The sequence below is a fragment of the Micromonospora sp. SYSU B005 genome (assembly GCF_055362685.1).
In genome coordinates, this window is sequence record NZ_JAXCFU010000003.1 from 283457 (window position 1) to 341127 (window position 57671).

48 protein-coding genes, 2 pseudogenes and 1 riboswitch (2 of these 51 running past the window's edge) are annotated in these 57671 nt (G+C 73.6%); of the genes and pseudogenes, 26 read left to right on the top strand and 24 right to left on the bottom strand.

Translation table 11 applies throughout. The features are described 5' to 3' along the window. A protein-coding gene (locus SM452_RS10515) for a glycosyltransferase family 4 protein (protein WP_262012410.1) crosses the window boundary here: on the bottom strand, positions 1–1421 show its 5' portion. It extends 148 nt beyond the left edge of the window; only the first 1421 of its 1569 coding nucleotides appear in the window; the start codon lies at positions 1419–1421; its stop codon lies beyond the left edge, outside the window. A 280-nt stretch (positions 1422–1701) separates the two neighbouring features. Here SM452_RS10515 and SM452_RS10520 point away from each other — a divergent pair, with 280 nt between their 5' ends. Further along, entirely contained in the window at positions 1702–2892 is a 1191-nt protein-coding gene (locus tag SM452_RS10520; protein ID WP_463839805.1) for a hypothetical protein, read from the top strand. A 3-nt stretch (positions 2893–2895) separates the two neighbouring features. On the opposite strand, the gene SM452_RS10525 is transcribed toward SM452_RS10520, so the two are convergent. Next, positions 2896–4809 carry a glycosyltransferase family protein gene (locus tag SM452_RS10525; protein WP_262012210.1) on the bottom strand — a complete coding sequence of 638 codons (1914 nt, stop codon included), beginning with the start codon at positions 4807–4809 and terminating at the stop codon, positions 2896–2898. 439 nt (positions 4810–5248) lie between these two features. Here SM452_RS10525 and wecB point away from each other — a divergent pair, with 439 nt between their 5' ends. Genes wecB through SM452_RS10540 form a run of 3 tightly spaced genes read left to right on the top strand, consistent with a single transcriptional unit; the run spans position 5249 to position 9901 of the window. Continuing rightward, the gene (gene wecB, locus SM452_RS10530; protein WP_262012209.1) at positions 5249–6334 is read left to right on the top strand and encodes a non-hydrolyzing UDP-N-acetylglucosamine 2-epimerase; all 1086 of its coding nucleotides are present in this window, start codon (positions 5249–5251) and stop codon (positions 6332–6334) included. 34 nt (positions 6335–6368) lie between these two features. Further along, a complete protein-coding gene (locus SM452_RS10535; RefSeq protein ID WP_463839806.1) occupies positions 6369–7781 on the top strand; it encodes a glycosyltransferase family protein in 1413 nt (470 codons plus the stop codon). After that, on the top strand, positions 7778–9901 hold the full coding sequence (locus SM452_RS10540) for a glycosyltransferase family protein (protein ID WP_262012207.1): 2124 nt from the start codon (positions 7778–7780) through the stop codon (positions 9899–9901). The genes SM452_RS10535 and SM452_RS10540 overlap by 4 nt, the downstream gene beginning before the upstream one ends. A gap of 61 nt (positions 9902–9962) precedes the next feature. On the opposite strand, the gene SM452_RS10545 is transcribed toward SM452_RS10540, so the two are convergent. From SM452_RS10545 to SM452_RS10565, 5 genes are all read right to left on the bottom strand, one after another. Next, positions 9963–11552 carry a glycosyltransferase gene (locus tag SM452_RS10545; RefSeq protein WP_355507558.1) on the bottom strand — a complete coding sequence of 530 codons (1590 nt, stop codon included), beginning with the start codon at positions 11550–11552 and terminating at the stop codon, positions 9963–9965. A gap of 98 nt (positions 11553–11650) precedes the next feature. Continuing rightward, positions 11651–13333 carry a glycosyl transferase family 1 gene (locus SM452_RS10550; RefSeq protein WP_355507556.1) on the bottom strand — a complete coding sequence of 561 codons (1683 nt, stop codon included), beginning with the start codon at positions 13331–13333 and terminating at the stop codon, positions 11651–11653. Further along, entirely contained in the window at positions 13330–14361 is a 1032-nt protein-coding gene (locus tag SM452_RS10555) for a Gfo/Idh/MocA family protein (protein WP_262012204.1), read from the bottom strand. Before SM452_RS10555 ends, SM452_RS10550 begins: the two co-directional genes overlap by 4 nt. Continuing rightward, positions 14358–15464: a DegT/DnrJ/EryC1/StrS family aminotransferase gene (locus SM452_RS10560; protein WP_355507554.1), complete on the bottom strand. Its 1107-nt coding sequence runs from the start codon at positions 15462–15464 to the stop codon at positions 14358–14360. The genes SM452_RS10555 and SM452_RS10560 overlap by 4 nt, the downstream gene beginning before the upstream one ends. 151 nt (positions 15465–15615) lie before the next feature. Further along, a complete protein-coding gene (locus SM452_RS10565) occupies positions 15616–16248 on the bottom strand; it encodes a TetR/AcrR family transcriptional regulator (protein ID WP_135239215.1) in 633 nt (210 codons plus the stop codon). 155 nt (positions 16249–16403) lie between these two features. Between SM452_RS10565 and SM452_RS10570 the strand changes: the two genes are divergently transcribed. From SM452_RS10570 to SM452_RS10585, 4 genes are all read left to right on the top strand, one after another. After that, on the top strand, positions 16404–17306 hold the full coding sequence (locus tag SM452_RS10570) for an ABC transporter permease (RefSeq protein WP_262012202.1): 903 nt from the start codon (positions 16404–16406) through the stop codon (positions 17304–17306). Then, positions 17299–18099 carry an ABC transporter ATP-binding protein gene (locus tag SM452_RS10575; protein ID WP_135239213.1) on the top strand — a complete coding sequence of 267 codons (801 nt, stop codon included), beginning with the start codon at positions 17299–17301 and terminating at the stop codon, positions 18097–18099. The genes SM452_RS10570 and SM452_RS10575 overlap by 8 nt, the downstream gene beginning before the upstream one ends. A 104-nt stretch (positions 18100–18203) precedes the next feature. Further along, entirely contained in the window at positions 18204–19706 is a 1503-nt protein-coding gene (locus SM452_RS10580; protein WP_262012201.1) for a bifunctional cytidylyltransferase/SDR family oxidoreductase, read from the top strand. Positions 19707–19725: 19 nt separating this feature from the next. Further along, the gene (locus SM452_RS10585; protein WP_463839807.1) at positions 19726–21402 is read left to right on the top strand and encodes a CDP-glycerol glycerophosphotransferase family protein; all 1677 of its coding nucleotides are present in this window, start codon (positions 19726–19728) and stop codon (positions 21400–21402) included. Positions 21403–21439: 37 nt separating this feature from the next. Here SM452_RS10585 and SM452_RS10590 read toward each other — a convergent pair whose 3' ends face one another. From SM452_RS10590 to SM452_RS10610, 5 genes are all read right to left on the bottom strand, one after another. Further along, on the bottom strand, positions 21440–22186 hold the full coding sequence (locus SM452_RS10590) for an alpha/beta fold hydrolase (protein WP_262012199.1): 747 nt from the start codon (positions 22184–22186) through the stop codon (positions 21440–21442). A gap of 252 nt (positions 22187–22438) precedes the next feature. Then, complete coding sequence (locus SM452_RS10595) at positions 22439–23293, bottom strand: C39 family peptidase (RefSeq protein ID WP_355513374.1); 855 nt, start codon at positions 23291–23293, stop codon at positions 22439–22441. Between the two features lie 193 nt (positions 23294–23486). Continuing rightward, positions 23487–23629: riboswitch (cyclic di-AMP (ydaO/yuaA leader) on the bottom strand. Between the two features lie 307 nt (positions 23630–23936). Next, a complete protein-coding gene (locus SM452_RS10600; RefSeq protein ID WP_463839808.1) occupies positions 23937–24701 on the bottom strand; it encodes a hypothetical protein in 765 nt (254 codons plus the stop codon). 135 nt (positions 24702–24836) lie between these two features. Further along, positions 24837–25181: a hypothetical protein gene (locus tag SM452_RS10605; protein WP_463839809.1), complete on the bottom strand. Its 345-nt coding sequence runs from the start codon at positions 25179–25181 to the stop codon at positions 24837–24839. An 80-nt stretch (positions 25182–25261) separates the two neighbouring features. Further along, complete coding sequence (locus SM452_RS10610) at positions 25262–26479, bottom strand: acyltransferase family protein (protein WP_355513366.1); 1218 nt, start codon at positions 26477–26479, stop codon at positions 25262–25264. Between the two features lie 156 nt (positions 26480–26635). On the opposite strand from SM452_RS10610, the gene SM452_RS10615 reads away from it, so the two are divergent. The 3 genes from SM452_RS10615 (at position 26636) to SM452_RS10625 (ending at position 30069) form a co-directional block, all read left to right on the top strand. Next, complete coding sequence (locus SM452_RS10615; protein ID WP_463839810.1) at positions 26636–27961, top strand: polysaccharide pyruvyl transferase family protein; 1326 nt, start codon at positions 26636–26638, stop codon at positions 27959–27961. Positions 27962–28001: 40 nt separating this feature from the next. Next, the gene (locus SM452_RS10620; RefSeq protein ID WP_355513360.1) at positions 28002–28637 is read left to right on the top strand and encodes an alpha-ketoglutarate-dependent dioxygenase AlkB; all 636 of its coding nucleotides are present in this window, start codon (positions 28002–28004) and stop codon (positions 28635–28637) included. Between the two features lie 94 nt (positions 28638–28731). Then, the gene (locus SM452_RS10625; RefSeq protein WP_262012192.1) at positions 28732–30069 is read left to right on the top strand and encodes a uracil-xanthine permease family protein; all 1338 of its coding nucleotides are present in this window, start codon (positions 28732–28734) and stop codon (positions 30067–30069) included. A gap of 327 nt (positions 30070–30396) precedes the next feature. On the opposite strand, the gene SM452_RS10630 is transcribed toward SM452_RS10625, so the two are convergent. The 4 genes and pseudogenes from SM452_RS10630 to SM452_RS10645 all read right to left on the bottom strand — a co-directional run bounded on the left by SM452_RS10630 (position 30397) and on the right by SM452_RS10645 (position 36275). Beyond that, positions 30397–33093: a DNA topoisomerase (ATP-hydrolyzing) gene (locus tag SM452_RS10630; protein ID WP_463839896.1), complete on the bottom strand. Its 2697-nt coding sequence runs from the start codon at positions 33091–33093 to the stop codon at positions 30397–30399. Positions 33094–33153: 60 nt separating this feature from the next. After that, positions 33154–33936 (bottom strand): annotated as a pseudogene (locus SM452_RS10635) (LAGLIDADG family homing endonuclease); the annotation flags it as partial. Continuing rightward, positions 33925–34185: pseudogene (locus SM452_RS10640) on the bottom strand (DNA gyrase subunit A); the annotation flags it as partial. The pseudogenes SM452_RS10640 and SM452_RS10635, both read right to left, overlap by 12 nt. 32 nt (positions 34186–34217) lie before the next feature. Next, complete coding sequence (locus SM452_RS10645; RefSeq protein WP_463839811.1) at positions 34218–36275, bottom strand: DNA gyrase/topoisomerase IV subunit B; 2058 nt, start codon at positions 36273–36275, stop codon at positions 34218–34220. Between the two features lie 348 nt (positions 36276–36623). Here SM452_RS10645 and SM452_RS10650 point away from each other — a divergent pair, with 348 nt between their 5' ends. Further along, positions 36624–37880 carry an SGNH/GDSL hydrolase family protein gene (locus SM452_RS10650; RefSeq protein WP_262012189.1) on the top strand — a complete coding sequence of 419 codons (1257 nt, stop codon included), beginning with the start codon at positions 36624–36626 and terminating at the stop codon, positions 37878–37880. A gap of 78 nt (positions 37881–37958) precedes the next feature. Here the strand turns inward: SM452_RS10650 and SM452_RS10655 are convergent, their stop codons facing one another. Next, positions 37959–38591: a class I SAM-dependent methyltransferase gene (locus SM452_RS10655; protein WP_355513354.1), complete on the bottom strand. Its 633-nt coding sequence runs from the start codon at positions 38589–38591 to the stop codon at positions 37959–37961. After that, entirely contained in the window at positions 38591–39028 is a 438-nt protein-coding gene (locus SM452_RS10660; protein WP_262012187.1) for an RrF2 family transcriptional regulator, read from the bottom strand. Before SM452_RS10660 ends, SM452_RS10655 begins: the two co-directional genes overlap by 1 nt. 155 nt (positions 39029–39183) lie before the next feature. Here SM452_RS10660 and SM452_RS10665 point away from each other — a divergent pair, with 155 nt between their 5' ends. The 5 genes from SM452_RS10665 (at position 39184) to SM452_RS10685 (ending at position 44010) form a co-directional block, all read left to right on the top strand. After that, positions 39184–40395, top strand: a complete 1212-nt coding sequence (locus SM452_RS10665; protein ID WP_463839812.1) for a globin domain-containing protein — start codon at positions 39184–39186, stop codon at positions 40393–40395. Between the two features lie 300 nt (positions 40396–40695). Then, positions 40696–41913, top strand: coding sequence for a glycosyltransferase (locus SM452_RS10670; protein WP_463839897.1), 1218 nt, complete (start codon positions 40696–40698; stop codon positions 41911–41913). 50 nt (positions 41914–41963) lie between these two features. Further along, a complete protein-coding gene (locus tag SM452_RS10675) occupies positions 41964–42821 on the top strand; it encodes an alpha/beta hydrolase family protein (protein WP_463839813.1) in 858 nt (285 codons plus the stop codon). Positions 42822–42891: 70 nt separating this feature from the next. Next, positions 42892–43521 (top strand): hypothetical protein, encoded by a 630-nt coding sequence (locus tag SM452_RS10680; protein ID WP_194800869.1) that lies wholly within the window; start codon positions 42892–42894, stop codon positions 43519–43521. A 111-nt stretch (positions 43522–43632) separates the two neighbouring features. Next, the gene (locus tag SM452_RS10685; protein WP_463839814.1) at positions 43633–44010 is read left to right on the top strand and encodes a hypothetical protein; all 378 of its coding nucleotides are present in this window, start codon (positions 43633–43635) and stop codon (positions 44008–44010) included. A 4-nt stretch (positions 44011–44014) separates the two neighbouring features. Here SM452_RS10685 and SM452_RS10690 read toward each other — a convergent pair whose 3' ends face one another. Next, positions 44015–44224, bottom strand: a complete 210-nt coding sequence (locus SM452_RS10690; RefSeq protein ID WP_262012183.1) for a GTPase activator — start codon at positions 44222–44224, stop codon at positions 44015–44017. A gap of 36 nt (positions 44225–44260) precedes the next feature. After that, positions 44261–45151 carry a DUF72 domain-containing protein gene (locus SM452_RS10695; protein WP_262012182.1) on the bottom strand — a complete coding sequence of 297 codons (891 nt, stop codon included), beginning with the start codon at positions 45149–45151 and terminating at the stop codon, positions 44261–44263. Between the two features lie 146 nt (positions 45152–45297). Between SM452_RS10695 and SM452_RS10700 the strand changes: the two genes are divergently transcribed. After that, positions 45298–45990, top strand: a complete 693-nt coding sequence (locus SM452_RS10700; protein WP_355513346.1) for a hypothetical protein — start codon at positions 45298–45300, stop codon at positions 45988–45990. A gap of 23 nt (positions 45991–46013) precedes the next feature. After that, entirely contained in the window at positions 46014–46751 is a 738-nt protein-coding gene (locus SM452_RS10705; protein ID WP_262012180.1) for a Pr6Pr family membrane protein, read from the top strand. A 13-nt stretch (positions 46752–46764) separates the two neighbouring features. Here the strand turns inward: SM452_RS10705 and SM452_RS10710 are convergent, their stop codons facing one another. From SM452_RS10710 to SM452_RS10720, 3 genes are all read right to left on the bottom strand, one after another. Beyond that, positions 46765–48843 carry an amylo-alpha-1,6-glucosidase gene (locus tag SM452_RS10710; RefSeq protein WP_355513343.1) on the bottom strand — a complete coding sequence of 693 codons (2079 nt, stop codon included), beginning with the start codon at positions 48841–48843 and terminating at the stop codon, positions 46765–46767. Beyond that, complete coding sequence (locus tag SM452_RS10715) at positions 48840–49217, bottom strand: SCP2 sterol-binding domain-containing protein (RefSeq protein ID WP_262012178.1); 378 nt, start codon at positions 49215–49217, stop codon at positions 48840–48842. The genes SM452_RS10710 and SM452_RS10715 overlap by 4 nt, the downstream gene beginning before the upstream one ends. A gap of 190 nt (positions 49218–49407) precedes the next feature. After that, positions 49408–49914: a mycothiol transferase gene (locus SM452_RS10720; RefSeq protein WP_355513340.1), complete on the bottom strand. Its 507-nt coding sequence runs from the start codon at positions 49912–49914 to the stop codon at positions 49408–49410. Between the two features lie 100 nt (positions 49915–50014). Between SM452_RS10720 and SM452_RS10725 the strand changes: the two genes are divergently transcribed. Next, complete coding sequence (locus tag SM452_RS10725; RefSeq protein WP_145752617.1) at positions 50015–50530, top strand: 2'-5' RNA ligase family protein; 516 nt, start codon at positions 50015–50017, stop codon at positions 50528–50530. Positions 50531–51047: 517 nt separating this feature from the next. Here the strand turns inward: SM452_RS10725 and SM452_RS10730 are convergent. Beyond that, on the bottom strand, positions 51048–51527 hold the full coding sequence (locus SM452_RS10730) for a GNAT family N-acetyltransferase (protein ID WP_262012176.1): 480 nt from the start codon (positions 51525–51527) through the stop codon (positions 51048–51050). A 175-nt stretch (positions 51528–51702) separates the two neighbouring features. On the opposite strand from SM452_RS10730, the gene SM452_RS10735 reads away from it, so the two are divergent. From SM452_RS10735 to pip, 6 genes are all read left to right on the top strand, one after another. Continuing rightward, a complete protein-coding gene (locus SM452_RS10735) occupies positions 51703–52812 on the top strand; it encodes a hypothetical protein (RefSeq protein WP_355513336.1) in 1110 nt (369 codons plus the stop codon). Between the two features lie 23 nt (positions 52813–52835). Next, entirely contained in the window at positions 52836–53663 is an 828-nt protein-coding gene (locus SM452_RS10740) for an MEDS domain-containing protein (RefSeq protein ID WP_262012173.1), read from the top strand. Beyond that, positions 53660–54622, top strand: coding sequence for an anti-sigma factor RsbA family regulatory protein (locus SM452_RS10745; protein ID WP_262012172.1), 963 nt, complete (start codon positions 53660–53662; stop codon positions 54620–54622). Before SM452_RS10740 ends, SM452_RS10745 begins: the two co-directional genes overlap by 4 nt. Positions 54623–54758: 136 nt before the next feature. Further along, a complete protein-coding gene (locus tag SM452_RS10750) occupies positions 54759–56228 on the top strand; it encodes a hypothetical protein (RefSeq protein ID WP_355513330.1) in 1470 nt (489 codons plus the stop codon). Positions 56229–56342: 114 nt separating this feature from the next. Further along, entirely contained in the window at positions 56343–56717 is a 375-nt protein-coding gene (locus tag SM452_RS10755; RefSeq protein WP_135239181.1) for a hypothetical protein, read from the top strand. A 42-nt stretch (positions 56718–56759) separates the two neighbouring features. Beyond that, positions 56760–57671 carry the 5' portion of a prolyl aminopeptidase gene (gene pip / locus SM452_RS10760; RefSeq protein WP_355513327.1) on the top strand. It continues 39 nt past the right edge of the window, so only the first 912 of its 951 coding nucleotides appear in the window; the start codon lies at positions 56760–56762; its stop codon lies off the right edge, out of view.

A 57671-nucleotide genomic window follows, 5' to 3' on the forward strand; every position in this document is an offset into this window, starting at 1 on the left:
CGGTCGTACGCGGCGCGGTACCGCTGCGGGTCGGCGAGCACCGCGGTGACCGCGCGCACGAAGTCGGCCACGTCCTCGGCGCGGAACACCTCGCCCTGACCGGTCTCCCGGACAGTCTCGGCCATGGTGCGCACGTCGGACACGACCAGCGGCAGACCGGCGTGTGAATACTCGAAGAACTTGGTGATCAGCGCGATCTCGTGGTTCGGCCAGTGCTGGATCGGGATGACGCCGACCTGCGCGCCGCTGAGGAACCGGACGACCTGGTGGTGCGGCACGTACGGCAGCACGTGCACCCGGTCCGCCACGCCCAGCTCGCCGGCCCGGGTGACCAGGCCCCTGACGTACGCCGAGTCGGGCTTGTTCACCACGAACGCGACGTGCGCGCCGGGCAGCCTCGGCAGCGCCTCGACCATCACGCCGAGGCCGCGCTTGGCGGCGGCCACCCCGCTGTAGACCAGCAGCGGCTCGTCCGGCCCGAGCCCGCAGCGGGCACGGATGTCCGGCACCGGCTCGGCCGGGTCGGCCGGCAGCTCGTCCACCGCCGGTGCGTTCAGCACGACCGCCGGCCGTTCGGCCAGCCCGTGCTCGGTGCGAAGCAGGTCGGCCAGGCCACCGGAGACGGTCATGGTGGCGTCGGCGTACGGCACGTACTCCCGCTCGTGCGCCACGTTGCCGGGCAGCCAGCGGGCGTTGTCGCGCCACGGCTGCACGCCGGGGAGGTATTCGTGGGCGTCCCAGAGCAGGGCGATCCGGCGGCCCTTCGCGGCGGCCCGGACCTTCGCGCGGGCGCCGACGCCGAGCATCCGGAAGTCGTTGGCGTGGATCAGGTCCGGCGCCAGCTCGTCGACCACCGGGCCGTAGGCCAGCTCGTAGTCCCACAGGCCCGGCTCCAGGCGCCGCCACGCGCCGTCGCCGCGCAGCCCGCGCCAGAACATCGTGTACGCGCGGTCCCAGGGGCCGTCCAGCTTGCGGCCCTTGCGGGCCCGGGTGAGCTGACGGTTGCGGAAGCCGACCCACTTGCGGGTCAGGCCGGACAGCTTCTCCTCGGCGCGCAGCGCGGCCCAGGGCAGCCCGCCCGGCCGGCCCGCGCCGGACTCGCGGGCCGCGACGGTGAGCGCCGCCCGGCGTACCGCCAGGTCCGCGCGCCAGGCCTTGACCGCCTGGGTACGGTGCGCCGCGATGCCGCTGGGCGGATAGGCGAGCGGGTGCCGCAGCCAGGCCCGGCGGAACTCGTGCCGACGGCGGGCCAGCGGCTCGGGCATCGGCACGAGGCGTACCTCGGCGGCGCCGAGGCGCCAGCTCTGCGGGCTGCCGACCGGCGCCCGGCCGAGCAGCACGACGTCCCAGCCGGCGTCGGCGGCGGACCGGGCCGCCTTCTGCACCCGGGAGTCACCGATGACCCCGTTGTCCACCAGCATCACAACCCGTCCCCGGGTGCCCGCCGCTGCGGTCGTGCCGTCAGATCCCATTCCTGCCCGTTTCGTCGTCGCCAGCACCGCGCCCGCGGACCCGAGCGAGTCTACGACAGCGGATCGGGCCCGGACGCCCGCCGCCGCCGGTGCCCCCCGACCTGCTGTGACTGTTGCTACCCTCCACCCTGTCCAACGACCGGCGCCCGCTCCGGGTCGTTCGCCGGGTCGCCGGCCGCGCCACGCGGGCCCTCGGCCAACCGCAGCTCAGCGCGAACGGGACCGCACAATGGACGTGGTGACCACCGAGGAACCCAGCCGGCCCGCACCAGCCCCGGCGACCGAGCCGGCCACAGCCGATCGCACCCGGCCCGGCCCCGTCCGGCGGCTGCGCGACGCCGCCCGCGACGCGGCGCCCGCGCTGGCGGCCTACGCGGTGATCCGGCTGATCGGCGTGCTGGCCGTGTACGTCTGGGCGCGCTCGCTGAACCTCTCCCCGGTACGCGAGCTGACCCTGTCCGACGCGACGTACTACCTCGCCATCGCCCAGCGGGGCTACGACGGGTACGAACGGGTGCAGAGCGACATGGCGTTCTTCCCGCTCTACCCGGCCCTGATCGGGGTGGTGGAACGGGTCACCCCACTCGGCCCGCGTACCGCCGGGCTGGCAGTGGCCGCGCTGGCCGGCCTGGCGGCGGCCTGGGCGCTGTACGCGATCGGCTCGTACCTGCACGACCGGCGCACCGGCGTGGTGCTCGCCGCGCTCTGGGCCGCGCTGCCGCACGCCGTCGTGCAGTCGATGGCCTACAGCGAGACGCTGTTCACCGCGCTGGCCGCGTGGACGCTGTACGCGCTGCTGCGCCGGCACTGGCTGACCGCGGGCGTGCTCTGCCTGTTCGCCGGCCTGACCCGCCCCACCGCCTCGTCGCTGATCCCGGTGGTCGGCCTGGCCGCGCTGCTGGCCGTGGTCCGGCGCCGGGACGGCTGGCGGCCGTGGGTGGCGATGCTGCTCGCCCCGGCCGGCTGGCTCGCCTACCTGGCCTGGGTGGGCGTCCAGACCGGGCGGCCGGACGGCTGGTTCCACATCCAGTCCGCCGGCTGGCGCAGCCACTTCGACTTCGGCGTGGACACGTTACGGCGGGGACGCGAGGTGCTGGCGGTGTCCGCGACGCCGCAGATGCTCGTGGTGAGCCTGGTGCTCCTGCTGGCGCTGACGTTCTTCGTGCTCAGCGTGATCGACCGCCAGCCCTGGGAACTGCTGCTGTTCAGCGGGCTGATGCTGGTCACCACGCTCGGCGCGGCGGGCTACTACCACTCCAAGGCTCGGTTCCTGGTGCCGGCGTTCGCGCTGCTGCTGCCGGCCGCCGTCGGCCTGGCCCGGGCCGGGCGGGCCCGGGCCGTCACGGTGCTGGTCGCGCTCACCGCGTTCTCGACCTACTTCGGCGGCTACCTGCTGCTCATCTGGACCAGGTCGCCGTGACGCTCACCGGGTGAGCGGGCGGACGTCCCACAACCAGACGTCCGCCACCCGCTGCCCCGGCCCGTAGAGCGCGTCGAGCACCACCTTGAGGTCGTCGTGGCGGCGGGCCCGGTCCGGCAGCGCCACCGCGTCGGCCTTCCAGTGCCGCACGTCGGCGCGGGCCTGCTCGACGTCGGCCGGGCCGACAGCGGTGTCCCGCTGGCCCCGCGACACGGCGGTGAGCAGCTTCGCGGTCGGCTGCGGCTCGACGCCCCACCGGCCGGTGTTGTCGGTCTTCGAGACCGGCCCGAGGAAGTACCCCTCCGGTACGGCGAAGCCGGCCAGTGCGGCGGAACTCCAGTACAGCGACGTCATGCCGTCGACCGGGACCGGCACCAGGGTGCGGCCGGGGGCGACGTGCTCCTTCCAGACGCCGGCGGTGACGAAGTCCGGCACCGGGTTGCGCCCGCGCGCCTCCAGCGGGGTGGGCAGGATCGGCAGCAGCGCGGCGAACAGCGCGACAGCGGCCAGGCGGGGCACCAGCCGGGACTGGCCGGGCTCGTCCGCCCGTACCCGGGCCACCCGGTCCCCGGCCACCGCGAACAGCACGCCGAGCGCCACCGTGGTGATCAGCGCGAACCGGGACACCACCACCGAGTCGAACACCGGCAGCTCGGACACCAGCGCGAACGGCGCCGGCACGTCGGTGCGGCGGGTGCCCACGGTCCAGGTGGTGCCGATCGAGAAGACCGCCGAGATCAGCGCGACCACGGCGAGCACCCGGACCACGATCTCGCGGCGCAGCCACAGGGCGGCGCCGATCGCGAGGATCACCACCGACCAGCCGTAGAAGCTGGCCTGCTCGGTGGTGTTCGGGCCCCAGCGCAGGGCGCTGGTGGGGCTGCCGGCCACGGACTCGGTGGCGTACCGCACGAACGAACCGAGGGTCAGCGCGTAGACGTCCGGGTCGCCCGGGTGACCGACCCGGTGCTGCGGGCCGGCGAACTGCATCCACAGCGGGTACGCGGAGGCCGCACCGACGAGCACGCCGGTGATGGCGAGCCCGCCGAGCATCGGCCCGGCCCGGCGCAGCGCCTCGCGCGGCCGGAAGATCACGTAGCCGACGACCATCATCAGGCAGCCGAGCGCGGTCAGGAACAGGATCTCCAGGCTCACGAAGAACTGCGCCACCACGAGCGCGCCCAGCACCAGGCCGTTGCGCACCGGGCGGCCGTCCCGGGCCAGCCGGATCACCTGCCAGAGGATGAACGGCACCAGCCACTGGGCGGTGATGTGCGGGTGGCCGTTGCTGTGCGACACCAGCGCCGGCGCGAACGCGCAGAACAGGCCGCCGGCGAAGGCCGCCGCCCGGGACGAGACCAGGTTGCGCGACAGCACGTGGTACCAGGCGTACGCGGTGCCGGCCAGGTTGAGCGTGATGAACAGCAGGTACGCGAACGGCGCGCCGAACAGCAGGGTGACCGGGGACAACACCAGCCCTGGTAGCTGCATACCGACGTTCGTCATCAGGTTCACGCCGTCCGGGGCGTTCTGCAACGAGGTGAAGAACGGGTTCTCCAGGTTGCTGACCGCGTGCGCGGCGTACGCCAGCATCCACTCGTTGAAGCCCTGGTCGTTCGGGCGGCTGCCGAGCAGCCGTCCGTCGGGGTTCACCCAGCCCCGCGCGGTCACCCAGAACGCGCCGGCCAGGTAGATCGCCGCGACCAGCAGATCCGGCCGCATCCGGTGCCACCGCCCGGGGCGGCCGGCACTCTCCGCCGCGGCGGTCTCCGGCTGCGCCTGCTGCTGCGGCGCGGCGTCGGCGGGCCGGTCCGCGCCGTCGGCGGTCGGCGGCTTCGCGGTCTCGTCGGTGGCGTCGGCCACCGATCCACCGGCGTCTGCGGTGCGGGTACGGGTCTCGGGCCCGGGGGCGGTCATGGCGCCGTAGTGTACGCAAGCCGGGCTGCGGTGCCGGGCCAGGCTCGCCCGGCCCGGTGAAGACTCGGCGACGATCCCCCGGCGGCGGGACGTACCGGCGGTGACCGGGCCGTGCCGCGGCGGCCGCGAGCAGCCGGGCGGGCGCCCGCCGGACCGGGGTGATCCGGCCGGTTCGGTTAGGCTGGTCCCTCGTGTCCCGTTCCACGCCACCGGTCACCGTGCTCCCCGTCGGGGCGGCGGCGTCCGGTGACGGCGGGTGGCCCGGCCCACCATCGCGTACCGGCCGCGTCCGCGTACGTCGTCCGGCGGCGGGTGGGGCACTACTATTCCTAGGGCCTGCGGGCACCGGCCCGGCCACCCGGCCGGGGTCCACGGCCTCCCGACTCGGGCGGCGGCCGGTCCGCACCGAGAATCCGTCGCAGATCACGAGGAGTCACGTGTGAAGGTCGTCAGCATCGTCGGCGCCCGACCGCAGTTGGTGAAGCTGGCGCCCATCGCGGCGGCGTTCGCCGAGGACGGGTGCGAGCACGTGATCGTGCACACCGGCCAGCACTACGACGCCGACCTGTCCGACGTCTTCTTCTCCGGCCTCGGCATCCCCGACCCGGACGTGCACCTGGGGATCGGCTCCGGCAGCCACGGCGTGCAGACCGGCAACACCCTGGCCGCCCTGGACCCGGTGCTCGCCGCCGAGGCGCCGGACTGGGTGCTGGTGTACGGCGACACCAACTCGACGCTGGCCGGCACGCTGTCGGCGGTGAAGCAGCACCTGCGGGTGGCGCACCTGGAGGCCGGGCTGCGGTCGTTCAACCGGCGGATGCCGGAGGAGCACAACCGGGTGCTCACCGACCACGCCGCCGATCTGCTGCTCGCCCCCACCGAGGAGGCCGTCCGGCACCTGGCCACGGAGGGCCTGGCCGCCCGTACCGAACTGGTCGGTGACGTGATGGTGGACGTCTGCCTGCGGGTCCGCGACGACGTGGCCCGGGGCGGGCAGCCCCGCCCGGCGCTGCCCGACGGCATCGACCCGGACGCGCCGTACCTGCTCGCCACGCTGCACCGCGCGGAGAACACCGACGACCCGAAGCGGCTCGCCGCGCTGCTCGACGCGCTCGCCGACCTGCCCGTGCCGGTCGCGCTGCTGGCCCACCCGCGGCTGGTCGCCCGCGCCGACGAGCACGGGCTGAAGCTGACCCGGGGCGCGCTGCACGCCGGCCGGCCGCTGCCGTACGCCGCGATGGTGGCCGCCGTGGTCGGCTCCGCCGGCGTGGTCACCGACTCGGGCGGCCTCCAGAAGGAGGCGTACCTGCTGGACCGGCCGTGTACCACGCTGCGCACCGAGACGGAGTGGGTCGAGACGCTCGCCGACGGCTGGAACGTGCTCGTGCCGGATCCGCGCGAGCTGGGCGCCGACTGGGCGGCCACCGCGACGCGTCCCGCCCCGGAGGCGCCGCGCGGCACCCCGTACGGTGACGGCCGGGCGGCCCGGCGGGTCGCCGAGACGCTGCGACGGCACCTGGCATGACGACGCGCTCCCTCCTCACGATCGGTTATCAGCGATGACCAACCACACCGTCCCGCTCCCCCGCTCGCGCAGCGGGAAGCGGCCGCACGCCATCTACCTCGCGATCGGCTTCCCGCCCGCGGCGAAGAGCAGCGCGTACCGGCTGCGCGAGACGGCGAACCAGTTCGTCGCCCAGGGCTGGGACATCACCGTCATCACGATCTGCCAGCAGGCGTGGGAGCGGGAGTACGGCCTGGACCACACGCTGTCGGAGAAGGTCGACCCGCGGGTGCGGGTGGTCGAGCTGCCGCTGATCCGGGAGGACCTGGAGACCGACATCAGGGCGTTCTCCGAGGAGCGGTCGCTGGACCCGGCGGGCTGGATCAAGCGGCTGCGCAAGCGCGAGCAGCAGGCGTTCCCGGAGCCGGTGTTCGGCGGCTGGCGGTACGAGCTGGAGAAGGCGGTGCTGCGGCTGCACCGCGAGCACCCGGCCGACCTGCTGCTCGCCTCCTGCGCCCCGTACGTGAACCTGGCGGCCACCCGGAAGCTGTGGGAGGAGCACAAGGTCCCGTACGCGGTGGACTTCCGCGACGGCTGGTCGCTCGACGTGATCGGCGGCGGCGAGGCGTTCACCCGCGACTCGGTCTCCGGCCGGTGGGAGTCCACGCTGCTGGAGAACGCGCTCGCGGTGTGGTGCGTCAACGACCCGATCGCCGGCTTCTACCGGGAGCGGTACCCGCACCTGGCCGACCGGGTGCACGTGGTGCGCAACGGCTACGACGAGGACAGCCTGCCGGACATCTCCGGCCGCTCGCCGGACCCGGCGGCCGGGCTGACCTTCGGCTACCTGGGCTCGGTCAACTTCAGCCCGGCGTTCCTGGAGTCGGTGCTGGACGCCTGGCGCATCGCCCGGCGCGACGACCCGCTGCTGGCCCGCTCCCGGTTCGAGGTGCGCGGGCACATCGGCGCGGGCGCGTCGCGTGAGGCCAACCGGCACATGGACCTGCTCAAGGAGGCCGCCGCTGACGGGGTCAGCTTCGGCGGCCCGGTGCCGAAGGCGGAGCTGGCGGCCACGTACGGCTCCTGGGACGCGCTGGTGCTGATGCTCGTCGGTGGACGGTTCGTCACCTCCGGCAAGGTGTACGAGTTCATGGCCAGCGGCCTGCCCGTGCTCTCCGCCCACGACGTCGACCACGACGCCAGCAACGTGCTCGCCGGCCATCCGCTGTGGACCGGGGCGGTCGGGCTCGACCCGCACCGCCTCGCCGGCTCCTTCGTGGAGGCCGGCCGGCTCGCCCTGAAGGCGACCGACGCGGACCGGGCCGCCGCCCGGGACCTGGCCCGCCGTTTCGCCCGGCCCGCTGTGCTCGCCCCGGCGGTCCGCCGCCTCACCGAACTCGTCCGGCCCACCGGCGCCGGCGCGGCCACCCCGGCCACGACCTCCTCGACGGGAGATGCCCGACAGTGACCACAGTGCTCATCGTGGCCGCCGCCGCACCGAAGCAGCCGGCCGTGCTGATCGAGGCGCTGGAACGTTTCCGCAGCCGCGGCGCCCGCGTCACGGTGGCGTGCTTCTTCGACAGCGAGGAACTCCCCGTCGACCCGGCGCTGGCCGAGGTGCGGTCGTTCGTCGTACCCGCCGAGAAGCGCGACGCCCGGCTGCGGCGGGCGCTCGGCCGGGCGCAGGCCAACCGCAAGATCTGGCTGCACGCGCAGCGCCACGCCTGGCTGCGGCAGCGTTTCCGGTCCGCCGACCTGCTGGTGGCGCTGGACCCCCGGTCGGTCTACACGGTGTGGGAGATGGCCCAGCGCAACACCCGGGCCGGTGCGCACTTCGGGCTCGTGCCGGCGCAGCGGGCGCTCGACGCGCCGCGTACCGAGCCGGTCGGCAAGCGGCTGGAGCGGCAGGTCGCGGCGGCCGCCGGCATCGGCACCCGGGGCGCCAAGCGGGCGGCGGTGGAGACGGTGCGCACCACCGTCCAGAAGGCGACCGGCCAGCGGATCATGAGCAACCCGGCCGGCGCCTGGTTCTGGTCCCGCGCGGTGGCCGCGCCCCGCGTACCGGACCGGCTGCGCAGCAAGCTCGCGGTACGGCTGCACGACAGCGCGGTCAAGGCGGGCCGCCCGGCGGTCGCCGCCCGGACCGCGGCGGCCGCGGTCAGCCGGATCAACAGCGCTGCCACCCGCGCGGACGTGCTCACCAAGGCCGCGCAGGGCGAGCTGGCCCTCGGGCACGTCCCGTCCGGCCTGCACGACGCGATCCGCGCCCAGCTCGCGCTGGCCGACGCCCGGCTGGCGAAGGATCCGAAGAAGGCCGCCGCGGCGGTGTCACGGGCGTGGAGCCTGGCGTCCAACCGGGTGCTGCACTTCGACCGGCTCTCGTCGCCGATGAGCGACGACCCGGGCGCCTTCCTGGCGCCGTTCCGGGAGAGCGCGGCGGCCCGGAAGCTGTCCGAGCCGCGGGGCCGGCTCGCCCCGGCCGCCCCGGCGCCCACCGACCGGCCGCTGCGGCTGCTGGTCACCACGCTGATCAACGACAACTTCCTCCAGGAGATCCTGGAGCGCTACCGGGGCATGCCGAACGTGGAGGTCCGTTTCCTGGACCTGTACGAGGACCCGGTGACCCGTCCGCTGGCGCTCAGCGGCAGCACCGTGATGGAGCACCTGCTCGGCGCCGAGTCGACGTACGGGGCCAAGATCGAGGAGTGGCTGCGGCCACACCTGGACTGGGCCGACACCGTCTTCGTCGACTGGTGCCAGGCCACCGCCGCGCTGTTCACGCTGCACGACCCGGGGACCGCCCGGATCATCGTCCGGCTGCACAGCTTCGAGGCGTTCAACTTCTGGCCGCACCTGGTGGACTTCTCCCGGGTCGACGACGTCGTCTTCGTCTCCGAGCACCTGCGGGACCTGTCCACCGCGGTGCTGCCGCAGCTCACCGGCGAACGCGCCCCCCGGCTGTGGGTGGTCGACAACGCGATGGACCTGCAGCGCTACCCCCGGGCCAAGCCGGCCGACGCCCGGTTCACGCTGGGGCTGGTCGGGTTCAGCTCGGTGGCGAAGGATCCGCGGTGGGCGATCGACGTCCTGCGGAAGCTGCGGGAGCACGACGAGCGGTACACCCTGACGCTCATCGGCAGCAACTTCAACAACCGGACCAGCAAGCCGGCGAAGGACTACGGCCGGCTGCTCGCCAAGGATCTGGCCGAACTGGAGCCGCTGGGCGCGGTCCGGCGCTACGGGCAGACCGACGACGTGCCGGGCGCGCTCCAGGAGGTCGGCGTCATCCTCAGCACCTCGGTGCGGGAGAGCTTCCACTGCGGTCTGGTGGAGGGCGCGGCGAGCGGCGCGGTGCCGGTGGTGCGGGACTGGCCGTTCTTCGCCGGCAAGCCGCACGGCGCCCGTACCCTCTTCCCCGCCGACTGGATGGCGGACACGCCGGCGGAGGCGGCGGAGCGGATCCTGGCCGTCACCGCGACCGAGCAGGCGTGGGTGGAGGCCGGCCGGGCCGCCTCGGAGCACGTGCTGAAGACCTGGGACTGGGCCGTCACCCAGGCCGACTACGACCGGCTGCTGCTGGGCGACTGAGCAGGCGCAACGAGTGCGGGGCCCGGCCGGTCGGCCGGGCCACGCTGTCGTTCTCCGCCGGTCAGCGCACCGGCACCGCCGTCCGCTGGTTCGGCACCGCCGTGACGGTGTCCGCCTCCGCCGGCCGCGCCGGCCCGGGGTGGTTCGGCAGCAGCCGGGTGTAGACCTCGTCCATCACCCGGGCCTGCGCCTCCCAGGTCCACTGCTCCAGCACGCCCGGCCGGTCGTACGCGGCCCGGTAGCGCTGCGGGTCGGCCAGCACGGTACGCACCGCCCGGACGTAGTCGTCCAGGTCCTCGGCCCGGAAGACCTCGCCGTGCCCGGTGGCCCGGGTCGCCTCGGCCATCGTCCGCACGTCGCTGACCACCATCGGCAGGCCGCCGTGGGCGTACTCGAAGAACTTGGTGATCAGCGCGATCTCGTGGTTCGGCTTGTGGTGGATCGGGATGACGCCGAGGTCGGCCGGGGCGACGAACGCGGACACCTGCCAGTGCGGCACGTACGGCAGCAGGTGTACCCGGTCGGCCACGCCCAGTTCGGCGGCCAGTTCCTCCAGCTCGTACATGATCGGGGCCTTGCCGTTGGGGTGCACCGAGACCAGCGCGACGTGCGCCTCGGGCATCTCGGTGAGCCCACGGATCATGATGTCCACGCCGCGCGACGGGTTGATGCCGCCGCAGTAGACGAGCAGCGGCGTGCCGGCGTCGATGCCGCACATCGCCCGGATGTCCGGCACCGGCGTGGCCCGCTGTTCCGGCGTGAGCGACCGCGGCGGCGCGTTCAGCACCACGGCCGGCTGCTCGGGCAGGTCGTGGCTCTCCCGCAGCAGGTCGGCCAGGGTGGACGAGACGGTGATGACCGCGTCGGCGTACGGCGCGTGCTCCCGCACGTAGGCGATCTGGGCGGGCAGCCAGCGCAGGTTGGCCGGGCGGCCGATGATGCCGGGGACGAACTCGTGCGCGTCCCAGAGCAGCTTGACGTCGCGTCCGCCGGCCCGGGCCCGCATGACCGCCCGCGCGCCGACGCCGAGCATCCGGAAGTCGTGCGCGTGGATCAGGTCCGGCCGCAGCTCGTCCACCACCGAGGCGAAGGCCAGCTCGAAGTCCCACAGTTCCGGGTCCAGCCGGCGCCAGGCCCGGTCACCGTGCACCCGCTGCCAGAACCGCAGCGCGGCGCGGTCGAGCCGCGAGTCCGGGTTCTGCTGGCTCTCCTGGAGCCGCCGCAGCTGCGCGGAACGGAACTTGACCCACCGGAACATCGTCTTGTTGAGGAAGTACGGCGCGGCCAGCCGGGCCTTGCCGGCCAGCTCGGCGAGGCGGGGCCCGCCCGCCGCCCGGTTCACCTTGATCTCGGAGAGACGGAACGTGAGGTCGTCCCGGCGGGCCCGCAGCGTGTTCAGCCGCCGCTTGGCGTCCGGTCCCGGCTTGTAGGCCAGCGGGCGACGCAGCAACGCGCGGCGGTACGCGACCGGGTGGGTCAGCCGCCGGGGCATCCGGATCAGGCGGACCTCGGCGTCGCCGATGCGCCAGGTGTCCTCGGTCGCCGCGCCCTTGAGGATGCCGACCAGGATCACCTCCCAGCCGGCCTCGGCGGCGGAGCGGGCGGCCTTCTGCACCCGGGAGTCGCCGTGGACCCCATTGTCGACCAGCATCACCACCCGTCCCCGGGTCGGTCGGGCATCGCTACTCGGGACAGCTTGCATCGGGTGCTTCTCCTCGTTGGCGGGGCGGTGCACGGACGGTCGGCGGGTCACCGGAGGAAGGCGTCGAATGCCTCGGCGGTCCGCCGGCCGTCGTGGTGGTCACGGACGTAACGGGCGCCCTCCGCGGCCAGGGCGACCGCGGCGGGCCTGTCGTCGAGCAGCGACTCGATCGTCTTGACGAGCGTGCCGGGTGTGGCGTTGGCGATCGGCGGCTGGACCCCGGCGGCCCGGTGCGGTCCTTCACTCACGTACGCCACCACGACCTTGCCGGCGGCCATCCCCTCACAGGAGAAGGTGCCGTAGCTGCCCATCACCAACTGGTCGACCACGATGTCGCAGTCCTGCACCAGGCGGCGCATCTCGCTGTGCGGCAGACCCTCCACCAGGCGCAGTTCGATGATCCGTCGATCGTGCAGCTCCTGCAACCGGGGCAGGAGCCGATCGGTGCCCTTGGTCCAGCGGTTGGACGGGGCGTGCAGCACCACCGGCCGGGTGCGTTCCAGCACCGGGCGGTCGCAGGCCCAGGCGTCCACGTCCACGATCAGCGGCGCCCAGGTGGCGAACGGCACGTCGTCCAGCAGGTCCGGCGTGGTCACGAAGAACGGCAGGCCGCTCTCCTCGGCCGTACGCCGGTTCTTCTCGGCCACCACGGTGAGCCGCTCGCGCAGGTCCTCCGGCGCGTCCCGGAACGCGGACTCGGCATGCCGTTCCAGGTGCGCGCCGGGGTGGCGGATCTCACTGCCGTGCGCCAGCAGCGCGACCTTGAGGCGGGCCCGGCGCAGCGCGGGCAGGTCCGCGGCGATGTCGTCGCCGTTGAGCCGGCCGAGCACCGGACGGAACGCGTCCACGATCAGGTGCGTGTAGAAGCCGAGCACCCGCGCGGCCTGCTGCATCTGCACGTCGAGCCGGTGTTCGCCGGGGAAGTGCAGATACCGGTCGGCCGGGTAGCGGTAGGTGGCCGGTGGCTTGGCCACGACCAGCTCGATGCCGACGTCCGCCCGCGCGGCGCTGATCGCCACCGCGAGGGCGGAGAGCTGCCCGGCGTAGTTCGCCGTGCCCAGGCCCAGCCGGACCGGTCCGGCGCCGAGCGCCCGCCACCGGCCCGGGGTGCCGGCCTCGACCGGCTCGACCGCCGGCTCCGGCGGCTCCGGCGCGTCGTCGTCGCCCCGCTGCCAGGCCCGTTCCACCGCCTTGGCGAAGGAGGGCACCGAGCCGGGCGCGTAGAAGTCGCCGGCCCGGTGGCGGGCGAGATGCTCGCGGACCACCCGGTTGTCGGCGGCGACCACCCGCAGCCCGGCGGCGAGGCATGTGTCGAGCAGCCCGAGACCGGCGTCCGGCGCGAACCCGAACACGGCCACGTCCCCCGAGGCGAGGAACGCGGCCGTCATCGTGCGCGGGCGCGGCACCGGGTGGACCCGGCGCCGGGCCTTGCCGGCCCGGCGGACCAGGTCCTGGGCGGCCGCCTGCTCCGCCGGGTCGCAGAGCAGTGCCAGGTGGAACTCGGGCAACCGGGCCAGGGCGCGCAGCACGCCGTCCAGCGCCCGGTCACCGGTGATCCCGCCGGCGTGCACCAGCAGCGGCGTGCCGGCGGGAAGTTCACACAGTTCGCGTACCGAAGGGGTCTCCCAGGGGCGCGTGCCGGCGGCGGCCCGGCGGAGCGCGATGCGCCACCGCCGGGGAATCCGCCGCCGCACCGCGGAGACCGTCCGCCGCACCGGCGCCGGGCTCATCGCAGTGCCGGCTCCGCGTCGTTGCCGCTGGCCGCCACGGACACGACCTTGCCGTCGGCGGACGACTCCAGCAGGGCGGCCGCGACCTGCACGGTACGCAGACCCTGCCGCAGCGTGACGATGTCGCTCTGCTTGCCCTCCACCGCGTCCCGGAAGCGCTCGTGCTCGACCAGCAGCGGCTCGCGCTTCGGGATGGCGTAGCGGACCATGTCGCCCTCGGCCACGCCGCGGAACGCGCGCAGCGCCTCCCACTCGGTGTCGATGGCGGCGTTGGCGTAGAACGTCAGGTCGGCGGTGAGCGTGTCGGCCACGAAGCAGCCCTTGTCACCGGTGACCACGGTGGACCGCTCCTTGAGCGGGCTGAGCCAGTTCACCAGGTGGTTGACCATCGTGCCGTCGGAGAGCTGGCCGACCACGGCGACCATGTCCTCGTGCAGCCGGCCGCTGCGCGAGACGGTGCGGGCCGCGACCGAGGCGTACTGCCGGCCGGTCACCCAGGCGGTCAGGTCGATGTCGTGGGTGGCCAGGTCCATCACCACGCCGACGTCGGCGATCCGGTGCGGGAACGGGCCCTGGCGCCGGGTCACGACCTGGAACACCTCGCCCAGCTCGCCCGCCTCCAGGCGGGTCCGCAGGCTCTGCAGCGCCGGGTTGTAGCGCTCGATGTGGCCGACGCCCGCGACCAGGCCGGCGTTCTCGAACGCCTCGACCAGCCGGGTGGCCGCGTCGACGGACTGGGCCAGCGGCTTCTCGATGAGCGCGCAGACGCCGTTGGCGGCCAGCTCCATGCCGATCGGCTCGTGCAGCGCCGTCGGGCAGGCCACCACCGCGTAGTCGACGCCGAGGGCGAGCAGGTCGCTCAGCTCGGGTACGACAGGGGCGCGCAGCGTGCCGGTCACGTCGCCGGCCGGGTCGACCACGCCGACCAGCTCGACGCCGTCCAGGTTGGACAGCACGCGGGCGTGGTTGCGCCCCATCGCGCCGAGGCCGATCAGGCCGGCCCGCAGCTTCCGTCCGCCGTCGCTCATCGGGCACCGCCGGCCAGGTTCGCGCCCTCGGCGATCCGCTCCAGCTCGGCCTGGCTCAGCGACGGGTGCACCGGCAGCGAGACCACCTCGGCGGCGGCCCGCTCGGTCTCCGGCAGGTCCCACGCGCCCGGCTTGCCGTCCACGAGGTACGGCTTGAGCCGGTGGATCGGGGTCGGGTAGTAGACCGCGTTGCCGATGCCCAGCTCGGTGAGGCGGGCCTGGGCGGCGTCCCGGTCGCCCCGCACCCGCACCGTGTACTGGTGGTAGACGTGCTTGGCGCCGTCGGCGACCGGCGGGGTGACCATGCCGGTGATCGCCGAGTCGAGGAACTTGGCGTTGGCGCGGCGCTGCTCGGTCCACTCGGCGAGCTGGGTGAGCTGCACCCGGCCGATGGCGGCGGCCACGTCGGTCATCCGCATGTTGGCGCCGACGATCTCGTTGGCGTACCGCTGCTCCATGCCCTGGTTGCGCAGCAGCCGCAGGGTGCGGGCGAGGTCCGCGTCGGCGGTGGTGATCATGCCGCCCTCGAGGGAGTGCATGTTCTTCGTCGGGTAGAAGCTGAAGCAGCCGGCGGTGCCGAAGGCGCCGACCGGGGTGCCGTTGCGCTCGGCGCCGTGCGCCTGCGCGGCGTCCTCGACCACGGCGAGGCCGTGCTGCTGCGCGATCTCCATGATCCGGTCCATCGCGGCCGGGTGGCCGTAGAGGTGCACCGGCATGATCGCGACGGTCTTCGGCGTGATCGCCGCGGCGACCGCCTCCGGGTCGACGCAGAAGCTGCCCGGCTCGATGTCCACGAAGACCGGCTCGGCGCCGACCAGCCGGACCGCGTTGCCGCTGGCGGCGAAGGAGAACGAGGGGACGATGATCTCGTCGCCCGGGCCGAAGCCGAGCGCCATCAGCGTTAGCTGGAGCGCGGAGGTGCCGGAGTTGACGGCGACGCAGTGCCGGCCGCCGACCAGGTCACCGAACTCCTCCTCGAACGCCGCGACCTCGGGGCCCTGCACGACCCGGCCGCTCCGCAGCACCCGGACGGCCGCCTCGATCTCGGCTTCGCCGATGATCGGCCGTGCGGGGGGAATGAACTCTGGATGCGGCCCGGCCATGGGGCTTCCTCCTGTCGACGCGTGGTTCATGGGAGACATTTCGGGGGATGGTACCGCTCTGTCGTGAAAACCAGCCGTTCGCACTGATTGTCCGACCGGTTGTGACCTTCTGTTCATGATCGGCGACGGACCTCCGGGGGTGGCCCGGGGCTCACACTTCCACCTCGTCGCGCACAGGCTCAACGCATGCTACCCGCAGGGCGGCGACGATCGCGGCCGCCATCCGGGGCACCTCGGCGGGCTCCAGCGGGGCCCGGGAGATCGCCATCCGCCAGTAGACCGGACCGACGATCAGATCGACGGCCGCCCGCCTGTCGGTGGCCGGGGACAGCTCGCCGCGCTCGACCGCGCGGCCGATCAGGATCCGGCCCACCGCCTGCTGGTAGTCGTCCAGGGCGGCCTGCAACTTCTCCGCGATCTGCGGGTTGCGGGCCGCCTCGGCCAGCAGGTCCGGGATGATCTGCGCGGCCAGCCGGTGACGCAGTGCACGCGCCATCACGTGCAGCAGGATCTCCAGGTCACCGAGGAGGCTGCCGGTGTCCAGCAGCGGGATGTTCCGGCCCGCCACCGCCGAGACCATGTCCAGCACCAGATCGAGCTTGGAACGCCAGCGGCGGTAGATGGCGGTCTTGCTCACACCGGCCCGGCGGGCCACCGCCTCGATGGAGAGGCGACCGTAGCCGACCTCGGCCAACTCCTGCATCACGGCGGCGCGGATGGCACTGGTGATCTCCCCGCGCAGCACCGCCGCGCCGGCCGGAGCACGCCTCTTCTCGGTCGTCACGTGGAACAATGTAGCGCAACGACGGTACGGTTGCGTCCCGACGTTCGGTGGACTACCTTCCATGCAGCAGCGAGGCGGCTCCTCCCCGCCCGGCCACGCTGGATCTCATTCACCGCACTGCTCCCCATCAGCACGAAAGATCGGAGCGCCTGAACATGGCCAACACCGCGGTGGCCGACCCCGAATCCGGACTGACCCGGGCCCAGCTGGCCCAGCGGTACGGGCTACGGGTGGCCGGGGAACGACCCGCCCTGGGTGAGTACGCCCGCCGGTTGTGGGCGTACCGGCACTTCATGACCGCGTACTCGCGGGCGAAGGTCGCCTCCTCGCTGAGCAACACCCAGCTCGGCCAGCTCTGGCAGGTGCTGACACCGCTCACCAACGCGGCCGTCTACTTCCTGATCTTCGGCGTGATCCTGGGCCAGCACCGGAACGTGCCGAACTTCATCGCGTACCTGTGCACGGGCGTCTTCATCTTCATCTTCACGCAGACCGCGGCCTCGAACGGCGTCAGCGCGATCACCGGCAACCTGGGCCTGATCCGGGCGCTCCAGTTCCCCCGGGCGGCGCTGCCGATCACGGTCACGCTGGTGCAGCTCCAGCAGCTGCTCATGTCGATGGTGGTGCTGGCCGGCATCGTACTCGTCACCGGCGAGCCGCTCACCTTCCGCTGGGTCCTGATCCTCCCGATGCTGCTGCTCCAGACGATCTTCAACGTCGGGCTGAGCATGGTCATGGCCCGCCTCGGCTCCAAGGTCACCGACCTCAAGCAGGTCATGCCGTTCGTGATGCGCACCTGGCTGTACGCCTCCGGCGTGCTCTACCCGGTGACGCTCATCCGCGAGCACCTGCCGAACTGGGCGGCGAACATCCTGGAGTGGAACCCGCCGCTGGTCTTCATCGAGCTGGCCCGCTACGCGCTGCTCGACTCGCACCAGGCACACCTGGTGAGCTCCCCGGCGAAGCTGTGGGCGCTCGGGGTGTTCTGGGCGGTCGTGATGGGCGCCGGCGGGTTCGTCTACTTCTGGCGCGGAGAGAAGGAGTACGGCCGTGGCTGAGCAGACCCTGCCGTTGAACGCCGGCCCGGTGACCGACTCGGGCCGCGTCCCCACAGTGGTGGTGGACGACGTGCACGTGATCTACCGGATCCACAAGGGCGCGACCGGCGGCACCACACCGGTCTCCGCGCTCAAGCGGATCGTCTCCCGCACCAAGGCGCCGAACATCCGCGAGGTGCACGCGGTCAAGGGCGTCAGCTTCACCGCGTACGAGGGTGAGGCGATCGGCCTGATCGGCAGCAACGGCTCCGGCAAGTCCACACTGCTGCGGGCCATCGCCGGGCTGCTCCCGCCGGCCCGCGGCGCCGTCTACACCCAGGGCCAGCCGTCGCTGCTCGGCGTCAACGCCGCGCTGCTCAACGACCTGTCCGGTGAGCGCAACGTGGTGCTCGGCTGCCTCGCCATGGGCATGCACCCGGACGAGGTCAAGAAGATCGCCCCGGAGATCATCGAGTTCTCCGGGATCAACGAGCGCGGCGACTTCGCCTCGCTGCCGATGCGCACCTACTCGTCCGGCATGGGCGCCCGGCTGCGCTTCGCGATCTCCTCGGCGAAGAAGCACGACGTGCTGCTCATCGACGAGGCGCTGGCCACCGGCGACCGCAAGTTCCGGGTCCGCAGCGAGCAGCGGGTCCGCGAGCTGCGCGACAGCGCCGGCACCGTCTTCCTGGTCAGCCACTCGATCGGCTCGATCCGGGACACCTGTGAGCGGACCATCTGGCTGGAGAGCGGCGTCCTGAAGATGGACGGCCCCACCAAGGAGGTCTGCGACGCGTACGAGAACCAGAAGTAGCGCGTCGGAGCGCACCGCACCGGGTTCCGCCCGGAGCGGTGCGCTCCCGCGTACGCGTTAAGGTTTTCGGACCCATCCCCTTTCACCCAGAGTGAGGTACGGCAATGACGCAGGACCACACCACCGCACCGGACGCCGCGCCGGCGAGCCCGGCACCCTGGCGCCCCGCGCGTACGGTGGCCGTGATCCTCGCCGGGGGGACCGGTACGCGCCTCGGACTGGGCATCCCCAAGCAGCTCCTCAAGATCGCCGGTAAGCCGATCATCGAGCACACCCTGGCCGTCTTCGAGGCCGCGCCGGAGATCGACGAGATCATCGTGCTGATGGCCACCGGTCACGTCGACGACGCGCGGCGCATCGTCGCCGACGCCGGCTTCCGCAAGGTCACCAAGGTGATCGAGGGCGGCGAGACCCGCAACGACACCACCCGGATCGCGCTCGACGCGGTCGGCGAGGGCGACGTCAACATCCTCTTCCACGACGCGGTCCGCCCGCTGGTCAGCGCCCGGATCGTGCGCGAGTGCGTGAACGCGCTCTGGACGTACTCGGCTGTCGACGTGGCCATCCCGTCCGCCGACACGATCATCCAGGTCGACGCGGACGACTGCATCACCGACATCCCGGTGCGCTCCCGGCTGCGCCGCGGCCAGACCCCGCAGGCGTTCCGCTCCGGTACCATCCGTGAGGCGTACCGGCGCGCCGAGGGCGACCCCGACTTCGCCGCCACCGACGACTGCGGCGTGGTGCTGCGCTACCTGCCCGGCACGCCGATCAAGGTGATCGACGGCTCGGACGAGAACATCAAGGTCACCCACCCGGTCGACGTGCACCTGGCCGACAAGCTGTTCCAGCTCGCCGCCGCGCAGGCGCCCCGGCTGACCGACCACCGCAGCTACGCCGAGGAGCTGACCGGCCGGACCGTCGTGGTCTTCGGCGGCAGCTACGGCATCGGCCACGACCTGGCCGAACTGGCCCGCTCCTACGGCGCCCAGGTCTTCCCGTTCAGCCGCTCCACCACCGGCACGCACGTCGAGCGCGCCGAGGACGTGGCCGCCGCGCTGAAGACCGCCTTCGAGGCCACCGGCCGGATCGACCACGTGGTGGTCACCGCCGGCATCCTGGAGAAGGGCGCGCTGGCCGAGATGGACACCGAGACGATGGACCGTCTCCTGCACGTCAACTTCGTCGGCCCGGTCACCATCGCGCGCCAGTCCCTGCCGTACCTCCAGCAGACCAAGGGCCAGCTGCTGCTCTACACGTCCAGCTCGTACACCCGGGGCCGGGCCCGCTACGCGCTCTACTCGGCCACCAAGGCCGCGCTGGTCAACCTGACCCAGGCGCTCGCCGACGAGTGGGCCGAGTTCGGGGTACGCGTCAACTGCGTCAACCCGGAACGCACCGCCACTCCGATGCGGACGCGGGCGTTCGGCGAGGAGCCGGAGCACACGCTGCTCTCCTCCGAGGCGGTCGCGCAGGCGTCCCTGGACGTGCTGATCTCCGAGCTGACCGGCCAGGTGGTCGACGTGCGCCGGTCCCCCGGCGAGCAGGTGGCCGCCGTACCGGCCCAGCCGGGCCCGCACCGGTCCGAGCTGTCCGCCGACGCCTGAACCCGACGGGACGTACCAGATGCGTGGTGACCTGGTCCGCAAGCTGATCGCCCGGGGGCTGACCACCGGGCTGGCGGTGCTGGCCTTCCTCGTCGTGGCGCTCACCGGCGCCACCGGCTGGGGCCTGGCCCTGGCGGTCGCGGCGCTGGCCGCCACCGCCTGGGAGCGCCGCGTCCGGCCGTCCGCCGACGGGCTCGCCGAGACGGTGCTCGTGGCCGCCGGCATCCTGGTCGGCTACGCCCGGCGCCTCGACGACGGCTTCGACCCGGCGCTCACCGCCACCGCACTGGTGCTGCTCGGGCTGGTGCTGCTGGTCGGCCCGCTGCGGCAGGCCGGCGCGCTGGAGATCCGCGCGGCGAACCTCCCGGTCCGCACGTGGACACCAGTGGTCGCCGCCCGGCTCGGCGACGCGCTGCTGGTCCTGCTCGCCGTGGTGGCGCTCGCCGCCGCCCTGACGCTGCCCGCCTGGACGGCGCTTTTCGCCGCGCTGCTGGTCGGCGCCGGATGCGGGGCGGTCGCGCTGGACCTCGCCCGGCGCCGGTTCCGGCCGCCAGCCGGAGGTGGACCGGTCGGCCGGGCGCTGCGCCGCCACCAGCCCGAGTTCGTGCTGCACTTCTCCGCGCCGCCCGGCTCGGAGTACCAGGTCACCATGTGGCTGCCGTACCTGGAACGGATCGGCCGCCCGTTCGTGGTGGTGCTGCGCGAGCCGGAGCTCCTGCCCGCGGTGGCCGCCGCCACCCGCGCCCCGGTGGTCCTCTGCCCCACGCTGAAGGCGCTGGACGAGGCGCTGGTGCCCAGCCTGCGGGTCGCGTTCTACGTCAACCACGGCGCGAAGAACGCCCACCTGATCCGGTTCAGCCGGCTCACCCACGTGCAGCTGCACCACGGCGACAGCGACAAGGCCCCCAGCGCCAACCCGGTCTCGGCCATCTTCGACAAGATCTTCGTGGCCGGTCAGGCCGCGATCGACAGGTACGCCCGCGCCGGCGTGGAGATCCCCGCCGACAAGTTCGTCGTGGTCGGCCGTCCCCAGGTCGAGGCCATCGAGGTACGCCGGGAGCCGGTCACCCCGTCGGCCCACCCGACGGTCCTCTACACCCCGACCTGGACCGGGCACCACGCCGACGCCAACTACTGCTCGCTGCCGGTGGCCGAGACGCTGATCCGCCGGCTGATCGACAGGGGTGCCGCGGTGATCCTGCGCGCCCACCCGTACACCGGCAAGAACCCGGCCTCGGCCCGTCAGCTCGCCCGGCTCACCGAACTGCTCGCCGCCGACCGGGCGAAGACCGGCCGGCCGCACCTGTTCGGCGCCGCCGCGAGCCGCGAGCTGACGCTCACCGAATGCGTCAACCGCGCCGACGCGCTGGTCTCCGACGTCTCCGGAGTCATCTCCGACTGGCTCTACTCCGGCAAGCCGTACGCGGTCACCGACACCGGCGCCGACGGTGAGCACTTCGTCGAGCGGTTCCCGCTCGCGGCGTCCGGCTACGTGCTGCGGCGCGACATGTCCAACGTGGACGAGGTGCTCACCGACCTGCTGGACGCCGACCCGAAGGCGGCACAGCGCTGGGCGGCACGTACCCGTTACCTGGGCGACTTCCCCGCCGACGCCTACGCCGAGGCGTTCCTCTCCGCCGCCCGCCGGGAGCTGGAGCCCGACTGGGCGGTCCCGGGGCCGCGCGCGGCCCGCTAGAAGCGCGAGCCGGCCCGTCGCGGGCCGGCTCGCCCGCTCAGAGGTACGGGTCGAGCAGGGCGAGCACCGCCTCCGGGTCCTCGACGTGCGCGTTGTGGCCCAGCCCGGGCAGCGTCGCCACCGGCACGCCCAGTTCCTTGAGCTGCGCGTCGGTCACCATCGTGTCCGCCTCGCCGCGGGCCAGCAGCACCGGCACATCGGTGGCCGCCAGCAGCACCGGCAGCCGGGGCTCCCCGACCGCGAACGCGGCCGGGTCCATAGCGAGCCGCCAGCGGCCCTCCTCCCGCCGCAGTCCCGCCTCCACCACCGGGTGGTCCGGGGCGAACAGCCCGGCGAGCCCGGACACCCGCAGGTAGCGGCGGGCCGCCTCGTCACGGGTGGCGAACCAGGTGACCGGCCGGGCGGCCAGTTCCGCCGACTTCGCCAGCTCGGCCGGAGACCAGACCGCCTTGATGCCGAGCCCGACCACCGCGTCGACCGGGAGCCCCCGCTGCCGGGCCGCGAGCGCCAGCGCCACCACCCCGCCGAGCGAGTGCCCGAGCAGCACCAGCCGGTCGTCGGGGCCGAGCCGCACCGGCCCGAGCCCGTCCACCACGCGCTGCGCCAGGGCCTCGAACGAGTAGCCGTGCAGCGGCGGCGACCAGCCGTGACCGGCCAGGTCGGGGGCGAGCCAGCGGCCGGGCCAGCGGCGCTCCAGCAGCGGCGCCCAGGGCAGCCACACCTCGCCGGTGGCACCCATGCCGTGCAGGAGAATCAGGTGCCGCTTCCCCGTCGCATCGCCCATTGGCGCAGTCTGCCACCGCCCGCCCCGGACACGCGAGACCGAACCCCGCCGACCCCCTCGCCGCGGCTCCGGCCGCCCACACGCCGCCCTCACCCTCGATCTTGGAGTTGTGGCACCTTCCATAGCGGGCGAGCCGGGCATACTGGGCGCCACAAGTCCAAGATCGGCGCGCCGAAGGGGGCCGCGTGAGGGGCCGGGACGGGGAAGGCCGGCGCCCCGGGTGGGGTGCCGGCCTTCGGGGCTGTGGGACGGTCAGGCGGAGTAGCCGCGGCTGGCGATCCAGTGCGCCAGGTCGATCGTGGTGACCCAGTACGACGGCAGCGACGGGTCGGCCGAGTCGGCGATCCGCACGGTCCGGCCGTCGTCCTTGTAGCCGACCACCGCGACGTAGTGGCCGCCCGGGAACGAGTGCCAGCCGCCGTTGGTGTCGGTGGCGGTACCGGCGACGTTCGCGACGACCCCGCGGCCGTTGCTGATCGCCTCGACCACGTCGGCCTGGAGGCGGTCCATCTGAGCCGGGGTGGCCGAGCCGGGAATCATGCGGGTCCGGTACGGGTTGCCCTTGACCTGCTGGTTGAGCACCCGGGTGGTGTCCTCGGCCGAGTTGGTGCCCATCTCGGTGGTGCCGAGGGGGCCGGCGAGCGCGTCCTGGCTGCGCTCGATGCCGGCGGCGCTGAGCGCGTTGCGCACCGCGGCCGGGCCGCAGTAGAAGTAGTTGATCTGTGCCTGGTAGTCGTAGTCGAGCGACTTGCTCGACGGCGGCTTCGGCTTGGCCTTGGGCGTGGTGTCCGGGTCGGCGGCGGCCTTCGCGGACGGGGAGGCGCTCGGCGACGCGCTGGGCGAGGCGGAGGCACTGGACGACGTCTGCGGCACGGCGATGCGGGCCTCGCTGCGGCTGGCGGGCTGCTCGCCGAGGCGGGCGGCGCCGAGGTCGGCGACCGCGGCGGTGTTCTCCTGGACCGGGGCGTCGTCACCGGCGGTGGCGACGGTTCCGGCACCGGCGGCCAGCACGAGCGCGGCGGCCGATCCGGCGATGATCTGGTACGGGCGTTCGGTGACGATCCGTCGCAGCTGACGCTTCAGGTGGTGCTTCACGAAATCCTCCACGGGGCGTGAGCGGCACACGCCGGCCCGGCACGCGGAGGAACTCACACGTGCTGGCGGGGCCGGATGGCCGGGGGATCGGGAACGCCCGTGATGCCGGGCGCCCAGGGGGCGGTTGCCGGTCGCGCGTCAGGCGCGGACGGGCACCGCTTCGCCGTGGAGGCGGGGGGACGATCGAGGGGTGGGCAAGAGGGGTTACTCCTTCCGTGGCCGCCGACCGGGTTAGCTGACGGATTCGGGCGGGAAGTACGCCCTACCGCGGGCCGTGGGCTCGCGGATTCACCCCGATGGTGCTCATGGGTCCCCGGTTCGTGGAACACGATTAGGCGGGTCGGCGCGGCGTCGCCGTCGGCGATCGATTACCGCATCGGACGCGCCGACACTACCGGTGGGTATGTCCCCTGCCAAGCGCTCCCACCTGCGTAAACGTGATCCGCGGTAACGGATTTCGGAACACCCGGTTACTGACTTCGCTCAATGGGACAAGCAGTTTCGACGGCGCCCGGCGGCGGAAAGCGGACAGACGGCGAGCACCCGACCGGCAATCGCGGGACTCGATGACCTGTTCTGCGCCCGGCGCCCGTTTCGACGGCCCGGGTGACCGGGCTCACCACATTCCGGGTAACGATTCGGTCGAGACGAGACCTCAGCCGACCCGGGCCGGGCGCCAGCGGGCGTTACGGACCGTAGCGGCCACCGGCTGGGCGCTCGCCGTCGCGCTCCGGTACGCCGGGGCGGGCCGCAGCGCCGCGGTGGCCGCGTACGCCTCGGCGGCGAGCGTCCGGGCGGCCTCGGCGGCCAGTTCCGCGTCCCGCCAGGCCGTCCGCTCCCGCGCGGCGGCGCTCTCCCATCCGGCCCGGCGCCCGTCCCGGACGGTGCGGGCCAGCACGATCTCCTGCTCGGCCGGGTGCCGGCGCGGATCCCATCCGTTGCGGCGGGCCAGCACGTCGGCGAGCTGACGGGCGGTCAGGTCGCCCCGCCAGTGCGCCGTCATGGCGGCGTGGTGCAGCCAGCGCTCCCGGGCCGCGTACTCGGCAGGGGTGCGCGGCGTGCGCGGGGCGGGCAGCGCGGCGGCACCGGCGAAGCGGCGGGCGGCGGCGTCCGCCTCGTCGTACGCGGTCCAGGCCCGGTCCGCCTCGTCCTGCGCGGCCAGCCACCGCTCCCGGCGGCGACGGGCCGTCTGGGCGGCTCCGGCGGCGGCCACCGCGACCTCCTCGGCGTACCGGATCAGGTCGTCGTGGCGGGCGGCGTCGGCGTCGGCCGGTTCGGGGGCGGCCTTCGGCACGGGGTCGCGTTCGGGCCGGGCGACGAGGGCGGCGAGCAGGCCGAGGGCGAGCAGCAGGAGGAAGGACCAGATGGCGGCGGCCTCGGGCACGGAGGTGAGGAAGTGGTACAGAGCGGTCTGGGACATGGTCGGCACCTCACGGGAAGGACCTGGCGGGAGGACCCGCACGATCTCGCCGGGGCGGGCCGGTAAGGCCACCAGGGCGGGCGCGGGGGATGACGTGCGAGTGGGTGCGGAAGACGGGCGCGGCCCGTGAGCGGGTCAGCGGGCGGGCGGGGCCCGCGGGCCGGCCGGTGCGGCGGCCCATCCGGCCGAGACCGGCTGCGGCGCGGCCGGGGCGGCCGCCCGGGGCGCGGGCGCCGGCACGCCGGCGGGGAGGGCCTGCCGCTCGGCCACGCGGTCGGCTTCCGGCCGCGCGGTGGTCGAGGCGCCCGCGACCGGGTACGCCGAGACGGCGGCAGCCGGGGCCGGGGCGGCAGCGGCGACACCGGACGGCAGCGTGGCGGCGCCGAACGAGAAGGCGACGACCACGGCGAGACTGGCGAGCATCCGGGCGGTCCAGCGGGCCACCCACCACACGGGGCAGGTGAGCGCGATCGGAAGCACGGGTACAAATTACCGCCGAACCCCCACGAACGCACCGCCGCACGGCGTGTCGCGGATCGACCGGCCGGCGTGTGCGCGTGTCAGTCCGGGCGACGCCGCCCGGCGTACTCGATGTCCTCGGCCGGACCGGTGACGGAGGCCGCGCCCCCGTCGGCGGCCGGCCCGGCGGCGGCCTCGGTGGGCCTGCGCGGAGCCGGCACGGCCGGTGCGGGCGACGCCGCGCGGGCCCGGCGGGACGGGCCGAGCAGGCGCATCATCGGTGTCTCCACCCAGCGGTGCAGCGCGGCGGCCAGCGCGAGCGTGACCACCAGGAAGCCGAGCACCGCGAGCGGGCCGCGCCAGCCGGGCAGGCCGGTCCCCCAGTGCCCGGTCAGCCGCAGCACGGTGACCATGACCAGCACGTGCACCAGGTAGAAGGCGAACGACACCTCACCGAGCCAGACCATCGCCCGGGACCGCCAGGGAGTGGGCCGGCCGCGCACGTCGGCGTCCGCCGCGGCGGCGATGACCAGCAGGTACGCGACAGCGAGCAGCGCCGCCCAGAACTCGGCCGGGATCCACAGCGCGGCGACCACCCAGGTGGTGACGAACAGGCCGGTGGCGACGGCGAGGTTCGGGCCGCGCCAGCGGTGCCGGCGCATCAGCTCGGCGGCGGCCACCCCCATCCAGAACTCCAGCGACCGGGTCACCGGGAAGATCTGGGTGAACCACCACCGCTGCTCCTCCGGCACGAGTTGCTGGCCGGGCCACAGCGCCAGGATGAGCAGCGGCGCCGCGACCAGCACGGTCCGCAGCACGCCGGTACGGGCCCGGCGCAGCCACGGCACCACGAGCGGCAGGCACAGGTAGAAGGCCAGCTCGCAGGAGAGCGACCAGCTCACGTTGTTGACGCTGTAGAAGTAGCCGCCCAGCGGGATCCACGCCTGGACCAGGAAGAAGTTGGCGATCGCGGCCCACGGCACGACCGGGTCGGCGAACCAGGCCGCTACCGCAAGCGCCGCGACGAACGTCACCACGTGGTTCGGGTAGATCTTGGCGAACCGGCGGCGCAGGAACGTCCACGCGCGCTCCCCGTCCCGGTACGACCAGACCAGCACGAACCCGCTGAGGATGAAGAAGAACTCGACACCGGACAGGCCCAGGCTGAACGCCTTGTCGACCAGGGGCTTCAGGTGCGGCTCGGCGACGATCCCCATCGTCCCGGCGTGGAAGCCGAAGACGAGCAGCGCGGCGACCCACCGCAATCCGGTCAGCGACGGCAGTCGCGGGGCACGGGTGACGGTCGGCGCGCTGGTCATTCCGGGCACCCTACCCCGGGCAACCGGGACGTTCCCGGCGAGCCGACGTCCGGTCGGCTCCGCCGGGGCGGCGGATAGGATTTCCGTTCTGCACGCGCGGGCACCCACCCGGCTCCCGCCCGCACGCCGTGCCGTACGGAAGGTGAGCGAAACCGGATGCACCAGCGGATCCTGCTCCGCGCCCGCAAGGGCCCGTTCGACGTCCTCACGCCGGAGGAGACGTTCGCCGGCAACTGGATCGGCGACAACAGCGGCAACCTGGTCTTCAGCCACGCGGCGCACAAGCTGCTCGCCACCTCCACGGCCGAGATCACACCGACCCGCGTCCCGGCCGACCCGCGCCTCGCCGACGAGATCAACGAGCGGCACGACGTGTTCGTCGTACCCCTCGCCAACGCGTTCCGCCGCAGCTTCATTCACCGGCTCACGCCGCTGACCCGGCTGATCGAACGGCTGAAGATCCCGGTGGTGGTGCTCGGCGTCGGCGTGCAGACGAACGTCGACGGCGACCGCGAGTACCTGCGGCCGATCGACGAGCCGGTCCGCGCCTTCTGCAAGGCCGTGCTGGACCGGTCGCACAGCATCGGCGTACGCGGCGAGGTGACCGAGAGCTACCTCAACGCGCTGGGCTTCTCCGACGTGGAGCAGATCGGCTGCCCGTCGATGTTCCTGCACGGCGACACGTTCCACCTGGAGAAGAGCCGCCCGGAACTGACCACCGACTCGAAGGTCGCGCTCACCATCTCCCCGTACGTCCGCTCGATGGCCTCGGTGGTCCGCCACCACCAGGAGCGCTACCCGAACCTCTGCTACGTGCCGCAGGACCTGCGCACGCTCGGCACCCTGCTCTACGGCGACGCGCCCGAGCACCGGGGCCAGAGCAGCGACATCCCGCTGCACACCTCGCACCCGCTGTTCGCCGAGGACAAGGTGCGCATGTTCGTCGACCCGTGGACCTGGATGTCGCACCTGTCCGGGTACGACTTCGCGTTCGGCACCCGCATCCACGGCACCATCACCGCGCTCGTCGCCGGCACGCCCGGCTACCTGTTCGCGCACGACTCGCGCACCCTGGAACTGGCCCGCTACTTCGGCATCCCGCACCGGATCATGCGGGACGTGCCGGCCGACGTCGACGCCGCCGACCTCTACGCGGAGGCCGACTACACGTCGCTCAACGACGGCCACAAGGCCCGCTTCGAGACCATCACCGCGTTCCTGCGCAAGCACGACCTCGGCACCTCGTTCGCCGACGGCGACAGCGCCGCGCGCTTCGACAGGCAGGTCGGCGAGACGGTGTTCCCGCCGGGCGTCGGGCCCGCCGCCGCCACCCCGCCGGCCGAACTGCTGACCCGCATCGAGCGGCTGCGCGACGAGAACGCGAAGCTCACCGCCACCATCGACGCGCTGCGCTCGCAGCAGCTCCGGGAGCGGATCAAGCAGGCCGTCCCGGGCACGGTCCGCCGGATACTGCGGCGCTGACCGTCGTACGCCTGTTCGAGAGCGGGGTACGATCGGCTGCGTGTCCGACGCGTACCAGCCCTCGATGCTCGACCTGGCCGAGCAGGGCCCGGCCCTGGGCCCGCTCGCCGGGGCGCTGCGCCGGCACGAGCTGAGCCGGGGCGCCTGGGTCGACCACCTGCCCGGCTGGGTACGCGGCTCCGACGAGGTGCTCGACACGCTGCGCCACGACGTGCCCTGGCGGGCCGAACGCCGCACCATGTACGACGCCGAGGTCGACGTGCCCCGGCTGCTCTGCTGGTACGCCGCCGGCCGCCCGCTGCCGCACCCGGTGCTCACCGCGGCCCGGGACGCGCTCACCCGGCACTACGCGCCCGAACTGGGCGAGCCCTTCGTCACCGCCGGCATGTGCCTCTACCGCGACGGCCGCGACAGCGTCGCCTGGCACGGCGACACCCTCGGCCGCTCCGCGCACACCGACACCATGGTGGCGATCGTCTCGTTCGGCTCCCCGCGCGCGCTGCTGCTGCGCCCGCGCGGCGGAGGCGGCGGCAGCCTGCGGTTCCCGCTCGGCCACGGTGACCTGGTGGTCATGGGCGGCTCCTGCCAGCGCACCTGGGAACACGCGGTGCCGAAGACCACCCGACCGGTCGGCCCCCGGGTCAGCGTCCAGTTCCGTCCCACCGGCGTCGCCTGAGCCGGGGCGGGACCACGTCCCGCCAGGGCACGTGCTAGAAACAACTCCCAGGGTCGATCACGCCCCCGTCACCCGATGACGCGAAGGGCGACCGATGACCCAGTCCCCCACCTCCCGCTGGTCCCCGTGGACCCTGCACGGCGACGGCCGCCAGGTACGCCCCGGCGACGTGGTCGCGCCCGACGAACGGCTCTCCTGGCCGCGCACCATCGGCGTGGGCGTGCAGCACGTGGTCGCCATGTTCGGCGCCACCTTCACCGTCCCGCTGATCACCGGGTTCCCGCCCGCCACGACGCTGCTGTTCTCCGGGCTCGGCACGCTGCTGTTCCTGCTGATCACCGGCAACCGGCTGCCCTCGTACCTCGGCTCGTCGTTCGCGTTCATCGCGCCGGTCCTGGCGGCGAAGACCGACGGCGGCATCGGCGCGGCCCTCGGCGGCATCGTCGTCGCGGGCGTCGCGCTGGCGCTCGTCGGCGTGGTGGTGCAGGTGGCCGGTTCCCGCTGGATCGACGCGCTGATGCCGCCGGTGGTCACCGGCGCGATCGTCATGCTGATCGGCCTCAACCTCGCGCCGGTCGCCTGGGACGGCGGCGGCTCCGGCACCGGCGTGAAGGCGCAGCCGCTGATCGCCGTGGTCACGCTCGTCGCGATCCTGCTCACCACCGTGCTGTTCCGCGGCTTCGTGGCGCGGCTGTCGATCCTCGTCGGCGTGGTGGTCGGCTGGGTGCTCGCCGCGCTCACCGGCAACCTCGACCAGCAGGCGGTCCGGGGCCTGCGCCAGGCGGCCTGGGTCGGTTTTCCCGAGTTCCACACGCCGAGCTTCGACGCGCGCGCCGTCGTGCTGGTCATCCCGGTGATCCTGGTGCTGATCGCGGAGAACGCCGGGCACGTCAAGGCGGTAGCCGCGATGACCGGCCGCAACCTGGACCGCGACATGGGCCGGGCGCTGCTCGGCGACGGCGTCGCCACGGTGCTGGCCGGGTCCGGCGGCGGTTCCGGCACCACCACGTACGCGGAGAACATCGGCGTGATGGCGGCGACCCGCGTCTACTCCACCGCCGCGTACTGGGTGGCCGGCGGCACGGCGATCCTGCTCGGGCTGTGCCCGAAGTTCGGCGCGCTGATCCTGACCGTCCCCGCCGGTGTGCTGGGTGGCGCCACCACCGCGCTGTACGGCCTGATCGCCATCCTGGGCGCCCGGATCTGGATCGAGAGCCGGGTCGACTTCCACGACCCGATCAACCTGTTCACGGCCGCGGTCGCGGTGATCATCGGCGCCGCCAACTACACGCTGACCGCGGGCGACCTGTCGTTCAACGGCATCGCGCTGGGCACTGCCGCCGCCCTGGTCATCTACCACGGCATGCGCCTGATCGCCCGCCTGCGCGGCACCACTCCCGAGTCCCGCCAGTCCCCCGAACCCGAACTCTGACCCGTCCTCTCCCCCACCCGCCCCACCCGGTCCGCCCGCCGTCGCCCCGTTGATCATGAAGTTAGCGGCACAAATTGCCCGATTCACGCCCGCCAACTTCATGGTCAACAGGCGGTGGGGGCGCGATCAGGTCCCCCCGAGGGCCCGGCCGCCCAGTCCGCCAGGAGCGCCCGCTGCGGTGATCAAGGAGTTTGCGGTCGGCGGGGGCGTGAAAAGGCCGCCAACTCCTTGATCAACCGGGTTGGGCGGGGGCCGGGAGAGGGCGCAGCGGCAAGGGCATGGCGGGGACGGGCGCGTCGGGTGGCCGGGCCGCCCGCCCCAACCCCGTCAGTCGCGGTCGATGTGGTGGCCTACCACCGTCGGGCCTAGCATCACGGCGAAACCGGAACCGTCCCGGCGCGGGTCCGCAGGGGGCAGCTCCACCGGGTCGCCGGTGGCCGTCGCACCCACCGGCCGCGGGCCGATCCAGGCCACCGACAGCTCCAGCTCACCCTTGAGGAACCGCTGCGCGCGTACGCCGCCGGTCGCCCTCCCCTTCGCCGGGTACGCCTTGAACGGCGTCACCTTCACTGTCGCTCCGGTCGACGTGACCACCATCGGCTCACCGTGCTTCGCGTCGTCGGTACGGATCGCGCCGAAGAAGACCACCCGGGCGTCGCCCGGCAGGTTGATGCCGGCCATGCCGCCACCCTTGAGCCCCTGCGGGCGTACCACCGATGCGGCGAAGCGCAGCAGCGACGCCTCCGAGGACACGAACGCCAGCGTCTCGGCGCCGTCGGTCAGCCAGGTCGCGCCGACCACCTCGTCGCCGTCGCGCAGCGAGATCACCTCGAACTCGTCGGAGCGGACCGGCCAGTCCGGGGCGCACACCTTCACCACGCCCGCCCGGGTGCCGAGCGCCAGACCGGGCGACCCCTGCGCGGACGGGCCCAGCGGCGCAAGCCCGACCACCGTCTCACCCGGCTCCAGCGGCACCAGTTCCGCCGCCGACATGCCGCCGCGCAGCGACACCGTGCCGGACTGCTCCGGCAGCACCGGCAACGGCAGCACGTCGATCTTGAAGGCGCGGCCGGCGCTGGTCACCAGTAGCACCCGGCCGCGGGCGGTGGAGTGCACGATCGCGCGTACCGCGTCGTGCTTGACCCGGCCGCTGCGCCGGCGCGCCTCGGCGGCCTCCTCCGACTCGGCCGCGGTCCGCGCCACCAACCCGGTGGCGGAGAGGATGACCTGGCACGGGTCGTCGGCGACCTCCAGCGGACCGGCGGGCACCGAGGCGGCGAGCACCTCCTTGAGGTCGCCGTCGACGAGCGTCGTACGCCGCGGCGCGCCGAACTGCTTGACCACGGCGGCCAGCTCGTCGGAGACGACCTTCCGCAGCACCTTCGGGTCGTCCAGGATCTTCGACAGCTCGGCGATCTCGCCGCGCAGCTTCTCCTGCTCGGCCTCCAGCTCCAGCCGGTCGTACTTGGTCAGCCGGCGCAGCGGAGTGTCCAGGATGTAGCTCGCCTGGATCTCGGAGAGCTTGAACTTCTGCATCAGGCCGTCCTTGGCGGCCTGGGCGTCCTCGCTGGCGCGGATCAGCTTGACCACCCGGTCGATGTCGAGCAGGGCGATCAGCAGACCATCGACCAGGTGCAGGCGTTCCTCCCGCTTGCGCTTGCGGTACGCGCTGCGCCGGGTCACCACCTCGTAGCGGTGGGCCAGGAACACGTCGAGCAGTTCCTTGAGCCCGAGCGTGCGGGGCTGCCCGTCGACGAGCACCAGGTTGTTCACGCCGAAGGACTGCTCCAGCGGGGTGAGCCGGTAGAGGTCGGCCAGCAGCGCCTGCGGGTTCACGCCGACCTTGCACTCCACCACCAGGCGGGTGCCGTTCTCCCGGTCGGTGAGGTCCTTGACGTCGGCGATGCCGGTCAGCCGCTTGGTCTTGTTCACCTCGTTGGTGATGGCCGCGATGACCTTCTCGGCACCGACGCCGTACGGCAGCTCGGTGACGGTGATGGCCTGCCGGCCGCGGCTGCCCTCCAGCGGGCCGATCTCCACCCGCCCGCGCATGCGCACCACACCGCGCCCGGTCTCGTACGCGCGGCGCACCTCGTCCAGGCCGAGCAGCAGCCCTCCGGTCGGCAGGTCGGGGCCGGGCACGAACTCCATGAGCTTGTCGAGTGTGGCGTCCGGGTGGTTGATCAGCCAGCGGGCGGCCTGGACCACCTCGCCGAGGTTGTGCGGGATCATGTTCGTCGCCATGCCGACCGCGATGCCGGACGCGCCGTTGACGAGCAGGTTCGGGAACGCCGCCGGCAGCACCGTGGGCTGGGTCAGCGAGCCGTCGTAGTTCGGCTCGACGTCGACGGTGTCCTCACCCAGCTCGCCGACGAGCAGCATCGCCTCCCGGGACATCCGGGCCTCGGTGTATCGCGCCGCGGCCGGGCCGTCGTCCGGGCTGCCGAAGTTGCCGTGCCCGTCGATGAGCGGGACGTTGAGCGAGAAGTCCTGGGCCAACCGCACCATCGCGTCGTAGATGGCGGTGTCGCCGTGCGGGTGGTACTTGCCCATACAGTTGTGCACCACGCGGCCCTCCGCGACGAACGCGTGTTCGTCGGAGCCGACCTGGATATCGTACGTGGTTTCGGCAGGAATCCGCTCGACCGACATCACCCGTAGGAAGGATCGGCCCGAAAGCGCCTCGAGCCGTCTCGCGAGCGGAGACCCGATGCGCCGGAGTTTACAGATCCATCCATCCCGCTCGGCACGCCAGAGCGGGAATGAACGCTCCGACAGCGGCACGCCGTTACGGTCCTTGCCGTAACGGATCTGGCTACCCGCGCCCGAGAGTGATGATCGGAACGCCTTGCCGGCCTCGTCCCGGAACCACCCGCCCCCCTGGTGGGCGTCGGCGAATTCCTTGATCACCCGCGCGTACGGCAGCCGGTCGTTGCCCTGCTTGCCGCCGTACTGATAGGTCAGGTCCACCACCTTTTCCAGACCTGCGATCTTGTAACCGATCCGCACCCAGGGCAGCAGCATCTCGGCCAGAGCGGCGGCATCACGCCCGCTGAAGGACAGGCCGAGAAGGCGTTGAAAGCCGTCTCGCGCGCTGGTCCAGTAGTGCCCGTGCAAGCCCAGGTCGGCCAGCATGGAGTTGATCTGCCGCACGAGTGTCTCGCTGGTACTGACGAAGACGATCTCCCGGAAGCGCTTGCGGACATAACCGTCACCGTCGAAGAATCCGGCAAGGAAGGGGGCCCATGCCGAGCGGTTCTCGAGGACATCACTCGGCACACGCTTGGCACCGCTCAGCGGTCCCCCCGCTTCGAGCAGGCCCTCGTGCCTCGCGAACGTGACGATGTGCTGATCGCGGTGCCGCGGATCAGTCGCCGTCCTCTTGCCTCGGCTGACGTTGAGCCCGTTGGCGATCGCCCAACCATGTGCGACGTCGAGCGGTTCGACGTCACACATGTGCAGGCGCACACGACCGTCAGCCGAGCGAGCCCGGTCGACGGCGAAGCCCTCCGCCACCACCAGCCCACGGACGTAGTCGTAGGGAGTGCCGCCGGGGGCGGCGGCTTTCCTGCGGGCACCGCCGTACGCGAGCGTGAGGTGCCCGGTGAGTTCGGACGCCTCCACCCAACGAACGGACAGGTCCTCGTCGACCACGCGAAAACGCTGACCCGGCGTGACCGACATGGTGTGCCCGTTGTCCCAGGTGACCCGAACCAGCTCCGACTGCGGGTTTCGGTAGGCCGCGACGACCGGAGTGGCGACTCCGTCGCCGTCGAGCACCGTGTCGCCGACCTCGATCGACTCGATCGGCCGAAGACCGGTCGGTGTCGACACGAGCGTTCCCGCGACGAAGCAGTCGCCGACGATCCGGGCGCTCTTGACGTGGCTGCGGTCCGGCCGGTGGCCCTGCTCGTACATCGACCACAGGATGCGCCGGTGCACCGGCTTGAGCCCGTCGCGCGCGTCGGGCAGGGCGCGGGAGTGGATGACCGAGAACGCGTACTCCAGGTAGGAGTCCGAGACCTCGGTGACCAGCGGGTTGTCGAAGACGCGAGCGCCGGCCTGGTCGAAGGCGGCCAGGTCCGCCTTCGCGCGGTCGTCCTTGCGGCGTGCCATGGTGCGGTTTCCTTCCGAGACGAACCCGTTGGTCAGGCGTCGATGGCGTCGCGGTCGACCCGGTCGGCGGAGTCGATCAGCCAGTTGCGGCGGGGCTCGACCTTCTCCCCCATGAGCAGTTCGAGGATCCGCTCGGCGGCCTCGACGTCGTCGAGCGTGATCCGGCGGACCGCCCGGGTGGCCGGGTTCATGGTGGTCTCCCACAGTTCGTCGGCGTCCATCTCACCGAGGCCCTTGAAGCGCGGGATCGGCGTGACGATCTGCTTGCCGGCCTTCTCCAGCTTGCGGACCGTCGCCTCCATCTCCGCCTGCGTGTAGGTGTAGACGGTCTGCGGGTTGCGCCCCTTGGTGGTGATCTTGTGCAGGGGCGGCATCGCCGCGTAGAGCCGCCCGGCCTCGATCAGCGGCCGCATGTAGCGGGCGAACAGCGTGATCAGCAGGGTACGGATGTGCGCGCCGTCGACGTCCGCGTCGGCCATGATGAGCACCCGGCCGTACCGCAGGGTGGACAGGTCGAACGTCCGGCCGGAGCCGGCGCCGAGCACCTGCACGATCGCGGCGCACTCGGCGTTGTCCAGCACCTGCTGGAGGCTGGCCTTCTGGACGTTGAGGATCTTGCCGCGGATCGGCAGCAGCGCCTGGTATTCGGAGGACCGCGCGAGGCGCCCCGTCCCGAGGGCGCTGTCCCCCTCCACGATGAACAGTTCACTTCTCTCGATGCCCGCGGCCCGGCAGTCGACGAGCTTGGCCGGCATGGCCGCGCCCTCCAGCGCGGTCTTGCGGCGGGCGGCGTCCTTCTGCTGCTTCTGGGTGAGCCGCACCCGGGCCGCGTCGACGATCTTCTGGAGCACCGTGCGGGCCTCGGCCTTGGTGCGGCGGTCGTCCAGCCAGTTCTTGAGGTGCGCCTCGATTAGGCCCTGGAGCACCTTGGTGATGCCGGCGGTGGACAGCTCGTCCTTTGTCTGCGAGGTGAACTGCGGCTCCGGGATGCGCACGTGCACCACGGCCGTCATGCCCTCCAGGACGTCGTCCAGGGTGGGCGCGTCCTCCTTGGGCTTGAGCAGGCCGCGGGCGTTGCGGGCGGCTTCGGCGAGGGTACGGGCAAGCGCCCGCTCGAAGCCCTTGCGGTGGGTGCCGCCGTGGGCGTTGCGGATGGTGTTGGTAAAGCACTCGACGGTGCGCTCGTAGCCGGTGCCCCAGCGGAACGCCACCTCGACCTCGGCGCGGCGCTGCACGTTGGACTGCATGACGCCGTTGGCGTCGGCGGCGTTCTCCCGGTAGGTGCCCTCGCCGGTGACCAGCAGCGTGCCGGAGACCGGCCGGTCGCCGGCCGGGGCGAGGTATTCCACCATGTCGGTGAGGCCGTTGGGGAAGTGGAAGCTCTCCTCGACGCTCTGCTCGCCGGTCTCGTCGCGCAGCCGGTAGGCGACGCCGGGCACGAGGAACGCGGTGTTGCGCAGCTTGAGCCGGACCGTCCCGGTGTCGAGCGCGGCGCCGGTCTCGAAGTAGCGGGGGTCGTGCCACCAGCGGATCGAGGTGCCGGTGCGCTGGCCGCGCTTCATCGCGCCGACGATCTGCAGGCCGGGGCCGGGGGTGAAGGGCGCGTCCGGGCCGTCGCCGTCGAAGACGCCCGGTACGCCGTGGCGGAACGACATGGCGTGGACCTTGCCGCCGCGCCGGACGGTGACGTCGAAGCGGCGGGACAGCGCGTTGACGGCCGAGGCGCCGACGCCGTGCAGGCCGCCGGAGGTCTTGTAGCCGGAGCCGCCGAACTTGCCGCCCGCGTGCAGGCGGGTCAGCACCAGCTCGACGCCGGAGATGCCGGACTTGGCGTGCACGTCGGTGGGGATGCCCCGGCCGTCGTCGTCGACCTGGACCGACCCGTCGGCGTGCAGGATCACGTCGACCTTGGTGGCGTGACCGGCGACACCCTCGTCTGTCGAGTTGTCGAGGATCTCGTTGACGAGGTGACCCACGCCACGGCTGTCGGTCGAGCCGATGTACATGCCCGGGCGCTTGCGGACGGCGTCGAGGCCCTCCAGATGCGTCAGGTCGTCGGCCCCGTAGAGGGTCTCAGGCTGTGCGGTCAACTGGTCGTACTCCCAGGTCTCGGCGGTGTGGTGCCGTTCACCGTGTGATCCCCCCACGATGATCGCCGGGCGCGGCGCGCCGGAGCGAGCCTAGCCGGGTGCCCCGACAGGTCGGCGGCACCGGGGCGGTGCGTTGCGCGATCGGCCTGCCGTCCGGGTCCGTCCGGCGGTCGCGTACGGCGGTCCGGCGGGACGGGCGGGGTGTCCAGCCGGCACAACGACCCGGGCGCCGGATGTCTTCCCCGGTGAACGGCCACGGATGTCGGGCCATTGACGTCCGTCACACGCGCGTGATCTGATCGCCCTCCTGAAGAATCTTTCACATTTCGATGTCTTGGGAGGTCGGGCATGTCCGTGTTCCGTCGTTCCGTGCTCGCGGCGGCGCTGGCGCTCGCCACGGTGGCGTTACCCGCCGCCGCGGCGCCCGCCCGGCCCGCAGCCGCCGCACTGCCCACCGCCGCGGTGGCGCTGGGAGACAGCTTCATCAGCGGCGAGGGCGCCGGGGCGTACGCGCCGGTGGTGGACGTCAACGGGGTGGCCCAGGGCTTCCCCGGCTGGTCCGCCGCCAACGCCAACGCCTACTTCTGCCACCGCTCGCCGAACGCCTCGCTGTTCCAGGCCGACCTGCCCGGCATCTCCGCGCGGTTCAACCTGGCCTGCTCGGGCGGCCAGCCGTACGACATCGCCAGCGCCTCGGCGACCCGGACCAAGGGACGGCAGGTGGCCGCCCAGCTCGACCAGCTCCGGTCGGTGGCGCGGACCCACGACATCGACCTGGTGCTCGTCGGTCTCGGCTCGAACAACAGCTCGTTCACCTTCGGCAGCGTGGCGGAGAAGTGCGCCAACCGGTTCATCGCCGACGCGTGGACCGGCTGGTGGGAGTTCTGGGCGTACCTGGGCGGGCCGGTGGAGCAGAAGCCGTGCACGGACGCCGACCTGGGCACGGCCGCGCAGTTCGCCGCCGCCACCGCGGAGACCACCACGGCGCTGCGGCAGCTGCTCACCACGCTGGACCAGATCGACGCCGACGGGCAGCACCGGGTGGTGTTCCAGGACTACACGAACCCGCTGCCGTTCGAGCTGGACCAGACCTACTGGACCGAGGACAGCCGGGACGACACCCGGGACAAGTTCCGTGCGCTGGGCGCCGAGCGGTACGCGGCCGGCTGCCCGATCCACCGGGCCAGCCTGGCGCCCGGGCACCGCTTCTCGCAGGGCCTCGGCACGCTCGTCGGCTCGGTACGCGGCACGCTCGCCGGCGAGTTCCCGCAGGACGACCTAGTCTACCTGAACGTGCAGCGCGCGTTCGACGGCGCCCGGCTCTGCGAGTCGACTGGTAGCCCGGGCAACGCCCTTGCCACCCCGATCCGGCTGATGGACGGTCCGAGCGGCACGTTCGTCACCAGCCTCTCCGGATACGACAAGCTCGACATCCAGCGCATCGCCAACGCCTGCGGCACGTACTTCCAGACCTGCCAGGAGTCGTGGCACCCGAACGCCGCCGGGCACAAGGTGCTCGGCCGGTGCCTGGCCGGGGCGGCGGCGACCGGCGCCCGTACCGTCTCCTGCGTCCGCGCCCCGGACGGCACGGTGAGCGTGAGCTGACAGCGATGGCCGGCGCCCCCGCACCCCGGGGGCGCCGGACCGGACCGGGCCCGGCCGGAACGCGAGCCCGGCCCGGGGTCAGGCCCGGATCGCGGTGCCGAGCACGTGCGGCGAGGCCGGCGCCGGCAGCCCGGTCGGCGGGAAGCGGAACCGGTCCAGTTCGGTCACCGTGAACCCGGCGGCCCGGATCGCGGCGACCGTGTCCCGGGCGGTGTGGCATCCGGCGCAGAACAGCGGCCAGAGCGTGGCGTCGGCCAGGCGCTGGGCCCGGCGCAGGCCGGGCGTCTGCGCCACCACGTGTTCGTAGAAGCGCAGTTCGCCACCGGCCCGCAGCACCCGCCGCGCCTCGCGCAGCGCGACCGCCTGGTCCGGCACCGAGCAGAGTACGAGCGACAGCACCACCGCGTCGGCGGCGCCGTCGGCGACCGGCAGCGCCTCGGCGAGACCGGCGGCGACGGTCACCGGGACCGGGGCGCCCGGCGCGGCGGCGCGGGCCAGCGCGCGCAGGCGGGGTTCCGGCTCGACGGCGAGCACCCGGCTGACCTGCGGCGGATAGTGCGCGAGGTTGCGCCCGTTCCCGGCGCCGACCTCGACCACCAGGCCGTTCAGCCCGGCGACGAGGCGGGCGCGGTGCCCGGCCATGCCGGCCTGGTCCAGGGCGACGCTGGCGCGGGCGAAGATCCGGGAGAAGATCGGATGGGAGACCGCCATCAGCGGCCGGCCGGTGGCGCGCCGAGGCTGAGCAGGAGCGGGCCGGCGGATCCGTCGACCAGGTCGCCGAGGCGTACCCCGTCGAGCACGGCGAGGAAGGCGGCCTGCGCGCGGCGCAGCTCACCGCGCAGCCGGCACTCCGCGATCAGCGGGCAGACCGGCTGCGCGCAGTCGACCACCTCGCCGTCGCCCTCGAAGGCACGGACCACCTGGCCGACGGTGATGTCCGCGGCGTGCTCGGCGAAGGCCACGCCGCCGGAACGGCCCCTGATGGTCACCAGGACCCCGATGCGTTGCAGTCGCTGCACCACCTTGGCGACGTGGCTGCGGGGCAGTTCGAGCCGGGTGGCGAGTTCGTCGACGGTGGCCCGGACCGGGGACGCGGCGGTCAGCATGGCGATCCGCAACGCCATGTCGGTCGACCGGTTGAGCCTCACGCACCGACCCTAGCCACTCGGCGCCGTCCAGGACACCAGCAGATTCACGGTGACCCATGCCACCCCGGCGCCGGGACCTTCGGCCCTAAAAGAGGAATCTCCGAATCCTGTTTCGTGGGGATCGACCTGTTCGAGCCCCGGAAGGAGATTCGGTCGTGCTCTCGGAATCCTCAGCAGCGGTCGTGACCGCCACCCTGCCCGTCGTGCGGGCGCACGGCGAGGCCATCACCGGCCGCTTCTACCAGCGGATGTTCGACGCCCACCCGGACCTGCTGGACCTGTTCAACCGGGGCAACCAGGCCACCGGGGCGCAGAAGGCCGCGCTCGCCTCGGCGGTGGTCGCATACGCGGCGCACCTGACCGGCGACGGCGGCATGCCGTGGGGGCCGGTCCTGGACCGGATCGCGCACAAGCACGCCTCCCTCGGCATCACCGCCACCCAGTACCCGATCGTCGGCCGGCACCTGCTCGCCGCGGTCGGCGAGGTGCTCGGCGACGCGGTCACCCCGGCGGTGGCCGCCGCCTGGGACGAGGTCTACTGGCTGCTGGCCTGCGAGCTGATCGCCCGCGAGGCGCGGCTCTACGCCGGCGCCGGCGTACCCGAGGGCGGTCCGGTGTGGCAGGACTGGCGGGTGACCGGCCGGACCCGGGAGAGCGCCGACGTCGTCTCGCTCACCCTCGCGCCGGCCGGCGGCGGCGCCGCGCCCGGCTTCACCCCCGGCCGGTACGTCTCGGTCGCCGTCGACCTGGACGGCGGCCGAGGGCAGCAGATCCGCCAGTACAGCCTCTCCGGCCGCCCCGGCGCCGAGGAGTGGCGGATCACCGTGAAGCGGGTACGCGGCGAGGGCGGCGCCCCCGACGGCATGGTCTCCGGTCACCTGCACGACCGGGTGTCCGCCGGCGACACGCTGCGGCTCAGCCCGGCGTTCGGCGAGGTCGACGCCACCGGCGGCGACGGGCCGCTGCTGCTGGTCAGCGCCGGCATCGGGCTCACCCCGGCGATGGCGGCGCTGGCCCACCTGGCCGACCGGGATCCCGGCCGGCGGGTGACGCTGGCACACGCCGACCGCGCCGCCGAGGCGCACGCGCTGCGCGCGGAACTCCCCGCGCTCCAGCAGCGGCTGCCGAACCTGGCCGTCCACCTCTGGTATCTCGACGCCGCCGGGGCCGACCTGCCCGGCCTGAAGGCGGAGGTGTCCGCCGGGCTGATCGACCCGAACCGGCTCCCGCTGCCCGCCGGGGTGGACGCGCACCTGTGCGGCCCGGTCGCGTTCATGAACCTGGTCCGGGGCAACCTGCTGCGCCGGGGTGTGCCGGCCGAGCGGATCGCCTACGAGGTGTTCGGCCCCGGGATGCTGCCGGGCTGACGCCCCGCGGAGAAGTCGACGATCTCCTGGTTAGGGGCGCAAGCCGAGGGTACGGGTCCTCCATGCGCATCCCCGGCATCAACGCGATCCTCCGGCCACCACGGAAGCGGTGGACGCCGCCCCACCGGACGCCGGGGCGCCGGCCACCCGCGTCGACACGCTCGTGGCGGCGGCGCGCCGGCTGACCGAGGACGCCGACGCCGCGTACCGACTCGGCGCACGGGCACGCGAGTGGCGGGGAAGCGGTCCGGTCCGGACCGCTTCCTCGCCGACTGGGACCGGATCCTGGAGGACGAGAACATGCGCATCGCGATGATTTCCCAGCATGCCAGCCCGCTCGCCGCCCCCGGCGAGGAGGACGCGGGCGGCCAGAACACGCACGTGGCGGAACTCGCGTCCGCGCTCACCGTTGCCGGCCACGACGTCCGCGTCTACACCCGCCGTGACTCCCCCGAGCTGCCCGAGGCGGTCGACGCGCCGGACGGCTACCAGGTGTGCCACGTGCCGGCCGGTCCCGCGCGGCGGATGCCGAAGGACGACCTGCTGCCGTACACGGGCGAGTTCGGGAGCCGGCTGGCCGACACCTGGCGGCGCGGCGGCTGGACCCCGGACGTGGCGCACGCGCACTTCTGGATGAGCGGGCTGGCCACCGTGCACGCGAGCCGTCGCACCGGCGTGCCGACCGTGTTGACGTACCACTCGCTCGGCACCGTCAAGCGTCGCCACCAGGGCGTACGGGACACCAGTCCACCGGGGCGCGCCGGTTACGAGCGGGCGCTCGGCCGGGCCGTGGACCGGGTCGTCGTGCAGTGCTCCGACGAGGTCGCCGAACTGGTGCGGATGGGCGTACCCCGGTCCCGGATGGCGCTCGTGCCGGCCGGCGTCAACGAGGCGGTGTTCCGCCCGGACGGCCCGGTCGCGCCCCGCGACCCGGCCCGCCCGCGCATCCTCACCGTCGGGCGGATGGTCGAACGCAAGGGCTTCCTGGACGTGGTCCGGGCGCTACCGGCGGTGCCGGACGCGGAGTGCGTGGTGGTCGGCGGCCCGCCGGGCCACCTGCTGCCCGCCGACACGTTCGCCCGCCGGCTGTCCGCGCTCGCCGACTCGTGCGGCGTGGCCGACCGGGTACGGCTGCTCGGCGGCGTGCCGCGCGAGGAGATGGCCGCCTGGTACCGGTCGGCGGACGTGCTCGTGGCCGCCCCCTGGTACGAGCCGTTCGGGCTCACCGCACTGGAGGGCATGGCCTGCGGCGTGCCGGTGATCGGCGCGAACGTGGGCGGCATCGCCGACAGCGTGGTGGACGGGCTCACCGGCGACCTGGTGCCGCCGCGTGACCCCCGCGCGCTCGGCACCGCGGTACGCCGGCTGCTCGGCGACAACGTGCGCCGGTTCGCGTACGCCACCGCCGCGCTCGACCGCGTCCGCAGCCGGTACTCCTGGAGGCGCTGCGCGGAGCAGCTCGTCGCGGTCTACGGCGCGCTGACGAACGCGGCCCGGCCCGCACCGGCGGTGGCGTGAGGCGACCCCTTGCTACCCACCGGTAAGGTTCGGGCCGTACCCTGATCCGGGTGAGCGGGGACTACACCCAGGAGTACGTGGACGTCGACGGCGCGCGCATCGGCGTGCAGGTCTACCCGGAGCCGACCGGTCCGCCCGGCGCGCCGGTGGTGCTGATCTGGCCCGCGATGGGCGTACGCGCCCGCTACTACCGGCCGTTCGCCGCCGCGCTGCGCGACGCCGGGCTCGCGGTGATCGTGGCCGACCTGCGCGGCACCGGCGAGAGCACCCCGGTGCCGTCGCGCGCCTGCCGGTACGGCTACCAGGAGATGGCCGCCGACGTCGGCGCCGTGCTCGACGCGCTCAAGCCCCGGCTGGACGGCCGCACCCGGCTGCTGCTCGGGCACTCGCTGGGCGGGCAGGTGGCGGTGCTGCACCAGGCGCTGGACGACGACGACCGGGTGGACGGGCTGGCCCTGGTGGCGGTGGGGCTGCCGTGGTGGCGGACGTACCCGGGCCTGCGCGGGTGGGGTGTGCTGCCGTACACCCAGGCCATCGCGGCGACGGCGCGGCTGCTCGGCGTCTGGCCGGGCTGGGGTTTCGGCGGCCGGCAGGCACGCGGCGTGATCCGGGACTGGGCGCACACCGCCCGCACCGGCCGGTTCCCGGCGCTGGACGGCGTGGACACGGAGGCCGCCGTGCGGCGGATCCGGACGCCGGTGCTCGCGGTCAGCGTCGACGACGACCAGTACACGCCGCACGAGACGCTCGACCACCTCTGCGGGAAGCTGACCGCGGCGCCGGTGACGCGGCACCGCTACACGGCCGCCGAGGCGGGCGCGCGGCTGGACCACTTCACCTGGGTACGCGCGTCGGCGCCGCTTGCCGCCCGGATCGCCGCGTTCGCGGACACGCTCCCCCGCCGGTGAGCCACGCCCGGGCGTGAGTCGCCCGATCGTGGGTATGCCGCACCGCCCGAACACGGCGGAGGGGGATCTGATGTCAGAACGGCACACCACGCTGCGCTCGATGCACGACCTGGGCCTGGCGGCCTGGTTCGGCGGTTCCCTGATGGGGGCGCTGGGCGTGAACGGCGCGGCGGCGCGGATCAACGACACGACCGAGCGGCTGCCGGTGGCCTCGGCCGGATGGGCGCGGTGGACACCGGTGAACGCGGCGGCGATCGGCGCGCACCTGGCCGGCGCGGTCGGTGAACTGGTCACCGAGAGCCCGCGGATGGCCCGCCAGGCGGGCGTGGGGAAGATGAGCGCGGTGAAGACCGCGCTGACGGTCGGCGCGCTGGCGGTGACCGGCTACAGCCGGCTGGTAGGCATGCGGCTGGAGAAGGCCGGCGGGCCGCCGGTCGAGGGGACCACCGAACCGAACCACCACACCCCGGCGAACGTCGCCGCCAGTCAGCGGCAGATGAAGCTGCTCCAGTGGGCGGTTCCGGCGCTGACCGGCGCGCTCGTCGTGGTGTCGGCGTACATGGGCGAGCAGCAGAAGCCGGGCCAGGTGTTCCGGGGCATGCTCGACCGCGCGGGCGGGCTGATGGCCGCGCCGAAGAACATCGGCAAGGTGGCCGCCGTGGGCGCGGCCGGCCGTCACCTGGTCGGGGCGAGCCGCTGACCACCGCGCGGCCGACGACCCACATCGGGGTGGGTCGCCGGCCGCGCGGTGCACCGGGACAGGCCGTCCGCAGGCGGACGGCACGGACATCAGCAGCCAGGCGAGGTGACAATGACCAGCAGGGACCGGCCGGGTGACGGGCGTGGGCCGGAGTCGGCAGCGCCGTGGGGCACCACCGACGGCTTCGACGCCGACCCGCCGTGGGGCGCGGGAGAGCACGACCCGATGAACGAGGGCAGCGAGGAGACCGCCGTACCCGAGGGGCGGCGCGGTGAGCGCCGGGCGGCGGGCGCCGGGCCGGGCGGGCCGAAGGCGGGCCGGCACGGGTTCGGATCCGTCGAGCCGACCCGGACGGCCGAGGCCGGGCCGGGCGCGCCGCCGGATCCCGCCCCGTCGGGGCGGACGTTCCCGGACGACAGGGCGGACGGCGACCTCGGCGACAACGCGCTGGAGGAGGCGACCGGGATGCGTCCGGAGACGCGTCCCTGAGCCATCAGGAGCCGGTGCCGTCCTCATCCGGGTCGCCGAGCGCGGACGGCTCGTTGTCCGGCACCGGCGACCCGGCCACCGGGTGCCCGGTGTCGTCGACCAGGCCCGGTGCCATGCTGCCGCCGTGCGCCTCCTCGGCCTCCCGGGTCGCCCGCGGATCCCGCTCGTCCTCGTCGCGCCGCTTCTGCACCGATCCCCCTTCGCTGTCGTCCATGCCTCCGGCGGTACCCGGACGGCGGCTGCGGAAACGTCAGGCGCGCGCGGCGGCGGGGGCGACGCCGAGCAGGTCGGCCAGGCGGGCGGCGTCGCGCTGGGCCTGGTCGCCGCAGCAGTTGTTCATCAGCACGTGCAGTTCGGCGCACTGGTCGGCCAGTTCGCGCAGCAGCACCGACCAGTGCCGCAGCTCCCGCTCCCCGTAGGCGTAGCGGAACCGTTCCTGCTTGTCGCCGCTCTCCCAGGCCGTGCTGTGCCCGTGGAACCGGATCACGGCCAGGTCGGTGGTGGCGACCAGGACCGGCGGCACCGAGGAGACGTGCCCCTGCGGCATGTCCACGCAGGCGTACCCGAGATCGTGCTCGCGCAGGAACGTCACGGTCTCGGCCATCGCGTCCCCGTCGAACCAGGACGAGTGCCGCAGCTCGACGGTGACCGGCCAGGGACGGCAGCGCCGGGCCGCGTCCAGGATCCGCCGCCGGGCCGCCTCGCCGCGGGCCAGCCACGGCGGGAACTGCAACAGCACGGCGCCGAGCCGGTCGGCCGCCGCGAGCGGCGCCAGCGCCGCGTGGAACCGGTCCCACACCTCGTCGTACGCCCCGGCGGGCAGGTCGCGCCAGCGGATCCGGCTCGGGCCGCCGGCCGGGCGCAGGTCCTTGGGCAGCGCGTCCACAGGGGTGTGGTGGCCGGTGAACAGACGGAACGCCTTGACGTCGAAGGTGAACCCGTCCGGCGTCGCGGCCGCCCAGCCCGCCGTGGTCTCCGGCGCCGGCACGGCGTAGTACGACGTGTCCACCTCGACCAGTCCGAACCGCTCCGCGTACCAGCCGAGCCGGCCGGCGGGCGTGTTGACCCCGCGCGGATACCAGCCGGAGCGGACCAGCATCTGGTCGGCCCAGGACGACGTGCCCACCTTGATGACACCCATGTAATTCAGTTCACCGCGACCGCCGGACATCGGCAACCGGAGATGCCCTCTCCGGGGGCGGACCGGCATCGGGTGACCGGCCTCACCGGGGCTTCGCGCCGACCGCGTGTGACGCCGGGCCGGGTCGGGGCGCTGAGGGTCACGAGATGGACGCATCCGGTCTGGACCAGGAAACCGTCGAGCGGCTGCTCGCCGGCTATTCCGGCGACGCGCCGTCCGCTCCGCCGGCCCTGCTCGCCGTGCTGGCCGCGGTCCGGGCCGCACCCGGCGCGGGCGAGCTCGACGGCGAGGCGGCAGCGGTCGCCGCGTACCGGTCGGCCCGGCGGATGCGCCGTCGCCGCCGTGTCCGCTTCGGTGTCCGGGTGGCGGTGGCCGGGCTCGCCGCGTCCCTCACCGGTGGTGTCGCGCTCGCCGCGACCGGAAACCTGCCGCGCGCCGCACGACCGGCGGCACCTCCGATCGGTACCGCGCCGCCCGCGCCGGAGACCCGTCCGGCCCGGCCGGCCGGCTCGCCGGGCCCCGGGACACCGCAGCCGTCCGCACCGCCGGGACTGTGCGTCGCGTACCGGGCGCTCGCCGAGCCGGACCGGGGACGCGCCCTCGCCACACCCGCCTTCAGCGATCTCGTCACCGCCGCCGGGGGGCACGACCGGGTGCCGGACTACTGCGCCGGGCTGCTGGGCGACGACGATCCGCCGGGCCGGGCCGGCGGCGGGCGAGGCGGCGGCCGGACCGCGCACCCGGTCCGCCCGTCCGGCGGACCGCCGGGCGTGGACGTCCCCGCGCCGGAGCACGCCGGGCCGCCGTCGGGCACCCCGCCCGGGCGGCGGGCCGGTTGACGACCGGCTGGTAACTTGCCCGCGTGACCCCCCGGCGTCGCCTGTCGGCGATCCTCCTCCGCGTGGCAGTGGTGCTCGCCGTGCTGGCCGGCATCGTCCTCACCGCGCTCGGCCCGGCCACGGTGACCGGCCTGCTGCCGTACTTCACCATCCAGAGCAACGTGGCGGTCGGCGTCGTCGCCGGGTACGCCGCCTGGTGCGCGCTGCGCCACCGGCCCGAGCCGCCGAGTGCCCTCAAGGGAGCGGTGACCCTCTACATCACCATCACCGGCACCGTCTACCACCTGGTGCTGGCCAACCCGGCCAGCCCGTTCGCGATGGCCCAGCCGGACCGGCAACCGGGTGAGTGGTGGGGCAACCAGTTCCTGCACACCGTGGTGCCGCTGCTGGCGGTCGCCGACTGGGCGCTGTTCGACAGGCGCGGCCGGCTGCGCCCCCGGTACGCCGCCTGGTGGCTGGTGTTCCCGCTCGGATACCTCGGGTTCGCGCTGGTACGCGGCCTGGTCGTGGACAGGTACCCGTACCCGTTCATCGACGCGGGCGAGCTCGGCTACGACGGGGTGGCGGTCAGCGCGGTCGGGTTCGCCACGGTGTTCTGGCTGCTGGGCCTGCTGTTCGTGGGCGTGGACCGGCTGCTCGCCCGGGCCGGGCGCGCCGAACCGGCGACCCCGGCGGCCGCGCCCGGCGCGGTGGAGCCGCCGGCCGCGGCCGGGCCGGAGGAGCCGCCGGTGGTCCAGCGGGAGACCACCGGCTCGGCCTGAGCGGCCCGGCGGATCAGGCGGCGCGCCGGGCCGGCCCGCCCGCGCGGATCCGGCGGCCCGCGCCGCGTTCCCGGCCGTACGAGTCGGCCCGCCCCCAGCGGCCCGGCACGTCGAGCAGCTCGATCCGCCCGAAGCCGGCCGGAACGGCCGGGTTCACCAGCAGGTTCTCGCCGCACGGGCGCAGCCCCAGCATGGTCGCCAGCAGCATCAGCAACCCGCTCGACGCCCACGACTGCGGTCGCCCGGCCTCCGGCAACTGGACCGGGTACTTGGTCAGCGCGCGGGGGTAGCCGGCGATCGTCTCCGGGACCGATCCGCCGAGCGTCTCCGCCATCGCGAACACGCTGGCGGCGATGTCGGCCGCCTCCTCGTCGTAGCCGTACCGCCGCAGCCCCGCCGCGACGATCGCGTTGTCCCAGGGCCACACCGCGCCGAGGTGCGCGCCGACCGGGTTGTACGGCCGCTGCCCCTGCGCGTAGGTGCGCACGCCCCAGCCGGAGAACAGGTCCGGCCCGCGCAGGTGCCCGGCCAGCGCGTCGGCCCGTTCCGGCGCCACGATGCCGCTCCACAGCAGGTGCCCCAGGTGCGAGGTGAGCGCGTCGACCGGCTCACCGTCCGGGGTGAGCGCCAGCGCGTAGTAGCCGCGCTGCGGCAGCCAGAAGTCCCGATCGAACCGCTCCCGCAGGCGCGCCGCGTCGGCCTCCAGGCGCTCGGCGTAGGCCGGGTCGCCCCAGAACTCCCGGGCCAGGCGGGCGCCCCGGATCCGCGCGTCGTACGCGTACCCCTGGAGCTCGCACGTGGCGCGCGGGTACGGCGGCTCCACGCCGTGCCGGTCGACGATCGCCGCCGGCGAATTGCGCCAGGTCTGGTTGGCGACCCCGGTGTCGGTGTTGCGCGGCTGGTAGCGCAGGTAGCCGTCGCCGCACTGGTCGCCGTAGCGGGTCAGCCAGTCCAGCGCCATCCGGGCCGGGTGCCGCAGTTCGTGGACCAGGTCGGTGTCACCGGTCCAGCGCTCGTACTCGTCGAGCAGGATCACGAACAGCGGGGTGGTGTCGGCGGCGCCGTAGTAGAGCGCGGTGGGCTGCTCGTCGAACGCGGCCGCCTCGCCGTACCGCAGCTCGGCGACGATCTTGCCGGGTTCCTCCTCGTGCCGGTCGTCTAGCCGGCCGCCCTGCGCCATCGCCAGCATGTGCAGCGTTCCCGGGGTCAGCTCGGGCGTGAACGGCAGCGTCTGGAGGCAGGTGATCAGCGCGTCCCGCCCGTACAGCGCCATCGCCCAGGGCATCCCGCCGACCGGCACCCGCTCGCTGTAGGCCAGCGGCATGTGGCGCAGCGCGGCCAGGTCGGTCAGGGCCTGCCGGTACACGGCGGCCGGCCCGGGCCGGTCGGCGACCAGGTGCGGCGCCCGGTCGTACCACCGTTCGAGGTCGTCGCGCATGTCCTGACGGACGTGCTGCCGGTGCGACTCGATGCCGGCCCGCAGGTCCCGCCCGCCGGCGCCCTGGATGACCATGGCGACGTGCAGGTCGACCTGCCACTTGCCCTGCGGCTCGACGCGGATCCGGAAGGTCATCCCGCGCGCGTCCACCTCCCCCGGGACGGTGCTGGAGACGCACGTCTCCCGGGTGAACCGCCCACGCTCGTACCGGATCCGCAGCCGCCGCTGCTCCGGTTCGGGGATGACGGTCGGGCGGCGCGGGCCGGGACGCAGGATCTCGGAGGTGTCGGCGAAGTCGCCGGCCATCTCCATCCGCACCGTGTACTCGGCGGGCTCGGCCGAGTGGTTCAGCACCGTGAGGCTCTCGTGGTACGCCTCGTCGATCGAGCGGTGCCGGATCACCGAGACGTCGGCGTCCACGTAGTGGCTGGCCGCGCCCGGCACCAGCACGAAGCGGGTCTCGAAGTAGGTCAGGTCGTCGCGGGACAGCGCGTGCAACCGCTCGCCGTCGATCGTGAGCACCCAGTGGGACAGGAACCGGGTGTCGAACGAGAACAGGCCGATCGGCGCGGACGGGTCGCGTTCCATGTCCCCCTGCGCGTCGCTCACGGCGAACGCGTTGCCGGCGAGGACATGGACCAGCTCCTGCCTCATCGGGCCGCCACCCGGGCGCCGGCCACGTCCCGGGGGTCCCGGGCGTCCGGCGGGCCGGGGAAGAGCCGGCGCAGCGTCATCAGCAGCTTGAGTTCGCCCTGCACGGCGAGGTCGTTGCGCAGCAGCGCGGCGGCCGGGTGCAGGCGCCCCGCCGCGATCCGGTCGAACACCTCGCGGTTCGCGCCGACCACCAGGTCGGCCTCCTCGGCCAGGCGGTCCACCCGGACGTCCTGCCGGTCGATGGTCAGGTACCAGTGCTCGGTGCGGCCGTCGTCGCGCAGGTCCAGGCGGATGGTGCCGGAGGTGGTCTCGGGCAGCTCCGGGTGCCGGCCGGCGGTTCCCCGGGTCAGGTGTTCCACGGCCGAGACGCTCATCGGGCCCTCCTCGTCGGTGGTCGCGGCCGGCGCCGCTCGTCCCGCAGCGTCCCCGCATCGCGGGTGAGGCGAACTCACCCGAACCGGGTGAGGCGGGGCGGCGCGGCGGGTATCCCTGCGGCCATGCCGACGACCGGGGACGCCACCGCCGACCGGGTGCTGCTCGCGCTGCGCCGGGCCGGCGCGGCGCTCAGCGCAGGATGAGTCCCCGCACGTACGCGGCCTGCCCGACGTGCTGGAGGTCGTCGTCGAGCACGCTCACCAGCCGCACCCCGAGCGTCACCGGCGGATCCCAGTTCTCGTCCACCACCCGGTCGAGGTCGGCCGGGCGCAGGCCGCGCAGGTACGCGAGGCTCCGGTCCACCACCGCCCGGTGGTAGTCGAGCAGCACAGCGCCGTTCTCGGGGCGTACCGCGGCGATCTGCTCCGGGCCGTGCCCGAAGCCGGTGTCGGCGGGGTCCGGCGGCAGGCCGCAGCGCGCCGCCCAGTCGCCGGTGGCCCACAGCTGCGGCTCCCCCATCACGTCGGCCACGTGGTCGTCCTGGATCCGGGTCAGGTGCCAGACCAGCCAGCCGACCGGGTTCGCCCCGTCGGCCGGCGCCCGCCGCAGCTGGGCCGCGTCGAGCCCGTCGAGCGCCCCGGCGACCAGATCGGGCAACCGCCCGTACGCCTCGGTCAGCACGTCCGTCGCGTCCACGTGTCCCTCACTCCCCTGCCGTCTTCTGCCGTCCCCTCGGGCAGTACCGCCCAGCGTGCCCGGCAAACCTCGGCGCGGGCCCCGCCTCTAGGGTGATCGCGTGGTCGCGGCGCTGGAGCTGTATCTGGACACCGACGCCACCCGGCGGATCCGGGTGCTGTGGGACCTGCTGGAGTCCGACGGGGTGCCGAGCATGCGGTCCCTGCTGGCGCAGCGGCACCGCCCGCACGTCTCGCTGGCGGTCGCGCCCCGCCTGGACCCGCACCGCGTCGCCGAGGCGCTCGCCGGAACCGTGGTGGCCGCGCCGCTGCGGCTGGAGTTCCAGCACGCCGGGCAGTTCGTCGGGCGGGTCCTCTGGCTCGGGCCGGCGCCGACGCCCGAACTGCTGGCGCACCACGCCGCCGTGCACGAGCGGCTGGCGCGGGCCGGCGTCGAGGTGGTGGAGCACTACCGCCCGGGCCGCTGGGTGCCGCACTGCACGCTGTCGATGCGGGTACCGAACCCGCTGATGGGCGCGGCGGTGCGTCGCTGCCTGGAGGTGCTTCCGCTGACCGCGACGGTGGTCGGCGCGGCGGTGGCCGACCACGCCCGCGACATCTCCCACCCCCTCCCCTGACCCCCTCCCCACCAAGCTCCACGCCCACTCCCCCCGACCTGGTGTCGACCATGGCCCTGTCCGCACGGAGGACGCCCCCGCTCGACACCACCCTGTCCGCGCCCCCGAGCCAAGCAGCCCCCTCCACACCCGTGATCCACACCAGTTCCCCGAAGTGGCGCCATCCTCGTCCATGATCAACACCAGCTCGGGGAAATGGCGGCATCAGACCACCTCGGATGCAGCCACCTCCCCGAACTGGTGTCGATCACGAGGTCGACAGCACGCGAGGGCCATCGCCGTCACGCGGACAACAGCCAGACCTCACCAGCCGCCAGCGCGCACCCCTCCCCACCTCCACCACTGGGCCGACCCTCGGAATCCAGGGGACATGGTCCACACCATCTCGCTGAAGTGGCGACATCCCCGCCCCAAGATCGACACCAGTTCGGGGAAATGGCGGCATCAGGCCACCTCGGATGCAGCCACCTCCCCGAACTGGTGTCGATCTTGGGCGGGGGCAGCGGCGGCGGGCCGGTCACGTCAAGGGAAGGCGAGGGTCGGTTCCGGTGAGGTCGAGAAGGAACGTCGGGTAGTCCGGCTGTGGGCACGGGTCGCCCCGATGACCGAGCCGCTCGTAGAACGGCGCCGCCCGCTCGTGGTGGGCCTGCCACTCCAGGTGCCGGGCCCGCCCGCCGGCCCAGCGCCGCACCGCCGTGAACAAGGCACGGCCCACCCCGTCACGCCGCCGGTCCGGAACGACGTACAGGTCGTGCAGGCGTACGGTGCGGTGCGCGTCACCGGAACGCAGGTGCGGGCCGTGGTCCTGGGCGGCGGCGTACCCGGCCAACCCGCCCGCGTCGATGGCACCGAGCAGCGCCCAGCGGGGGTCGGCGAGCAGCGCGGCGAACCGCAGCCGGTGGGCCTCCGGCGGGTCGTCGCCCACACCCATGTCCCGCAGCATCGGCCACAGCTGCGGCCAGTCCGGCACGCGCAGGTCCCGCACGATGATCGGCATCGGACCAGGATGCGGGCGGGACAGCGCGGCGGCGACCGGGTTTCGCGCCATCTGCGGCCGCCCTGACGATCGGGACCGAACCGACGCAAGCTGGTAAAAGCGCAGGTCAGAGCCATTCTGGCCACCCGAAGACGTGCGGCCGGAGCGGCAGCGAAGCACGTCGAAGGAGAGCCTCATGGCCGCACCCGTCGTCCGTTCCGTCACCGCCGACCAGACCGTCCTGCTACCAGGGCAGTCGACCACCGTCCGGGTGGACGCCTACCACCCCGACTCGCGCCTGCTGACGCTCGCCGGCCGGGTCAGCGACCCCACCGGCGTCACCTGGGACAGCCCGGTCCGGGTGGACCTGAGCGTCCCGTTGACCATCCAGCTCGCCGGCGCCTCGCCAGGGGTGACAGTCACACCGAGCGGCACCGAACCGGGCCGCTTCACAGTCACCGTGCTGGCCGGCCGGGGCACGGTGACGCTGACCGCGACGGCGCGTGACGGCGCCGGCCGCACCGGCACGGGCACCGCCACATTGACCGTGCCGCTGCTGGTCGGGATGAGCGCCGAGAAGGGCGCCCGGACCCAGCGGGCGGTGGCCGACTACCCGGGCATCCGCTACATGCGCGACTTCGGCACGGACGGCCCGGACGCGGACGCGCTGCCGGAACTGCCCCCGCTGAACGCGGGCAAGTTCGCCGACGCGCCCTCGGCCGTCATGCACGTCAGCTGGAAGGACGACGTCGAGCAGCTGGCCGGCTGGCTCGACGGCGTGAACCGCCCGATCTACCTGACCTGGTACCACGAGCCGATGGGCGACGTGACCCCCGCCACGTACCGGGCGACGGCGAGCCGGGTGACGCAGATACTGGCGGCGCACCGCAACCGGCGGTGGGTGCTCGGGCACGGCCCGATCGTGACCCGCTACTGGCTCGACGAGGGGCGCGGCAACCCGGCCGACTGGGGTTACCCGGGCATGACCCACTACGGCGTGGACTGCTACTCCCGGGACACCGCCGCGTACTGGCCCGCCTCCCGGATGTTCGGCGTGGCCTTCGGCAAGGTGCGCGCCGCGTACCCGGGGATCCGGCTGCTGGTGCCCGAGTACGGCCTGAGCCGCATCGCCGCGGACACCACCGGCGCGGGCCGGGCGCGGACGATCCGCGAGCACGTCACCTGGCTGCGGCAGCAGAACGACGTGGACGCGATCGCGTACTGGAACAACTGGGCCGAGTTCGAGCTGGGTGACCCGCCGCTCGAGGCCACGGCCTGGCGCGATCTCCAGGTGGGCCCGGCATAGACTGGGCCCATGAGGCGGAGTCGGTGACCAGCGGGAGCGTGACGTACCCGGGCTACACCCACGGCTGCCTCGCCTACGACGACCCGGCCGTGCTGCGCGCGCTGACGGTCGAGCAGGTAAGCGCGGGTCTGGCCGCCGGTGAGCAGGTATGGGTGGTCTGTCCGGAGGATCGCGCCACCGTCACCGGCTGGCTGGCCTCGGTTCCCGGGGTCGACGCCGCGCGCCGGCGGGACGCGCTACGGCTGGTTCCCGTCGGCGAGGCGTACCGGCACGACGAGATCGTCGATCCCGACCGGCAGGTCCAGGCGTACGTGCGGGCCACCACCGAGGCGCTGACCGCGGGGCACACCGGCCTGCGGGTGCTGGCGGAGGCGACGAGCCTGGTCCGCAGCCCGGCCCAGCGGGACGCGTTCGCCCGCTACGAGCACCGGATCGACCACTGGATGCGGCACCGGCCGATGTCGGCGGTGTGCGCCTACGACCGCCGGCAGCTGGACGACGCGGCGATCGCCGAGCTGGCCTGCCTGCACTCGGTGACGAACGCGGACGTGCTGTTCCGGCTGCACGCCGGCGACGGCGACTCGGTGGTGGCGCTGGCCGGCGAGCTGGACCCGTCCAACCACCGGGACTTCGCCGCCGCGCTGGAGCGGGCCGACCCGCGGCCGGTGGCGGGCCGGGTCGTGTTCGACGCCGCCGAGCTGCGTTTCGTCGACCACCGCAGCCTGCTGCATCTGCGCGACCACGCCCGCCGGCACGACGCCGTCGCGGTGCTGCGCACGCCGAGCCGCGCCCCGGCCCGGCTCGTCGACCTGCTCAGTCTGTCGGAGGTACGGGTGGAGGTCGTCCGATGAGGAGCGGCGCGGCCTTCGGCCACGTGGGCTACTTCCACGAGGCGTTCGTCTACGACTCCGACGAGGAGTTGCTGGCGGTGGCGCTGCCGTTCCTGCTGGACGGGATCGCGGCGGGCGAGCCGACGGCGGTGAACCTGGACGAGCGCAACGCCGAGCTGGTGCGCCGGGCGCTGCCCACCGGCGCCGAGGTCACGTTCCTGCCGGTCAGCGACGTCTACGCCCGGCCCAGCGTCGCGCTGCGTTCCTACCGGGAGCTGCTCGCCTCGTACGTGGCGGCGGGGGCGGCGCAGATCCGGATGGTCGGCGAGCTGCCGCCGGTGCTGCTCGGCGCGACCTGGGACTGGTGGGCGCGCTACGAGTCGGCGATCAACCACGCCTACGACGACTTCCCGCTCTGGGGCATCTGCGCCTACGACCGCCGGGGCACGCCGCCGCGTGTGCTCGCCGACGTGGCGCGTACCCATCCGCTGGTGGCGCGGCCGGACGGCAGGCACGAGGCGGCGGGTCTCTACACCGAGCCGACGAGCTACCTGACCGAGTTCCGGCCGGCGCCCCCGGACCCGGTGCAGCGGACCGTGCCGCTGGTCGAGCTGGTCGACCCGACGCCGGCCCGTGCGCGAGCCGAGGTGCGCGCCGCCGACCGTGGCCTGCTGCCGCCCGACGGCCTGGACGGCCTGGTCATCGCGGTCAGCGAGGTGGTGAGCAACGCGCTGCGCCACGGCGAGCCGCCGGTGTGCCTGCGGTTGTGGCGCGCACCGGACCGGATCGTGGTGACCGTCCACGATCGGGGGACCGGCCCGAAGGACCCGTTCGCCGGGCTGCTGCCGGCGGGCGACGGTTCCGACGGTGGTCTGGGCCTGTGGATCAGCCACCAGAGTTGCGACCACGTGACGTACCACAGGGACGCGACCGGCTTCACCATCCGCCTGACGGCGGGGAACCCGCACTTCCCGGTCTGACCGTGCCGCCGGTCGGCGGGCAGGGGGGCGGGGCGGGGCGAGCCTCGCGCGCGGACGCGGTACCGTAGCGCCTCATCGTGCCCTGCGGGGCGGTCATCCGCCGGCCTGGCGCTGGCGAACCGACGGAGGATGGCGAATGTCCAACGGTGCCGAGCCGTTCGCACCCCACGACGACCTGTCCGGGCGGCCCCGGTTCGATCCCGCGTTGCGCGGCTACGACAAACGTCAGGTGGACCGGTACGTCGAGCAGATCGACGCCGAGGTGAGCGCGCTGACCGCCGCGCGGGACCGGGCGTACGCGCAGGTGCGCGACCTGACCGCGCAGGTGCAGCGGGCGCAGGCCGAGGCGGTGGAGCTGCGGGACCGTCCGTCGGCGGTGGACCGGGCGTCCTTCCGCGACCTCGGCCCGATGGTGGACCAGATCCTGGACCTGGCCGAGAAGCAGGCCGGCCAGATCACCGACGTGGCCACCCGGCGCGCGGAGGACGTCCAGGGGCAGGCGGAGAAGCTGCTCGCCGCCGCGCAGGAGCAGGCCGCGCGGGAGCGGCGTGAGCTGGACGAGGAGCTGTCCGCCCGCCGGGCCGAGCAGGAGCGGGTGGACGAGGAGCGGCGGGCGGCCGCGCAGGCGGAGCTGACCGCGGTGCGGGAGCTGGCGGAGAAGCTGCGCGTCGAGGGTCAGGCCGTGCACGACCGGGCCCAGCAGGAGGCGAAGCGGATCAGCGAGCAGAGCGCGCAGCAGGTCGAGCAGGCGCGCTCGGCGTCCGAGGCACTGGTGAAGGCCGCGCGGACGCAGATCCAGCAGGAGGTCCAGGCCAACCGCAGCAAGGCCCAGCAGGAGCTGGCCCAGTGGCAGGCCACGATGGCCAAGGAGCTGGACGAGCGGCGGGCCGCCGCCGAGCAGGAGCTGGCCGACCGGGCCGCCGCGGCGGAGAAGGACATCGCCGCGCTGGTCGCCGAGGCGCAGCAGTACGCCACCGAGGTCCGGGAGCGGGCCGACGAGGAGACGGCGGCGCACCAGGAGCAGCTCGCCGGCGTGCAGCGGGAGATCCAGCAGCGGCAGGAGACGCTGACCGGGCTCAAGGCGGAGCTGGAGAGCGTCTCCCGGCAGCTGGAGGACACCCGCCAGGAGATCGCCACCATCGAGCGGACCGGCGCGGAGGTGGAGGAGCGACTGGTCGGCGTACGCCGGGAGCTGGCCGCGGAGACCAAGCGGCTGGACGAGGCGCGGCGCGCGGCGGACCTGGCCGAGCAGCACGCGAAGGAGACCCGGGCCCGGGTGCAGCGGGAGGCCAAGCGGGTCGCCGACCTGGCCGCGGCGGCGGTCATGGCGGCGGCCGCGGGCGGCGGGGAGACCGCCGAGTACCCGCAGGTGCCGGCGCGCCCGCCGATCACCGTACCGGCCGAGGTGACGCCCCGGGCCGTGGACGGGCGGACCGAGCCGGACGCGATCGAGCCGGACCGGTCGGAGCCGCCCGCGGTGGAGCCGTTCGTCGAGCGGCTGGACGGGCCGAGCTTCGACGCGTTCGCGGTCCGCACGCCGGCTCCGCGCGGTGTGCCCGAGGCGGAGACGACGGGTACGGACAACGGCGTACCGGCCACCGCCTGAGACGTCGGCGCCGCCGGTCCGGCGGCACCGCATCTTGCTCATCGACCTTGCTCTATGCAAATATTTGGATCGATCTGCTGGTGCATCTCGATCTTTATTCGGGGGTTGACGGGTATGCGGAAGATCTTCTCCATCGGTGCCGCCGTCGTCCTGACCGTCGCGTCGGCGGGCGCCGTGGTGGCCGGCACGGCCGCACCGGCGAGCGCCGGGTGCAGCCACTCGCACTCCAACGTGGACAGCAAGTTCGGCCAGCTGTTCAACGCCACGAACGTCAACATCCGCACCGGCCCGCACACCACCTGCGCCTCGCTGGGCTACGGGCAGCTCAGTCACACGGTCGACTTCCACTGCTTCGCCAGCGGCGACCGGGTCAGCGCGAACGGCCACACCACCTACACGTGGACCTACCTGCGGGACGTCACCACTGGTGTCTCCGGCTGGGTCGCCGACGCGCTGCTGGACAACCTCGGCGGCAACGTCGCCTGCTGACCGGGCCACCCGGCGGGCCCGCGGCGGGCACAATGACCGGGCATGACCGGTCTGCACCCGCCCGTCGAGCCGTACGACACCCATCTGCTCCCGGTCGGTGACGGCCACGTCCTGTACGTGGAGGAGGTCGGCCGGCCGGACGGCGTACCAGTGGTGTTCCTGCACGGCGGCCCCGGCGGCGGCCTGGTGCCGGCGGCCCGCCGGTTCTTCGATCCCGCGCGCCACCGGGCCGTGCTGTTCGACCAGCGCGGCGCCGGCCGCAGCACCCCGCACGGCGAGGTGCGCGCCAACACCACCTGGCATCTGGTGGCCGACCTGGAGACGATCCGGCAGCGGCTGGGCATCGACTCGTGGCTGGTGTTCGGCGGGTCGTGGGGCACCACGCTCGGCCTGGCGTACACGCAGGCGCACCCGGAGCGGGTGACCGGGCTGGTCCTGCGCGGTGTGCTGCTGCTGCGGCGCAGCGAGCGGGACTGGTTCTACCAGGGCGGGCTGCGCCACCTCCAGCCCGAGGAGTGGGAGCGGTTCGTGGCGCCGATCCCGCCGGACGAGCGCGACGACGTGCTGGCCGCGTACCACAGGCGGTTGCACGGCCCGGACCAGGCGCGGGCCCGGGAGTACGCGCGGGCCTGGGGGCGGTGGGAGGCGGTCAACTCGTCGCTGCGGCCCGACCCGGAACTGCTCGCCCACTTCACCACCGACGACCACGCGCTGCCGGTGGCCCGGATCCTGTCGCACTACGCGGTGCACGGCGGTTTCCTGGCCGAGGGTCAGTTGCTCGACGGCGTGGACCGGATCCGGCACCTGCCCGCCGTCATCGTCAACGGCCGGTACGACATGTGCTGCCCGCCGGTGTCCGCGTACGACCTGGCCCGCCGGTGGCCGGAGGCGACGCTGCGGATCGTGCCGGCGGCCGGGCACTCCGCCGCCGAGCCGGCCGTCACCCGGGAGGTG

What these genes read in the sequence shown, in the direction of transcription:
- SM452_RS10520 (WP_463839805.1), top strand. Translation starts at nt 1,702, where the DNA reads ATGGACGTGGTGACCACCGAGGAACCCAGCCGGCCCGCACCAGCCCCG.
- SM452_RS10525 (WP_262012210.1), bottom strand. Translation starts at nt 4,809, where the DNA reads ATGACCGCCCCCGGGCCCGAGACCCGTACCCGCACCGCAGACGCCGGT.
- SM452_RS10535 (WP_463839806.1), top strand. Translation starts at nt 6,369, where the DNA reads ATGACCAACCACACCGTCCCGCTCCCCCGCTCGCGCAGCGGGAAGCGG.
- SM452_RS10545 (WP_355507558.1), bottom strand. Translation starts at nt 11,552, where the DNA reads ATGCTGGTCGACAATGGGGTCCACGGCGACTCCCGGGTGCAGAAGGCC.
- SM452_RS10550 (WP_355507556.1), bottom strand. Translation starts at nt 13,333, where the DNA reads ATGAGCCCGGCGCCGGTGCGGCGGACGGTCTCCGCGGTGCGGCGGCGG.
- SM452_RS10555 (WP_262012204.1), bottom strand. Translation starts at nt 14,361, where the DNA reads ATGAGCGACGGCGGACGGAAGCTGCGGGCCGGCCTGATCGGCCTCGGC.
- SM452_RS10560 (WP_355507554.1), bottom strand. Translation starts at nt 15,464, where the DNA reads ATGGCCGGGCCGCATCCAGAGTTCATTCCCCCCGCACGGCCGATCATC.
- SM452_RS10570 (WP_262012202.1), top strand. Translation starts at nt 16,404, where the DNA reads ATGGCCAACACCGCGGTGGCCGACCCCGAATCCGGACTGACCCGGGCC.
- SM452_RS10580 (WP_262012201.1), top strand. Translation starts at nt 18,204, where the DNA reads ATGACGCAGGACCACACCACCGCACCGGACGCCGCGCCGGCGAGCCCG.
- SM452_RS10585 (WP_463839807.1), top strand. Translation starts at nt 19,726, where the DNA reads ATGCGTGGTGACCTGGTCCGCAAGCTGATCGCCCGGGGGCTGACCACC.
- SM452_RS10590 (WP_262012199.1), bottom strand. Translation starts at nt 22,186, where the DNA reads ATGGGCGATGCGACGGGGAAGCGGCACCTGATTCTCCTGCACGGCATG.
- SM452_RS10600 (WP_463839808.1), bottom strand. Translation starts at nt 24,701, where the DNA reads ATGTCCCAGACCGCTCTGTACCACTTCCTCACCTCCGTGCCCGAGGCC.
- SM452_RS10610 (WP_355513366.1), bottom strand. Translation starts at nt 26,479, where the DNA reads ATGACCAGCGCGCCGACCGTCACCCGTGCCCCGCGACTGCCGTCGCTG.
- SM452_RS10615 (WP_463839810.1), top strand. Translation starts at nt 26,636, where the DNA reads ATGCACCAGCGGATCCTGCTCCGCGCCCGCAAGGGCCCGTTCGACGTC.
- SM452_RS10625 (WP_262012192.1), top strand. Translation starts at nt 28,732, where the DNA reads ATGACCCAGTCCCCCACCTCCCGCTGGTCCCCGTGGACCCTGCACGGC.
- SM452_RS10630 (WP_463839896.1), bottom strand. Translation starts at nt 33,093, where the DNA reads ATGCTGCTGCCCTGGGTGCGGATCGGTTACAAGATCGCAGGTCTGGAA.
- SM452_RS10650 (WP_262012189.1), top strand. Translation starts at nt 36,624, where the DNA reads ATGTCCGTGTTCCGTCGTTCCGTGCTCGCGGCGGCGCTGGCGCTCGCC.
- SM452_RS10655 (WP_355513354.1), bottom strand. Translation starts at nt 38,591, where the DNA reads ATGGCGGTCTCCCATCCGATCTTCTCCCGGATCTTCGCCCGCGCCAGC.
- SM452_RS10670 (WP_463839897.1), top strand. Translation starts at nt 40,696, where the DNA reads ATGCGCATCGCGATGATTTCCCAGCATGCCAGCCCGCTCGCCGCCCCC.
- SM452_RS10680 (WP_194800869.1), top strand. Translation starts at nt 42,892, where the DNA reads ATGTCAGAACGGCACACCACGCTGCGCTCGATGCACGACCTGGGCCTG.
- SM452_RS10685 (WP_463839814.1), top strand. Translation starts at nt 43,633, where the DNA reads ATGACCAGCAGGGACCGGCCGGGTGACGGGCGTGGGCCGGAGTCGGCA.
- SM452_RS10690 (WP_262012183.1), bottom strand. Translation starts at nt 44,224, where the DNA reads ATGGACGACAGCGAAGGGGGATCGGTGCAGAAGCGGCGCGACGAGGAC.
- SM452_RS10695 (WP_262012182.1), bottom strand. Translation starts at nt 45,151, where the DNA reads ATGGGTGTCATCAAGGTGGGCACGTCGTCCTGGGCCGACCAGATGCTG.
- SM452_RS10700 (WP_355513346.1), top strand. Translation starts at nt 45,298, where the DNA reads ATGGACGCATCCGGTCTGGACCAGGAAACCGTCGAGCGGCTGCTCGCC.
- SM452_RS10710 (WP_355513343.1), bottom strand. Translation starts at nt 48,843, where the DNA reads ATGAGGCAGGAGCTGGTCCATGTCCTCGCCGGCAACGCGTTCGCCGTG.
- SM452_RS10715 (WP_262012178.1), bottom strand. Translation starts at nt 49,217, where the DNA reads ATGAGCGTCTCGGCCGTGGAACACCTGACCCGGGGAACCGCCGGCCGG.
- SM452_RS10730 (WP_262012176.1), bottom strand. Translation starts at nt 51,527, where the DNA reads ATGCCGATCATCGTGCGGGACCTGCGCGTGCCGGACTGGCCGCAGCTG.
- SM452_RS10735 (WP_355513336.1), top strand. Translation starts at nt 51,703, where the DNA reads ATGGCCGCACCCGTCGTCCGTTCCGTCACCGCCGACCAGACCGTCCTG.
- SM452_RS10745 (WP_262012172.1), top strand. Translation starts at nt 53,660, where the DNA reads ATGAGGAGCGGCGCGGCCTTCGGCCACGTGGGCTACTTCCACGAGGCG.
- SM452_RS10750 (WP_355513330.1), top strand. Translation starts at nt 54,759, where the DNA reads ATGTCCAACGGTGCCGAGCCGTTCGCACCCCACGACGACCTGTCCGGG.
- SM452_RS10755 (WP_135239181.1), top strand. Translation starts at nt 56,343, where the DNA reads ATGCGGAAGATCTTCTCCATCGGTGCCGCCGTCGTCCTGACCGTCGCG.